The organism is Rosenbergiella australiborealis (assembly GCF_018494035.1).
Lineage (GTDB): Bacteria > Pseudomonadota > Gammaproteobacteria > Enterobacterales > Enterobacteriaceae > Rosenbergiella > Rosenbergiella australiborealis.
Window position 1 is genome coordinate 173015 of sequence record NZ_JABBFO010000003.1, and the last position, 52672, is coordinate 225686.

Sequence of the window (52672 nt, forward strand, 5' to 3'; positions counted from 1 at the left end):
TCCAATCTATGTAGCTGAGCAAATTTATCAGTCATAATCTTATTCACTTATTACAAAAAATAACGGTAATTGGCGGGATGGCGAGTTATGTTGCAGCACTAGTCAGAATACTGCGGCCACAGCCTTACTGACAAGCGATCACTGTGCAGCTCAGCCTGAAGAGATAGCCTCAGCACGTAAAACTGATTTTTTATCCCACAAAAATGGGATGGATAACACTACTGAATAGTCCTCAAGTGTTTACAGGTTTTCGCATTGATGGTTGAGAAATATTCGATGGTTAATACTGTTTAATGAAAAATAGGATATGGCTGGCCACCATTTTTCTCCTAACCGGATGCCCTGGACCGGGTGATCGAATGATAGATCGTAAATTTACAACCGTATCTATCAAAGATAAGCAAGTTTGTGTGGTTTCACCACTAGAGCCACAGCAACGGATCACGGCTATTCAAATCAATAGTGATACAAACGACTCTCTTCACGAGATTTTCGATGACAAGCCTATTTATGTTCCTAAGGGGGAGTGTCTGCCTGTGTTCGGTTTTAGGTTTAGATTTGGTGTGCGCTATAACGTCGCTTATGGTGTCCAATCGAAACGGTCAGCGCCGTATTTAGTTATTGCTGAATTTTCTTATCCTAAAGAATAAAGCGCGAACGGCTCTTAGTGCTAGGCTATGAGGCGGTATTGATGATAGGAGGGCATCTCCAGGCGGCAGAGAGACCTGATTGATGACCTCCGCCGGGCACCACCTTTTACTTAGCTGAGAATCGCCACGCGCAACATTCATGGAACGGGATACAGCTTATCGGCAGCCCCAGCAGGGTATCTGGCAAAAGACTGGTTACAAGGGGGTGATTGCTCATGCTGATGCGTTAAAGGTTGGACAGGGGCACGGCCCCGTCCGACACTTTTGCAACATTAGCCCAATAGTGGGCAAGGACTGGGTAGGCGAAAGCGGATCGCTTCACCTAATACGTTAAAGTGAAAGCGGGTACCACTGTAGGGTTCGCCATCTAAGTTAAAGGTCATGGTGTGTTCGCTAGTGAGGATAAATTCACTGGCGCGCTGGTTGATGATATTCGGATTTTCATCTTCACTCGTTAAGGCATGCAGTAGCGAAGGAAGAATCTCTTGGGCGGTAATAATAGTTAAAGCCAGTTGCTGATCATTGATTAAGGCGGCTGGGCATAATCGTTGGCCTCCTCCGGCAATACGGCCGTTGCCGACCGCAATAACTAAGGCGTCGCCTTGCCATTGCCACTGCTCGCTAGTTATGGTGCAACTGTCTGGCTTCAATCGGTCCATCCGTAGAAGTCCGTGCAGAAAATAGGACGCCCCACCCAATGCTGATTTTAGTTTCTCGGGTGTTTCAGTGGTGATCCGCGTTCCAAAACCGCCCGTTGCCATATTGATAAAGTAGTGCTGTTGGTTGACACAAGCTAGGTCGATAGGGTGAGCCGTCGCAGTTAGGGCTAATCGCAGGGCTGCTTCAGGCTGTTGCGGGACTCCCGCACTGGTGGCAAAGTCATTCGCCGTTCCTAAAGGCAGTACGGCGAGGGGCGGACGTTGATCCTCGGAGAATTGCATTACGCTATTGACCGCCTCGTTTAGACTACCATCACCGCCGCCGATGATAAGCGTTGAACAGTGTGCGGCGATGGCTTCCGTAATGAAGCGATGGCAGTCACCCAACTCCCAGGTCACTCTGACTTGTAGGTTGATCCCTTCATCGCGCAATTGAGTGACAGCGTCACGAATGGTGGGTTCACTGGCTTTTTTGCCGTTTAAAATCAGAAACGTTGGAGCCATGCTCGTTACCTTCGCTTAATCAAATAGGCTTCTTTATACCATATTTTGGCGATGCGGCGCTTGTGTTGTCTGTCCCGTTTCCAAATGGCGAACTAACAATGCGTACTCAAGTGCTGTGTCGGGAGGAATGGGGAGCCACACACGATAACCATCACCGGGGGCAACGGTTATCTCTCGGTGATTTTTATCTCTAAGTGTCGCGAGGGTAAACGAGAAGTTACCCTTAGGCGTCATGACTTCCAGATGGTCACCACACTGGAACTTATTTTTAACGATCACCTCGGCGAAACCGTGATCGCGCGCTTGGCTAAATTCACCGACGAATTGCTGGCGGTCGGAGACCGAATAGCCTCTTTCGTAATTTTGGTAACTATCGTGAGTATGGCGGCGTAAAAAACCTTCGGTATAGCCGCGGTGGGCTAAGCCTTCCAATGTGGTAAGGAGCGAGCGGTCAAAAGGTTTGCCGGCTTGCACATCATCGATAGCTTTACGATACACTTGCGCGGTGCGCGCACAGTAGTAGAAGGACTTAGTACGGCCTTCGATTTTTAAAGAGTGCACGCCGAATTCGATAAGGCGCGGCACATGCTCTACCGCACGTAAATCTTTCGAGTTCATGATATAGGTACCATGTTCATCTTCCGTCGCACTCATCGGTTCATCGGGGCGCATTTTATCCGTTAAGAGAAGGGCTTGTTGGGTGGTTTGCCCTATGCCAAGGGTTGGGGCTGGCGAGGCGCTCTCAACAATGTCACCGCACTCATTCTCTTGGGCAGGGGTGACTGTATAGTCCCATCGACAGGCGTTAGTACAGGTTCCTTGGTTAGGATCGCGTTTATTTAAATAACCTGAGAGTAAACAACGGCCGGAATAGGCCATACAAAGCGCGCCATGCACGAATACTTCGAGTTCCATCTCGGGGACGCGCTGGCGGATCTCGGCAATTTCCTCTAACGATAGCTCACGAGAGAGAATGACTCGGCTGATGCCTTGGGCTTGCCAAAATTTGACTGTGGCCCAATTGACCGCATTTGCCTGGACGGATAGATGGATGGGGAGGGTGGGAAAGTGTTCGCGTACCAGCATGATTAACCCAGGGTCAGACATAATTAACGCGTCGGGTTGCATCGCGACGACCGGCGTCAAATCGCGGATAAAGGTCTTAAGCTTGGCGTTATGGGGCGCAATATTGCTCACCACATAAAATTTCTTGCCCAATTGATGGGCTTCTTGAATCCCTAGCGCTAGGTTTTCAAGGGTAAATTCATTGTTTCTTACGCGCAGGCTATAACGGGGTTGTCCCGCATAGACGGCATCTGCCCCATAAGCGAACGCATAACGCATATTTTTTAAGGAACCGGCGGGAGAAAGTAATTCGGTGGTCATAGTACAGCCCTACATATAAGCAGGGTTTATTAACCCTGCAAAAAGTAGGTGATTTTATGTATCCCGCTAACAACTAACAATGCTGAACAACGACTTCCTTGATCTGGCTACCTAAAAAGGGTGTTAGCCCAGCGGGTAAGACCAAGGGTCACCGAACCAAAATCATCACCCTGAATAATGGGTGTATTAGGGAGCAACTGCTCTAAAGCATGACGCAGTAATGGAGAACGTGCACTTCCCCCTGTTAGATAGATGACTTGCGGTGCGGTTGTTGCCTGTTGCATAACTTCGACCACTTGTTGCAGCATTTTCTGTAAAGGGGATTCGATAGCCTCACGAAAGATTGTTGCGGTTAAGTGATGTGTTAATCCGTTTTCAAGATAATCAAGCGGGCAACATGTTTCGTCTTGAACGGAAAGATCAATCTTCGCCTGTTCAGCACTTCGCACTATTTGATAGCTCTGTTTCTCTCGCCATAAAGTCAGTAAACGGGTCACTAGTTCGGGATGTTGAGCTTCTTTGACCAGTTGTTGCAACTGCTGCGCGCTACTTGGGCTGTAAAAGTCACCTTGTGCCATCACATCATTGATAGCAACGGCATTCCACCACGGCAGTAGGGGGAGGGCTTTGCCTGAGCGAGAGGGACTACCGGCGCCTAATAAAGGCATTAGCTGCTTATAAGCCAGCATAATATCGAGATCATTCCCTCCGACGCGACAGCCACTGTGGGCCAATAAACTCTCGCTGCGTTGTGCTTTATCGCGCCATTCCGGCCCCATTAGGAGTAATGAACAGTCGGTTGTTCCCCCCCCGATATCAACCACCAGTACGCGGGTTTCACAGGTAAGCTGGGATTCATACTCTAACCCTGCAGCCACCGGCTCGAATTGAAACTCGACGTCACGAAATCCGGCACGCAGTGCCGCTCTACGAAGAATACCGATCGCTTGCTGATTAGCCTCTTCACCACCGGTTCCCTGAAAATTGACCGGTCGCCCAATAACCGCTTGTTCAATGGGCGTCTGGGTATGTTGTTCTGCTTGCTGACGGATATGCAGCATCATGGCGCAGACGACATCATCAAAAAAAGCAATTTGTTGGGGTTTGAGCCCTTTAGCGCCAAGGAATGATTTAGGGGATTTTACAAACCAAACATCCTGCGGATCGGCGATATATTGGCTGAGCGCACTGAGCCCGAATTGTACGCTTTGCGCGCTAACCGGTAAATCTTCGTCACGATTGGTACGCAGAGCTTGTTGCAAGAGGGCGGTCTCTTCGGGAGTCTGATAACTAACGCCATGATGACGGTATAGCCACTCGCTGACCACGGAACGAATAGGGGCGCTAATCATCGATGGGAGTAATTTATCTGAGCCCGCTATCGGCAGCTGTTGGAACTGACCTTCGCGCTCAATGGCGACTGAGCAGTTCGCGGTACCATAATCAAAACCAATTACCATGCTACACCCCTATGACCAAAAGGGGCGCACTGTAACGGGTTACGCAATAAAGTCAATTGCTAACTGCCTATTGTTCTGAGGAGAACAATTGCTGTCGCGTATGTGGCGATTCCATACCGGCAAGTTTGGCGGCGAGGGTGCCGAGAAAATGTTGTGTCGTTGCGGGCTTACCGTTAAGCACAAGCAATATCGGTAAGATAGCGATAAGTAACAATTCAGTGAGTGTCACCGCTTTCATAGGAATATTTCGTTGCAAAGCCAGAAAGAACAGACTGCAACAGGCACCGAGAAGAAATCCGCTAATTACTTCACTGGGTGAGTGGGCATGCAGTACCAGACGTGAATAAGCGATAATGAGAGCAAAGAGGTAACCAACCAGCACAAACAGCAAAGGGCGTTTTATGGAAAATCCGCGAGCAATAAACCAGAAAAAAATAGGCCAGAAAGTGGTAGACATTGTGGTATGGCCGCTGAACCCCGTAAAGTTGAAGCGGGCACTGCCGATTAAATAGCCTAAAAAGAGAATTTTTGAAATACTGACCACGAGTCCCGCAGTCCCAAACGTCCCTAACCATGTGATAACGGGAGATAGGCGTAACGTATTGTAGAATAGGGCAAAAGCCAAGACAACAGCGCTGGGTAATAGCAGCATACTATCACCAAAATAGGTCAAGGTTTGCCAGTGCATAAATCCTCTCGGGTTGATAATGATCAGCTGCCACTCAGCCAATGCAGCGCGATAGTGTATCCAACCCTTACCAAAAAAACAGCGCTAAACGCTTAAAAGTCCGTGCTTTTTGCTAGCATCACCTGAGTGAAACCCTTATAATCGCCGGCGTTTATCCTCTCATTTAGCTAGAGTGCTTGCCATCAATAGCGGGTATTTCGGCTTCAGTTTCAGGTTGTAAAATAATGACTGACCAGTCTCATCAATGTGTAATTATCGGAATTGCGGGTGCATCCGCATCTGGAAAAAGTTTAATTGCTAGCACGCTCTATCGTGAAATTCGTGACCAAGTAGGGGACGAGCACATCGGCGTGATCCCCGAAGATTGTTATTACCGCGACCAAAGCCATTTAACGATGGAAGAGCGTATCAAAACGAATTATGACCATCCTAACGCGATGGACCACGATTTATTATTAAATCAATTGCAAGCAATTAAGTCTGGTCAGTCGATTGAATTACCGATGTACAGTTACACTGAACATACTCGCTTGACGCAAACGCAAACATTAAACCCAAAAAAAGTCATTATTCTTGAAGGGATTTTGCTCCTTACTGATGCCCGTCTACGCGATGAATTAAACTTCTCTATTTTTGTGGATACGCCGTTAGATATCTGTTTAATGCGTCGAATGAAGCGTGATGTCAACGAACGCGGACGTTCTATGGATTCGGTGATGAAGCAATATCAGAAAACCGTTCGCCCTATGTTCTTGCAATTTATTGAGCCTTCTAAACAATACGCAGATATTATCGTGCCTCGCGGTGGAAAAAATCGTATTGCTATCGATATTTTAAAAGCTAAGATTAATCAATTCTTTGAGTAAGTTTTTATTACCGACTTTTTTATTAGGGAACCACTATGAGATTATGCGACCGTGACATTGAGGCATGGATGGACGAAGGTAAACTTGCCATCGAACCCCGTCCTCCTGTTGAGCGGATTAATGGTGCTACGGTTGATGTACGATTAGGTAATGGTTTTCGGACTTTTCAAGGACATACCGCAGCATATATCGATTTAAGCGGCCCGAAAGATACAGTGAGTGCATCGCTAGAACGTGTGATGAGTGAAGAGATTGTGTTGGCGGAAGGCGAAGCCTTTTTTCTTCATCCCGGTGAGCTGGCACTCGCGGTCACTTATGAATCAGTGACGTTACCTGATAATTTAGTCGGTTGGTTGGATGGGCGTTCTTCCCTTGCACGGTTAGGATTGATGGTGCATGTGACGGCGCACCGCATCGATCCCGGTTGGAAAGGTCGAATTGTTTTAGAGTTCTATAACTCAGGAAAACTGCCCCTTGCCTTACGCCCGGGTATGCTAATTGGTGCGCTAAGTTTCGAGCCGCTATCAGGCCCTGCGGCACGGCCTTATAACAGCCGGCAAGATGCTAAATACCGTGACCAGCAAAGTGCGGTGGCCAGTCGAATCGATAAAGATTAATTTCGCTTAGAGGGAGATGGCATGAGAAAGCTGATAACCACCTTCGCCATTCTCATTGCGGTGCTTGTCGCAGGAATGACGGCATTAGTGCTGTTGGTCAATCCAAATGACTTCAAAAGTTATATGGTTCAGCAGGTTAAAAAGCGCAGTGGTTATCAACTGGTGCTTAACGGTGATCTACGCTGGCACGTATGGCCGAAACTCAGTATTTTAAGCGGCCCGATGTCGTTGACTGCCCCGGGTGCAGCACAGCCTACGGTGACCGCCGACAATATGCGCTTAGATGTTGAGTTATTACCATTACTCTCTCATCAACTGCATATTAGTAATATTTTAATTACCCATGCGGTTATCCAAGCTATTCCTGAATCTGCGGCGCAATCCGGACTCAATACGCCTATTGCGCCGGATGATCCTTCCTCGCTTTCCCCGACACTGGGGCATTGGTCGTTAGACATCGCCCGCGTGGCAATTACCAACAGTTTACTGGTTTGGCAAGATCCACAAGGCGAACAACTGAATTTTCGTAACCTCACGCTTAGACTTCATCAAGATGAGACCCGTTCCGGGCATTACCATTTATTGACTGCCTTGACGCGTAATCAGCAAACCTTTTCTGTCGATCTCGAAGGGCAGATGGATGCAAGTCACTACCCTTATAAATTATTATTCTCTGTCGATCGTGGCCACTATCAACTGCAAGGTGTTTCGTTACCGGAACAGGGGATAGAAGGAGACACTTCGTTTAATGCCGAGTGGTCACCGATGAGCAGTGCTTTTGCACTAACGAATTTTTCACTGCATGCCAACGACAGTGATTTTAGCGGTGAAGCCAATGGATCATTAGCTCCGACACTAAAATTAGGTCTCACTCTCCATTCACAAACAGCCAATTTTGACCAACTTCTGCTGTCGCATACGTCATTATCTTCTGTACCGTCGGCGTTGCCTCATCATGAAAGCACGGGGGGCGACGGGGTTGAAGCCTCCCACGTACGAACACCTGTCGTTGTTGAAAAAAATAACCGTGGCTTTATTGATTGGCTTAATCAGAGCGATATTTCTAGTCGCTTAACTGCTGACCAAGCGACATGGCATGGCGTTACCGTCAATGATTTAGTGCTAGACGCGCATAACGTATTGGGTGTGATGAATTTACACTCGCTCGCCGGTAAGGTGGGGGGGGGGCAGTTCGGCTTACAAGGCGAGGTCGATTTCCGTCCAGAACTAACTAAGGTGCAACTGCAAACCGATGTGCAACGTATTCCTTTAGAGATTGTGCAGCCTCTCTTGCAGTTACCTTCTGTATTACGCGGTGCGATTTCATTACAGGGACAATTCACCGGACAAGGATTGCAGGGTAAGGATATCGTTACCCAGTGGCAGGGCCAATCTTCGGTTGAATTACTGGGTCTGGACATTCCTCGCATGAATGTCCAGCAAATGGTGATTGATGCCGTGACCCGCGCGAGTAATCGTGTGAACGCCGATCCGAAGATTCACCCAGTGATTCCCAATATGCAGGGTCAATTTACTTTATCTAAAGGTCAACTACAGTTAACAACGCTAGAGGGAGAAAATGACCAAGTTTCTCTCAATGCGTTGGGTAATATTAATTTTGCACAGAAAAACTTAGATATTACCTTTAATCTTCTTACCCGCGGATGGAAGGGCGATCCTAGCTTGATTGCGCTCCTCGCGAACGAGCCGATACCGCTGCGTTTCTATGGCCCTTGGAGTCATTTACAATACGCGTTATCGGTTGATCGGTTATTGAAGAATAATTTCAAGAGCCGTGTACAGCAGTGGTTGAAGGATAACGAAAAAACGAAAAACTCGTCGTCAGGGCAGTAAGGGAGAGTTTCAGATTCTCCCTATGCTGACAGGGTCTTCGCTCGTTGATACTCTCTTGCACGCACCCTAACTAATGGATGAAAGATGAAAAATTTAAAAGCCGTTATTCCTGTTGCGGGTCTTGGTATGCATATGTTGCCGGCGACCAAAGCTATTCCTAAAGAGATGTTACCGGTTGTCGATAAGCCAATGATTCAATATATCATTGACGAATGTGTCACCGCCGGGATTAAAGAAATCGTCCTTGTGACTCACGCTTCAAAAAATGCCGTTGAAAACCATTTTGATACCACCTATGAGCTAGAAGCCTTGCTTGAACAGCGGGTAAAAAGACAACTACTCAGTGAAGTCAAAAGTATCTGCCCCCCTGGTGTGACAATCATGAATGTGCGTCAGCCCCAAGCCTTAGGCTTAGGCCACGCCATACTCTGTGCCAAACCCATTGTTGGCGATAATCCTTTTGTTGTGGTGCTGCCGGATGTGATTTTAGATAATCAAAGTGCTGATCCCCTGCGCTACAACTTGGCGGCTATGATTTCACGCTTTACACAGACCGGTCATTCTCAAGTCTTATGCCAACCGTTACCGCGCGATGAACTGGCGGAATATTCGGTGATCACCACTGAAAAACCGTTAATCGGTGCTGGTGATAGAGGGAGAATTGTCGATTTTGTTGAAAAGCCGGATCAATTAAATGCATTACCGGAAGATGCTCAGCTGGCTGCTGTCGGCCGGTATGTATTATCTGAGAAAATTTGGAGTCATCTGGAAAAAACATTACCAGGTGCTTGGGGACGCATTCAGTTAACCGATGCTATTGCTTCACTGAATCAAACCGATGTTGTTGAAGCTAGCGAACTGCACGGCATTAGCTATAACTGTGGGCGCAAACTCGGTTATATGCAGGCTTTTGTTGCTTACGGTATGCGGAACCCGCAATTGGGGCAAGCCTTCAGAAACTCTATCAAACAACTTCTTAACGAACAGGCATAGACTGAGAAAAATATGGCAATATTAGTGACAGGCGGTGCGGGATATATTGGTTCTCACACCGTATTAGCCTTGCTGCAACGCGGCGATGATGTCGTTGTACTGGACAATTTATGTAATGCGTCACCGGAAGCGTTAGAACGTGTTGCTAAACTGACCGGGCGTCGGGCTGAGTTTGTTGAAGGGGATATTCGTGACAGAGCCTGTTTACAGGCTCTTTTTGCGAAGTATCCTATCACTGATGTTATTCACTTTGCGGCGTTAAAAGCAGTGGGTGAGTCAACGCGTATGCCTTTAGAATATTATGAAAATAATGTTTCCGGTACATTGTCGCTGATTGAAGAGATGCGTCACGCGGGTATTTGGAATTTTATTTTTAGTTCTTCTGCGACAGTCTATGGCGCGAATGCGCCTGTCCCTTATGTTGAGACAACGCCGATCGGCGGTACAACCAGCCCTTATGGCACTTCAAAAGTCATGATTGAACAAGTGCTACAAGATTTTGCTAAGGCTGAACCGCAATTTACTACGATTGCGCTACGTTATTTTAATCCAGTGGGTGCCCATCCTTCTGGTGACATTGGCGAAGATCCTTCTGGTATTCCCAACAATTTGTTGCCCTATATTGCACAAGTTGCGATTGGCAAATTGCCACAGCTTGGGGTATTTGGCGGTGATTACCCAACGCCAGATGGGACTTGTCAGCGTGACTATATTCACGTCATGGATTTAGCGGAAGGCCATCTAAAAGCGTTAGATCATCTTAAGAACACGCAAGGCTATCGAGCCTATAACCTTGGTGCAGGTAAAGGCTATTCGGTGTTAGAGATGATCCGCGCATTTGAACTTGCGTCAGGTTGTACGATCCCCTTTGAGATCAAACCTCGTCGCGATGGTGATCTGGCGGCTTTCTGGGCGGATCCTGCACTTGCGGCAAAAGAGTTAGCATGGACAGTCTCTCGGGGTATCGATGAAATGATGGTCGACACTTGGCGTTGGCAACAGAAGAATCCCAACGGATATGGTCAATAAGTGTGATTAATAAGCACCTGAGTGGGGGTGACTTGATCAAACGTGCGTTAAAAATAGATTTCCCGTTCAGGTTTTTATATAACTTATAACACAAGGTACGTGCTAATAAACCTAGAACATAATGTTCACATGGGTAAGCTTTCTACCAGACAGGAGAATGTAATGTCTAAGCAGCAAATTGGTGTTGTCGGAATGGCAGTAATGGGCCGCAATCTGGCGCTAAATATTGAAAGCCGTGGCTACACTGTTTCAATTTTTAACCGTTCACGTGAAAAAACCGATGAAGTCATCGCAGAAAATCCAGGTAAAAAACTGGCACCTTTCTACAGTGTAGAAGAGTTCGTCGAGTCCTTAGAAAAACCACGCCGTATCCTATTAATGGTACAAGCGGGCGAGGCTACCGATAAAACGATTGCTTCACTGACGCCACATCTTGATAAAGGTGATATTCTAATCGATGGTGGTAACACCTTCTATAAAGATACCATTCGTCGTAACAAAGAGCTTTCTGAACAAGGCTTTAACTTCATCGGTACCGGTGTTTCCGGTGGTGAAGAGGGTGCATTAAAAGGCCCTTCTATTATGCCTGGTGGACAAAAAGAAGCTTACGAACTGGTCGCTCCTATTTTTGATAAAATCGCTGCGCGTGCGGAAGGTGAAGCCTGTGTGACCTATATCGGTCCAGACGGTGCGGGTCACTACGTTAAAATGGTACACAACGGTATCGAATACGGTGATATGCAGCTGATTGCTGAAGCCTACTCGGTACTGAAAGGGTCTTTAGGCCTGTCTAACGAAGAGTTAGCGAAAACATTTAGTGAGTGGAATCAAGGTGAGCTAAGTAGCTATCTGATTGATATTACTAAAGATATCTTCACTAAAAAAGATGAAAACGGCAATTACTTAGTCGATGTGATCCTCGATGAAGCGGCGAACAAAGGTACCGGTAAATGGACCAGCCAAAGTTCTCTCGACCTTGGTGAGCCATTATCACTGATTACTGAATCGGTCTTCGCGCGTTATTTATCTTCCCTGAAATCACAACGTGTTGCCGCGTCTAAAGTCCTGACTGGACCTAAAGTAGCTGCCTTCAATGGTGATAAAGCAGAGTTTATTGAGAAAGTGCGCCGTGCATTGTATCTGGGTAAAATTGTTTCTTATGCACAAGGCTTCTCGCAACTGCGTGCAGCGTCAGATCAGTACAACTGGGATCTGAACTACGGTGAATTGGCGAAAATCTTCCGTGCAGGCTGTATTATTCGTGCTCAATTCCTGCAAAAAATCACTGATGCGTATGCAGAGAATCCAGAAATTGCTAACTTACTGCTTGCGCCATACTTTAAAAATATTGCGGATGAATACCAACAAGCATTACGTGATGTCGTAAGCTATGCTGTGCAGAATGGTATTCCAATGCCGACATTCTCAGCCGCTATTGCTTATTATGACAGCTACCGTTCAGCAGTGTTGCCAGCGAATCTGATTCAAGCGCAACGTGACTACTTTGGTGCTCACACCTATAAGCGTATTGATAAAGACGGTGTTTTCCACACTGAGTGGTTAGACTAATCGCTATCGCGTTATCGTATCAACCAGTGACTTCGGTCACTGGTTTTTTTTATTAAAGAATTTTACCTTGTTCAAGGTGAAGTTGCTGGTTACTGACCCGGTTTGCCAAGTGTGGATCATGGGTCGCAATCACCAAAATGGCGGCTTTATCAATAAAACTTTGTAACCGCTTTTCGGCCTTATCTTTAAACGCTGCATCACCCACGCTTATCCACTCATCCATTAATAGAATTTCCGGTGCCCGGGCGGTACAGATCGCGAAAGCTAAGCGCAATATCATTCCGCTGGAATAGGTTCTTACCGGAAGATAAATAAACTCCTCCAACTCACTAAATGCGATGACATCATCAATCAAGCTAGGCAGTTGTTGTGGGGGAATACCTAAGAGCAGACTCCGCAATTTTATATTCTCAATGCCAGTCAGCTCCGGCTCCATACCTAATGTGGCATCCAGTAAAGAGCTAATTTTACCTGAAGTTTTCAATGTGCCAGACACTGGGCTGTAAACCCCGGCTAAGGCACGGAGTAAGGTCGTTTTTCCTGAACCATTATGGCCTAGAAGGGCTAATCGATCGCCATCTTGCAATGAAAAACTAATATCATCTAGCGCGGTTACCATTGTCACGCCTTGCGATTGGCTAAGCCGCCCACCTCCAGCGATAGTCAGGAGTGAGCGTTTAATGGATCGCTGCTGGGCGTTGTAGATAGGAAATTGAATCTTAAGATGCTGACAGTCGATATACATAGCTAAATCCAATAAGCGATACGTGTTCGCGTCTTAGTAATAAGAAAACAGGCGATGAGAGCGGTAAGTAATGCCAAGGAGCTGGTCAGTACCCAAGCCAGCATGGAAGGACATTGCCCTAAGATCGTGCCGCGTAATAACTCAATAAAATGCGTAAAGGGGTTGAGTTGAGCTAACCGTTGATGTTTGCTCGGTAGCAAAGAAAGTTGCCAGATTATAGGCGTGATAAAGAAAAGCAGGGTCATCACACTGGTAACGATGGGGGCAAGATCTCGGTAGCGGGTGCAGAGTATGGCGGTAATTAATCCAACACTGCTCAGAAAGAGGACGGTGAGCAATAGTGCAGGAAAAATGAGTAGCATATTCCACGACCAGCTAGGAGGAAAGAAGAGGAAAACAAAGGGCAGTACGGTAAGGTTATGCAGCAAAATAATTAACTGTCGCCACGTGACTCTTAAGATGTACAGTGGAAAAGGTAGGGGGGTTTGGCGGATAAAATGGGCCGCATCATTGAACGCAGTACTACTTTCAATAATCATACCGGTAAACAGAGACCAAAAAATTAACCCTACACTTAAATGTGGCATAAAGTCTTGTAGCGATAACTGAAATAGACTGCCATAAAGCGGGCCCATCGCCAGTAATGTCGTCGCCATACTGAGAGTGATCCAAAATGGCCCGAGGACCGATCGCCGATAGCGATTGACCACATCATTCCATGCTAAGGTTCGCCACAAGGTAAATAGACGAAAACTGTGTTTTATTTCAGCACTAAGAGAATCCATTCACTGCCTCCAAACAGAAAAGGGCGTTAGTATGCAGAGTATTCCATCACTCTGTGAATGAGATTATTACTGCTAAGGGATTTATTCGGTATGAGGTGAAAGGCGCAGCCACCGTTTGGCTGCTGCGCCTAGGCGTTAGGCTTGGTGACGTTGGCGAAGGTTATTAATAATAGTGCTAAAATCGAGATCTTGATCTTGTAACAGTACCAGCAAGTGATACAGCAAATCTGAAGCCTCGTTGGTCAGCTCTTCTCGGTCATTCACCGTGGCAGCGAGTGCCGTTTCAACGCCTTCTTCTCCCACTTTTTGCGCGATACGTTTTGTACCGCTGGCATATAAGCTCGCAGTGTAGGAGCTACTTGGATCCGCTGATTTACGGCTGGCCAGTAATTGTTCAAGCTGCCATAGGAAGTGCCAATCGCTAGCTGCCGGTGAGAAGCAGCTTGAGGTTCCAGTGTGGCAAGTCGGGCCATGAGGCAGCGCTAGGATCAGTAAACTGTCTCTGTCACAATCGGCGGTGATTTGTTTCACAGTAAGAAAGTGTCCAGAAGACTCCCCTTTAGTCCATAAGCGCTGTTTACTGCGTGACCAGAAGGTGACTTTCCCTGTTTCTTGCGTGACCTGTAGGGCCTCTGGATTCATATAACCGAGCATCAATACTTCGCCGGAGACTGCATGTTGAATAATCGCAGGAAGTAAATGATCGGTTTTTTCCCAATCTAACGTAGCGATCGCTTCAGACGTTAACATAAACGAACCTCTATCTGATTATCTTTTAAGAACTGCTTGAGCTGACCAATATTAATGATTTGCTTATGGAAGACCGACGCGGCTAAGGCACCATCGACCTTGGCTTCGGTAAAGGCATCGAGAAAGTGCTGTTCTGTCCCTGCGCCACCCGAAGCGATAAGAGGCACGTGACACAGTTGACGGATTGCTGCAAGTTGCTTGAGATCGTAGCCTTGGCGGACTCCATCTTGGTTCATCATATTTAATACGATTTCGCCAGCGCCTCGTTGTTGTACTTCCTTTACCCAGTCAGCCGTCTGCCACGAGGTATTACGGGTACGGGCTTCATCGCCAGTAAACTGTTTAACGTGATAAGTTCCCGTTGTTTCATCGAACCAAGTATCGATACCTACGACGATACACTGTACGCCAAAGCGGTCAGCAAGGCGGGTAATGAGGCTCGGATCGGCGAGTGCGGGGGAATTGATTGAGATTTTATCAGCACCAAATGAAAGAATTTCTGCCGCATCCTCGACAGACTTAATTCCGCCTGCAACACAGAAAGGAATATCAATGACTTCAGCAACACGCGCCACCCAGCTTTTATCGACCACACGATCGGCCGATGAGGCCGTAATATCATAAAATACCAGTTCATCTGCGCCTTCCGCGGCGTAACGAGCTGCAAGGGGGACGATATCGCCAATCACTTCATGATCGCGAAACTGCACACCTTTTACCACTTGGCCATCGCGAACATCAAGGCAAGGAATTATCCGTTTTGCCAGCATGAGATTGCCTCCGAGACGCTAAATTTATCTTCCAATAATGCACGACCAACGATAACGCCCTGTACGCCACTGCCCCGTAACGCAGCGATATCATCGAGGGAGCCAATTCCGCCTGAGGATTGGAAAGCGATATCTGGCCATTGGGCGGTAATTTCTTTATAGAGGGCGACGTTTGAACCTTGCAATGTGCCATCACGCGAAATATCGGTACACAGGACATGGCGTAAGCCATAAGGAGCAAAATCGGCAATCACCTGCTCTAAGGTAACACCGGAGGCTTCTTGCCAGCCACTGATGGCGACCTCTTTACGTTGCTGTTCATCGATACGAATATCGAGCGCTAAGACAATTGCCTCCGCACCAAACTCTGCAAACCAGGCTTTAACCATTTCTGGCTGGCGTATCGCCGTGGAACCGACAACGACACGAGTTGCGCCAGCATTTAATAAGGCAACGACATCGTCACGTTGGCGAATGCCGCCTCCCACTTGTACCGGGACTGAGACACCGGCCAGCAGTTGTGACAATAATCCGATTTGTCGAGCGGCAGGATCTTTGGCACCGGTTAAATCAACCAAGTGCAAAACCTCGGCACCTTGTTGTTGGTAGGATTGTAGGCGAGAGAGCGGATCTCGACCGTAGTCACGCTGCTGACCATAATCCCCTTGGTGTAGCCTTACTACCGCACCCTCAATTAAATCTAATGCTGGGATAATCATGACATCTCCAAAAAGTTTTTCAGCAGTTGAGCACCGGCCGCCCCAGAGCGCTCAGGGTGAAATTGTACACCGTAAAAATTATCGCGTTGCACGGCCGCAGTGAAGGCTTCACCGTATTGGCATTGGGCTATTGTGAATTCATTCACAGGCATTGCATAGCTGTGAACAAAGTAGAAATAGGCCTCTTTGTCGATATCACGAAACAGTGGGTGACCGGCGTGTGCGGTCACTTGATTCCAACCCATATGAGGGGTGGGGAGGTCACCGGTCTCTAAGGCGCGAACCTGCTCGGGAATTAATCCTAATGTCTTGATTTCACCACGTTCTTCGCTGTGGCTGCCTAGAATTTGCATTCCTAAGCAAATGCCCAACACGGGTTGAGTACAACGGGTAATCAGTGAAATTAAGTCACGCTCTTCAAGTTGTTGCATGGCGGCACGGGCGGTACCCACACCAGGGAGTAGCAACTTATCGGCGGCTAATACCACATGTTTATCACGGCTGACCGTTGGCTGGTAGCCTAACCGCTGAATCGCCCATTTCACCGATGAGAGATTGGCACACCCGGTATCAAGGATCACGACATCCATTATAGAACCCCTTTTGAACTCGGTAAGGTATTGCCTTCTACACGAATGGCTTGACGCAAGGTTCGGCCAAAGGCTTTAAATAAACTCTCCACGCGGTGGTGATCATTTTTACCTTTGGTTTTCAGATGAAGCGTGGCTGCCATAGTATAAGAAAGTGAGCGGAAGAAGTGTTCCACCATCTCTGTACTTAAATCACCGACATGTTGGTGCGTAAAGGCAGCTTTATATTCAAGCCACGGGCGACCAGAAATATCCAGCGCACAGCGTGCCAAACACTCATCCATCGGCAGGGTAAAGCCAAAACGTCCAATTCCGCGTTTGTCTCCTAACGCTTTGAGTAGGGCTTCACCTAGCGCTAAACCAGTATCTTCTACCGTGTGATGATCATCAATATGTAAATCACCGTCGGCTTTGATATGTAAGCGGCATCCACCGTGGGTTGCAATCTGATCAAGCATATGGTCAAAAAAGCCAATCCCCGTTGCAATTTGATTATTTCCTTCACGATCTAACCAAACTTCAACGGTAATTTTTGTTTCGTGAGTATTGCGTACAACCTTGGCGTAACGGTCTTTTCGACTCAGTCGTGCGGCAATCGTTGGCCAGTCTTCACCTTCTTGTCCATAACGAATACCTTGAATACCCATATTCTCGGCGAGGGTAATATCAGTGGCTCGGTCACCAATCACATAGCTGTTGGTTTTATCAAGTTGTCCGTCTGCCAGCCATTGCTCAACTAATTGCGTTTTAGGCTTGCGGCATGCACAGTTATCACTAGGGAGGTGAGGGCAGATCAGAACCTCTGAGAAGTGAACACCTTGTGAGGCAAAGATTTGCATCATCAAGTTATGGGGGGGATCAAAATCCGCCTGAGGGAAACTCTCGGTACCCAGACCGTCTTGATTAGTGATCATCACCAATTGGTAGCCCGCTTTTTGTAACTCAAGCAGCGCAGGAATAACACCGGGCTCAAAAGCCAATTTGTCGAGACTATCCACTTGAAAATCGAGAGGGGGTTCGCTGATAAGCGTGCCATCACGATCAATAAAAAGGATCTTACTGGTCATTGGCGTTCTCCCTTCGGACCAAATTGTGCGAGTGCTTGATAGAGGCATTCCATCTCTTTCTCGGTACCAATCGAAATACGCAGGCAACCGCCGAGAAGTGGATTTTTATTTTGATCCCGAAGAATGATCCCTTGCTCCCACAGATTTTTAAAAACGGTGGGGGAGTCATAGCATCGAATCAGAAAGTAATTAGTCTGGCTGGGAAAAGCGTGTTCAACACAGGCTAACGCATTGAAACGGGGGATAAAGGTATCGCGAATAGTATTCAATTCAGCAACCCGTTCGCGCATTAAACGTAACCCTTGTTCACTCAATGCTTGACTCGCAATATCTGCAACAGGGGTGGAGAGTGGATAAGGCGCAATCACTTTTAGTAGAGTTTGAATGACTTCAGGTTGCGCCAAGGTGAAGCCGCAGCGTAATCCGGCTAATGCGAAGGCTTTCGACAGGGTACGCAATACCACTAGGTGTGGAAATTCATTCATCCAACTGACTACTGAGGCTTCAGGACAGAACTCAATATAGGCTTCGTCGACCACCACTAACGCTTTACCGCGGGTTAGGGTGAGGATCCGACGAATATCTTCAGCATTGAGTAGGTTGCCCGTCGGGTTATTCGGACTGCAAAGATAAACAATTTTTACCGAATCGAGCTGCTGTTCGATTGCCGGCAAATCCAGCTGCCATTGTGTTGTGAGTCGCTGGGTGCGGGTGGCTACGCCGTAAGTTTCTGCGCTAACACTATACATGCCATAAGTGGGCGGGCAGTACAGCACAGTATCTTGCCCCGGTTCACAATAGGCCCGGATCAGTAGTTCAATGGCCTCATCTGCACCACGGCTAACCAATACCTGTTCAGGCGTGAGGCCAGCATACTGGGCATAACGGGTGATCACTTCAACCGGTTGACATTCTGGATAACGATTTAAGGTCTGCTGGGTCAGCGAAAAGGGAATAGCGGTCGGATATTCATTTGCATTAAGCCATACATCCCCATTGCCCCCTAGCCGACGTGCCGACTGATAAGGAATGAGTTCGCGGACATTTTTTCGTACAAGTTGTGCAAGTTGCTCACTCATGATGACTCCTTAAGTGCCTTGACCCGTAAGGTAACGGCATTTTTATGCGCATCTAAACGTTCTGCAGCAGCCAATATTTCGATTGTTTCAGCGAGAGAAAGAAACCCTTGCGGTGTTAATTCTTGCAGGGTCATTCGCTTTTGAAAATCGGCCAAACCCAAACTTGAGTAGGTGGCCGTGTAACCATAAGTCGGTAACACATGGTTAGTGCCTGAAGCATAGTCTCCGGCCGACTCTGGTGACCAATCCCCTAAGAATACGGAACCGGCGCTACGAATACTGTCAACCCAGTTCCGTGCCTCGCGAAGTTGTAAGATTAAGTGTTCAGGGCCATATCGGTTAGAAATAGCAAAACACTCCTCCAGATCGCTGGCGACAATAATCTGACTTGAAGCGAGGGCCTTCGCGGCGGTTTCCGAACGTGATAATTGCGCCAGTTGTTGTTCAACTTCAGCGACAACCTGTTTAGCAATCCCTAAGTCAGGCGTTAATAAAATAACTTGCGAATCCGGGCCATGCTCAGCTTGAGAGAGTAAGTCAGCAGCAATAAATGCCGGCGTTGCGCCGCTATCAGCGATAACCAGTACCTCTGAAGGCCCGGCAGGCATGTCAATGGCAGCACCATGTAGGTGTTGGCTTACTTGACGTTTTGCTTCCGTTACCCAAGCATTACCCGGGCCAAAAATTTTATCGACACTGGCGAGCGTTTCTGTTCCGAAGGCCATAGCCGCTATCGCTTGGGCACCGCCGATTTGGTAAATCTCATCAATTCCACAAAGCTGAGCGGCATAGAGAATTTCATCGGCAATCGGTGGGGGAGAACAGAGCACCCGACGGCGGCAACCGGCAATTTTAGCAGGGGTGGCTAACATTAATACGGTTGAAAAAAGGGGTGCACTGCCCCCAGGAATGTAAAGGCCTACGGCGTCAATGGGGCGCGTCACTTGTTGGCAACGAACTCCCGGTAGGGTTTCGATATCGACGCTTGCCAGAATTTGTGCCTGATGAAAAGTCTCGATATTGTCACGCGCCACGGACATTGCTTTTTTTAGCTCTGGGCTCACACGTTGACAAGCCTCGGCAACTTGTGCTGTCGATACCGCAAATTGTGCAATATCAACGCGATCAAATTGCTGACTGAAACGCTGTAGTGCGCGATCACCTTCTTCACGAACCTCAGTCAGAATCTGTTGTACTGTTTGTGTGATGTGACCAGCTGCAGCGATTGCTGGGCGCTGTAACAACGCATTCTGTTGTTCGGGCGTCAGGGTCGGCCAAGACACAATAGGGTTTAGAGCGCTCATCGATTACTCCATCATTTTCTCAATCGGTAAGACTAAGATGGAACTGGCGCCCAGGGCTTTGAGCTTCTCCATCGTTTCCCAGAACAGGGTTTCACTGCTGACCATATGCAGAGCAAGACGTGACTGATCGCCAGCGAGGGGGAGTACAGTTGGGCGTTCTGCACCAGGTAACAGGTCGATCACTTGTTCAAGTTTATCGCTGGGTGCATGCATCATAATGTATTTTGATTCACGGGCTTGAATAACCCCTTGAATACGTGTCATCAAGCGATTGACCAAGGCTTGTTTATCGGCCTCTAACTCTCCGGCACGTTGAATCAGGACTGCTTTTGAACGATAAATAACATCCACTTCGCGCAGACCATTCGCTTCGAGTGTGGCACCGGTAGAAACCAGATCACAAATAGCATCACTTAATCCGGCACGAGGTGCGACTTCGACCGAACCGTTTAATAGGCAAGATTTGAAGGTTAGGCCCTGAGAATCAAAGTATTTTTTTAATAAGTGAGGATAGGAGGTCGCAATACGTTTACCGTCTAAGCACTCAGGTCCGGTGTACGCGCTATCTGCCGGCATTGCCAGTGAGAGGCGACATCCGCCAAAGTCCAAACGACGTAGGATGCTAAGCTGTGGGTCTTCTCCCTGCGCCCGGCGAGTCAACACTTCCTCTTCTAAAACGTTTTCACCGATGATACCTAAATCAACGACGCCATCCATCACTAACCCGGGAATATCGTCATCACGCACACGTAAAATATCGATAGGCATGTTTTCAGCAAACGCGATGAGCCGCTGTTGCTGTAGGTTTATTTTGATACCGCAGCGGCTCAGTAGTTCGCGGGACTCATCGCTCAAGCGACCTGATTTCTGCATTGCAATACGTAAACGCGTGTTATCCAACATTACACCAATCCTCGTTATTTATTTTTCTGTCTGTCACTAATTTTAATTATTACGGGCATTAAAAAAGCCCTCGGAAGAGCGATCTTCCGAGGGCTTTTTACGTTCAAACCAGTGGAAGACCTGTATGTCTTCCAGCCGCCATCGCCTGAAAGACTAGTCAGGGTGATGATGGTGATGATGGCGGGTTTGAACAAAATTCATAATGTTTAATCCAGTTTTGGAAAAAAGTAATGTTATTTAACCTAGCGGAGTTAATAAGCCTTGGCAACCATTTTTTTATCATCATAAGATAATTTTATTTACGATAAACTCAGATAAGTTTACTGGTGGTGTAAGGGGACTCCCGCTAACCTTGAACCACGACTTTTAAAGGCGAAGACTGCAATGAAAAAAATAGCAATTATTGGTTTAGGCTGGTTAGGCATGCCGTTAGCGCTTGCGCTCAGTCAACGTGGCAATGAGGTGCAAGGCTCAAAAACCTCTGATGATGGCATTCTTGCGGCTCAGCGATGTGGTATTTCTGCGGTAAAGTTAGTGATGACACCCGATATTGACTGTGATGCTGAAGAGTTAGCGCAGCTGATGTCTGTTGAAACACTGATCATTACGCTGCCGGCATCTCGCAGTAGCGAAGGCGGTGAACACTATGTGCATTCAGTGCAAAACCTCGTAGATACGGCTATCGCCTATGGCGTGAAACGCGTTATTTTTACCAGCTCGACCTCAGTTTATGGAGAACAAGAGGGGGAGGTGGTCGAAGCCAGCCCGCTACTCCCGGTAACGCCTGCTGGAAAACGCTTGGTGGCGTTGGAGCAATGGCTTCATCAACTTCCTGGTATTGATGTTGATATCCTCCGGCTTTCTGGATTGGTAGGTCCAGACCGACATCCGGGGCGTTTTTTGGCTGGTAGGACAGGGCTAAAAAATGGTCACCATCCAGTTAATTTAGTGCATCTTGACGATGTGGTTGACGCAATAACATTACTGCTCGATACCCCAGTATCCGGCGCGACGTATAATTTATCTGCGACATTACACCCAAGACGTGATGAGTTTTATCCTTGCGTCGCAAAACAGTTGGGTCTTATTCCACCGACCTTTGAACCGATCGATACGCATGCGCCGTCAGGAAAGTGCGTGAATGGTCAGGCGATTTGCCGTACCTTGGGTTTTCAGTATCGCTATGCCGATCCTTTTACCATGCCGGTCGGCTGAAGAGTTCAGTAGGGGTGAGAAAAATCTGAGCTTTTAGTTAGAAGGGCTTGTTTTGACAGCAAGATTTAGGCACAATGCGCGGCTTGCAAAATTCGAGATAACCGACGTAAACAGTTTTTATTAACCGTGCGTCGGTTATTTTTTTGCAGTAAAACTCACTTATAGTGTTTTATTATTGGTCGACTTATGTCGACTAAATAACCCTTTCACGCATAAGCGTATGTTTAGAGGAAAAGTAATGGGGCCATCAACTATTATGCAAGTGGCGGCAGCTGCTCGCTTTCGCGATGACTACGGCGCTAACGCTGTTTTACCAGTTATCTATGCCACTCCTTACCTCCGTTCTCGGAGTTTCCCTGTAGTGCAGTCCATCGAGATTGCGACTGTAGGGGGGCAACATCATGCAAACTAACGCATCCTCAGCACAATCACGTGCCAGCTTAAAGAAAACACTTACTCTCTTCCCGGTCGTGATGATTGGCTTAGCTTATATGCAGCCAATGACTTTATTCGATACGTTCGGCATTGTTACGAATTTAACGGGTGGGCATGTTGCCACGGCGTATGCCTTCGCCCTGATAGCGATTCTGTTTACTGCGTTGAGTTATGGAAAACTGGTTCATCGTTTTCCATCAGCGGGTTCCGCGTATACTTACGCACAGAAGTCGATCTGCCCCCATGTAGGATTTATGGTGGGATGGTCTTCGCTCCTTGATTATCTTTTTATGCCGATGATCAATATATTGCTGGCTAAAAGCTATTTTGAGTCGTTAATTCCAGGGATCCCTTCATGGATTTTCGTCGTCTTATTAGTCGGCTTTATGACAATTACCAACCTAAAAGGTATCCGTACTGTTGCTAACTTCAATGGCCTTATCGTTGTATTACAGATACTGGTGATGTTAGCGATTGTAGGAATGGTAATTTACGGTGTCGCTCATGGGACAGGTGAAGGGACATTGGTGAGTAGTAAGCCATTCTGGACTGAGAATTCACAAGTTGTACCGATGATTACTGGGGCAACCATACTCTGTTTCTCGTTCTTGGGCTTTGATGGCATTAGTTCGTTATCTGAAGAGACAGTGGATGCGAAACGTGTGATCCCAAAAGCAATTTTCCTTACCGCATTAATTGGTGGATTATTGTTTATTGCCGTGTCTTACTTCTTACAGCTCTATTTCCCAGATGTGAGCCACTTTAAAGATCCAGACTCTTCACAACCTGAGATTATGCTGTATGTGGCAGGTAAAACCTTCCAGTTCGGTATCTTAATTTTCTCTTGTGTAACGGTATTGGCTTCAGGGATGGCAGCTCATGCGGGCGTTTCTCGTCTGATGTATGTAATGGGGCGTGACGGTGTATTCCCGAAACGTTTCTTTGGCTATATTAGTCCGAAATTCCACACGCCGGTCTTCAACGTGCTATTAGTTGGTGCTATCGCATTATTAGCAATTAACTTTGATTTAGTGACAGCAACGGCACTCATTAACTTTGGTGCATTAGTCGCTTTCACCTTTGTTAATCTCTCAGTGATTTCGCAATATTGGATCCGTGAGAAACTGCGTCGCACATTGAAGGATAATATCCGTTTTCTAATTTTACCTTTATGTGGGGCACTGACTGTGGGTGCACTATGGATAAATTTAGAGAGGAGTTCAATGGTATTAGGACTGATTTGGGCAGCAATTGGTATTGCTTATTTAGCCTTTGTGACTAAGGGGTTCCGTTTAGCGGTACCACAGTATCACGACGAAATCTAACTCCCCAATCAAGACTGAAAAACCGATTTCTGTGAAGTCGGTTTTTTTTTTGCATTCAGCAAACTTCCAAAAAGTGTCTATACTCAAAGGGAAAAATTAATTACATATTTCAAGGAGTGTCATATGAAGAAGTTAATTATCCCTGCTGTCGCAATGATCGCTGTTTGTGCATTATCCGGCTGTACACGTACCAGTTATGCAATCCATACTGTTGATGGCCGCACAATTATTAGTGATGGTAAGCCTAAACAAACGGATGCAGGCTTAGTCGGCTATACCGATGCGAACGGCATCAAGCAACAAATTAATAAAAGCGAAGTTAAAGTGGTCACCGAGATCCCAAATAGCTAATTATCTCGCTTTTATCGTGCCGAATAATGACCCCCGCATTATATGCGGGGGTTGTTTTTTATACGGCGATGAGATTTACCCAGTAAAAGATATCTCTAATTTTTAGCTTAATAGATATTGTGCGTAATGCGCGAGATATTGTAACAATGCGAGCTTCTCGGCATTATCGCTATATTGTTGTGCCAGATTGTCGAGCTCAGCAAAATAGTGGCTTACTTTTTCTGGCGAAAGCTGTTGGCGGCGATGCGCCAACCATCGTTGCATTTCAGCCTCATCCAAGGTGCCGGGATAATTCCGCGCACGGAAACGAAATAGCAGTTCAGTGATCCGCTTATCGCTCCAAGTAAGATCGATGGCCGGTAAATGCTGAGGGTGAGTACGACGGATGACGTCCAAAGTATGTTTATCGGCGGCGGAGAAAAAACCGTCATAAAGTTGAGCGTCCACGTTATCTGTCGCAGGAAAGGGCGATTGCTCTGCAAAGAGCGCAACGACTTTCTCTCTCACTTCAGCATGTTGACGCAATATTGCTAAATTCTTCAAGCAATGTTCTCGGTCAATATTCAGTCGTTGCGCGTCTTCCGGCCGTAATACATTGGCAGGTGCAAGCACGGGACATTTATTGATATGGACGAGTTTTAATGGAATAACGGCGTTATCCCCACGCTGCTCTTTGCTTTGATACAGTCTCTCGCGTAATTCATCACTTGTTTCGTGCAGTAGAGGTGTAATATCACCGGCTAAGTCAACGGTAATCAGGGCATTTTTATTATCAGGATGCCACGCTAAAGGAACGATCCAACTGGTATTACCACGCGCCGCGCCAAACATACCTGATACATGCACAAGGGGTTTCATTTGTGGAATATCAATCAAGGTATTCAGGCGATGCTTATTACGATGTGTATAGAGAAAATCGAATAATTTGGGCTGTTTCTCTTTGACCAGCTTCGCCATCGCGATGGTGGCATAGACGTCAGACATTGCGTCATGCGCTTGTGTATGGCTTATACCATTAGCTTTAGTGAGATGCTCAAGTTTAAAACTGGTAAATCCTTGCTCGTTTTCTGGCCAGACAATACCTTCCGGTCTTAATGCATAACAGGCTCGCATCACATCTAATAAATCCCAGCGAGAATTACCTTCTTGCCAACTCCATCCGTAAGGATCGTAGAAGTTACGGTAAAAGAGGTTACGACTAACTTCGTCATCAAAACGAATATTATTATATCCAATGATACAGGTTTGGGGTGCGCTGAATAGCTGGTGGATTCGTTGGGTAAATTCGGCTTCATTGAGCCCTTTTTTTTGTGCTTCTTGCGGCGTGATATGCGTAATCATTACCGCTTCTGGTTGCGGTAGATAGTCGTCCGCTAATTTACAGTAGAAAACTTCTGGCTCACCGATCAGGTTAAAGTCGGTATCGGTACGCACTCCCGCAAACTGTGCAGGGCGGTCTAGTGCCGGGTGTTTGCCAAACGTTTCATAATCATGGAAGAGGAAGGTAGGCTGTACTGTATCGTTGTTTTTCATACATTATCGTCACTATTAATGGTTCATTGTACAGTTAAATCAATCAGTTAAATTCTTGGTCTGTGGCTTTCCGTACACCTTTGTGGCTTTTTGTAGATTGTAATCCAGCTTTGTAGATGCCATGTTGCGTACACATTGGGTACATAATTTTATGAGTGCATACATAATATAAAAATAGCAATCAGCGACGATAAACTTAGACAACTTCTCGGCAAGTCTTATACGGGGCTGGCAGAATTAACTGATGCCGAAGGTCTTGGTGCGAGAGTCACTCCAAAGAAAGTTATTATCTTCAACACAAATATCGATGGGAAGGTTCAGCTCAGCGCATTTCTTTGGGTCGCTACCCATCGATATCACTTCAAAAGGCGCGAAACATAGTAGCAGATTTTAGGGGGCTTTACTTCGCTAGTATTCTAGCTGGCTGAATAGCAACGAGGTTATGAGTTAGCTTTTTTATTAAAAACCAAAGCACTAGGAAAACTGTGCAGCGACTTTGAATCTGTGCAAAGAAGTGAACACTGATAAAGCCGCTCATCCAATCACTCGCAATGAAGTTGTCACTATCGTGGGGAGCAATCAGAGCGATCCTAACGCCTCTACAGGATAAATGCTTTAACTTGCAGTATAAAAAAACCGGATTTTGTCGGCGGCTCTGGTACTGGAAAAAGAGAAACTTTGGCAGTGAATATATTTCTTGACCCAATAAACAACAAAATAAACGAACGTCATTGAGTAAAAAATAACGCTTGGCTCCTTTTTATGTATCGATAAAACGTAATATTGTCGCTAAAGTTAGCCTAGCGAGGGTCTTGATGTGCTCTTATTAAAAGTGAATATTGAAATCGCCACTGAGCAGCATTACTGTTCTGATAGGCTTATGGTACACATCGCTAAGCAATAAAATCACAGAAGAAACATATCCTTTGGAGAGTAGCTAATGGTTCACGTATACCGAATTGCAGTGAGCGAATACCCAGAAATAAAAAAAGAAGAACTTAAGCAGTTGATTAAAGCGCACAGCGCAATCTTTAAGGGTTATTGTCTTTCGTATTTTGATGGAGACGTCCGATACAGTTACTTTGGTGATTCGTTAGAGATTAAAGACATTCACTTTGATACTGAGGGGGGACGTTTATCCTTTACTGTTGCAATTGGCTATTATGATGCATGTAAGGATAAAAATACCTTGGACGATCCAATTTTCAATGTGCAGTTTCGCTTCGATAAAGCCACTAGCGCCATTATTTTCGAGCTAGAGGAAAGTCTGTGGCATGAAAATAATTAATGCTCTACAGAGAATGTTACCGTAGAAACTTATCTCCCTTACGGTCTTTTTGAGCGTTAGGGTTGCAACTTTTTTGGGTAAAAAGTGAGTTTCAAGCGCTCTGCGGTTGAGTGACGTAGGATAAGCACATGACTGGCCGCAGAAATCTCTTAGACAGCGGTAGAATAAAAACAGTAAGTAATTAATAACAGTACGGCTACTTATGCCGAGAATACGCGCTATTTACTGCTGCTCTACTTAATCCTATCGATGGGTTAAAGAGGGGGGGACAGCCTATCGACCACAGGTTAAGGGTATGTGTCGATGAATAAAGAAAAGGTTAACGATCTACCGTTGTGTGACCGCTAAACCTGCGATAATGCGGTTGCTGGAGGCGGGTTTTAGACGCTGGATAAGAAATTTCACAAATTCTCACAATTAACAGGTGATCGATAACTCAAAATGCCGTAAAAAGGCCAGCTATTCAAATATGTGATGAGATCAGAGGATTATTTTGAAAAGGCGCGCCACTCTCGTTGTAACTTCGCTTGTATTTTGTGCATCCCATGCTTTCGCTCAAGATGATGCATTACCCTTTTCATTAGCGCCACCTACCATTGATGCAGCCTCATGGGTCTTAATGGATGCTAAAACCGGGCAAATTCTTACCTCAGGTAACCCCGATGAGCAGCGTAACCCGGCAAGTCTGACAAAACTGATGACCGGATATGTGGTTGACCGTGCGATTGACCAAAAACGAATCACTCGTGATGATAAAGTGACGGTAGGGCAAGATGCATGGGGTGCAGGAAACCCATCGTTCAAAGGGTCTTCTTTAATGTTTCTAAAGCCCGGTGACGTACTGACGGTACGAGATTTAAGTCGTGGCGTTATCATTGACTCCGGTAATGATGCCTGTGTGGCACTGGCTGATTATGTCGCAGGCAGTCAGGAAAACTTTGTCGGTTTAATGAATCAATATGTAGAAAAATTAGGGCTTAAGAATACGCATTTTGAAACCGTACATGGCCTTGACGCACCGGGGCAGCACTCGACCGCTCGGGACTTGGCGATTTTATCCAGAGCTATCATCGACGGCGAGCCTGATTTCTATCAGATGTACAGTGAAAAAACATTAAGCTGGAACGGCATCACACAAAATAACCGTAATGGTTTACTTTGGGATAATAGCTTACATGTCGATGGTCTCAAAACCGGACATACCGAAACCGCAGGTTATAACATAATCGCCTCTAATGTCGTGGGTAATCACCGCTTAATCGCCGTGATTATGGGCGGCAAAAGCTCAAAAGGACGTGAAGAGCAAGCGCGTAAATTATTGGTATGGGGACAGAATAACTTTGATACCGTTCAATTGTTCCATGCAGGACGTGCGCTAGGCAATGAGACGGTTTGGTACGGCAGTCCGCACACTGTGGCAGTCGGCAGCGATAAAGACCTTTATCTTTCATTACCCAAAAATGAAATTAACAATGTAAAGGCGAAGTACGTCATCGATAATAAAGAATTAGTTGCCCCGCTTGCAGCTAACCAAAAAATCGGTGAAATCCAAGTGGTGGATAAAGATCAACTGCTGGCGAGTTATCCGCTAGTAGCCCTGCAACAGGTTGAAGAAGCAGGCATTTTTACCCGCGCGATCGACTATATTAAACGTAAATTTTAGTGATAAAAGCCTTGTCACAGTCACTGTCGTCAGATTAACGGCAGTCAGTGACGAGGCTTTTTTACTTTAATGGTTAAAAAAACATTCCAGTCAGGGTACACTCGCTATTCTCTAAACCTTGACTCTTAGCGTTTGCCGTGAAAACCGATAAACCCCTCTCAAAACTTGAATATTGGCTCTATCAACACTACCGCTGGGTACATGGTGTCCGGATAGCGATTGCGTTTTTAGCTTCCTTTATGCTGATCCGTATCTTAAATATTCCTGAAGGAAGCTGGCCGCTAATTACGTTAGTGGTGGTGATTGGCCCTATCTCTACATGGGGCAATGTATTCCCCCGTGCAATTCAGCGAATCATCGGTACGGTGATTGGATCGATATCAGGTTTGATCGCTCTCAAACTTGAGATGTATTCATTACCCCTGATGATTACTTGGTGTGGTATTGTCATGTTCGGGTGCGGCTATCTGACATTAGGTAAACGCCCGTATATGGCGTTGTTAATTGGTATCACCCTCGGCGTGGTAGTTGGCGCTCCGGCAGGGGACTTTTTAACGGCGATATGGCGGGGCGGCGATGTGGTTTTCGGGTGTCTCCTGTCCATCTTTTTTACCGGTATTTTTACCCAACGAGCTTATGTTTTCTGGCGATTACGGTTGGCTGATGCGCTAAGGAATAGTCGTATTATTTATCACTCCGGCTTGTCGTCTAATTTATTAGAGAAACCGCGTTTAAATAAACCACTACAGGAACTGCTGACCTCGTTAATAAAAATGCGTAGTTTATTGGAGCCGGCCTGTAAGGAGACGCGTATTCCACGCTCAGTATTTGAAGGGATACAAACGATCCAACGTAATATGGTTAATACGATGGAGATGCAAATTAATGCTTGGTGGTCATCACGAGAAAGCCATCTACTACTGTTAAATGCGCCAACACTCCGGCGCACACAAGCTACCACTGAACAGATGCTTGATGCCTTGGCTGATATGCTACGAAATGGGGTCAGTAATAGTGAACAGTTGGCCACAAGCAGTGCTGCCATGGATGAAATTACGGGGGAGCTGACGGCTCTCCTAGCACAAGCAGAACATGCCAAGGCTGAGCTTACGCCGGTTTATGGTTATGTATGGTTAAGTTTAGAACTGACAAAACAATTAGAAAGAATGCGAGAGCTTATCCGTTTAGCACTGCGTCGATAAGCGACGCTATTATCCGAGAAGTGTAACCCCTGCGTAGCAGGATTTAAAAAAGGTGTTGTCATGGAAAATGCAAAACAGTCATTCCAGGATGTACTTGAATTTGTGCGAATGTTTCGGCGTAAAAATAAATTGCAGCGGGAAATCACTGACAATGAGAAAAAAGTCCGTGATAACCAAAAACGTGTACTACTGCTTGATAACTTGAGTGAATACATTAAGCCAGGGATGAGCGTCGAGGCGATTCAAGAGATCATCGCGAGTATGCGTAGTGACTATGAAGACCGTGTTGATGAGTACATCATTAAAAATGCGGAACTCTCCAAAGAGCGTCGAGATATCTCAAAAAAGCTCAAAGTACTGGGCGAAAGTAAAGCTCACGAAAGCAAATAAATCGCTAAGGCCTGATGACTCAGGCCTTTTTTTATCCCTTTGAAACCTTAATGCTGACAGCTGCCTCTTATGATCTCAGCAAAGGGTATCCGCTCCGACATTGCCAACCCCATAGACTGTTTAGCGCGAGTCATAGTTATTTTATCGTTACGTCACAGTTTTATACTATTTTATTTAAGTGTAGCGCTTGCCTATTCTGCTTTTCTATCATCATGATAATTAAGAGGCTGGGATAATGACTGACGAACACATTGACACCATTATCATTGGTGCTGGACAAGCGGGGATTGCGATGAGTGAACATCTGACCGCAAAAGGGTTCTCTCACCGTGTTTTTGAAAAGAGTCGTATCGCAGAGGCCTGGCGCACGGGCCGATGGGACTCTTTAGTGGCCAACGGGCCGGCTTGGCACGACCGATTCCCCCATCGTGAGTTCCCCAATTATGCTGGCGATGAGTTTGTCGGTAAAGAAGATGTCGCCAACTATTTTTCAGACTATGTCGAACAATTTCAGCTACCGGTTGAATGTGGAGTCGAGGTTAAACGGGTCAGTAAAAAACCCCAGCAGCCGGGATTTTATGTTGAAACCTCCAAGGGTAACTTTCACGCCGATAATGTGGTTGTGGCAACAGGTCCCTTTCACCACCCGTTGATTCCGCCGATTGCGCCCGCTATCGACGGCATCCAACAAATCCACTCTGCGCACTACTTTAATCCTGAGCAGCTCGCACCGGGTGCAGTGCTAGTGGTTGGCGCGGGATCGTCTGGAGTGCAAATTGCTGATGAAATTCAACGTTCTGGACGTGATGTCTATCTATCAGTTGGCCCTCATGATCGCCCACCAAGAAGTTACCGAGGACGTGATTTTTGCTGGTGGTTAGGCGTACTAGGGTTATGGGATGCGACAGAGCATGCACCGGGAAAAAGCCATGTGACCATCGCCGTCAGTGGCGCACGCGGTGGGGAAACCATCGATTTTAGACGTCTGGCTAAACAAGGGATCACTTTAACAGGCATGACCGACCACTTTGCGGGTGAGGTGGTGCACTTTAAGCCTGATTTACTCGATAACATTCGCGCAGGCGATGAAAGTTATCTAGCCTTGTTAGATGCCGCCGATGCATGGATTGAAAGTAATGGCGCTGATTTACCGGAAGAGCCGACGGCTCGTCAGTTTGTAGAAAATGCTCACTGCCTTACGCAGCCATTGACTGACCTTGACCTGCGCGCTGCGGGAGTCACGACGATTATCTGGGCCACCGGCTATAGTACGGATTATCACTGGTTGGACATTGATGTTTTTGATGAGAAGGGAAAGCCGCGTCAGCAACGGGGCGTCTCAGCAGAACGCGGACTCTATTTCCTTGGATTACCGTGGCAGTCTCGCCGTGGCTCCTCTTTTATTTGGGGTGTGTGGCATGATGCTAACTATGTTGCTGATCAAATCGCGATTCACAAGAGTTATCTCGCCTATCCCACTATTTCGTTATCTTAAGGAGAGTCTCATGTCTCAGCCTACCCATACTCGTATTCGGATGTTTAATACGAAGGAAACGTATCCCAACCAAACCCTCGATAACGATCTGTGCCAAGCAGTTCGTGCGGGTAACACCATCTATGTCCGAGGCCAAGTGGGTACGGATTTTAGTGGTAAATTAGTTGGACTGGGGGATCCTGCGGCGCAAGCCGAGCAGGCGATGAAGAATGTCAAACAGTTACTGGAAGAGGCCGGTTCTGATCTGAGCCATATCGTTAAAACCACGACCTACATTACTGATCCACGCTTCCGCGAGCCGGTTTACCGTGAGGTCGGTAAGTGGTTAAAAGGGGTATTTCCTATTTCTACTGGCTTAGTGGTCAGCGGCTTGGCCCAACCTGAGTGGCTGATGGAGATCGATATTATCGCCGTTATTCCTGAAGCGTAAGGGAGAAGTATGACTATTTCAATCAGTGGATATTGCCCGAAAACCGGTCAGTTAGGTATTGCGATCAGCTCATCAAGTATTGCTGTCGGGCAGCGCTGTCCTTGGATCTTGTCCGGAGTCGGCGCCGTTTCATCGCAAAATGTGACACTTCCAGCATTAGGGCCCGCTATCCTACAGCAGATGCAACAGGGTAAATCGGCGGCGCAAGCATTGGCTGCCGTGATAGCGCAGGAGCCTTACCACGATTATCGGCAAGTGACTGTCATGGATAGCCAGGGAGAGAGCGCGGTATGGAGCGGTAACCGTACATTAGGTGTTTGGCAGGCGACAAAAGGTGAGTGCTGTATTGCGGCCGGCAATATGTTGGCCAATTTGCAAGTGACCGAGGTGGCGGTGAAGGCGTTTGAAAGCCATCAGGGAGAACTCAGTGAGCGACTGCTTCACGCCTTAGAAGCCGCACTTGCTGCGGGCGGCGAAGCGGGGCCTGTCCATTCTGCGGCCTTAAAAACCTATGCCGAACAGAGTTGGCCACTGGCCGATTTACGGGTTGATTGGGCGGACAATGATCCGGTTGTTGAATTGCGACAGTTATGGCAACGTTGGCAGCCGCAGCAACAAGATTACCTGACTCGTGCGCTTGATCCGCGCCTAGCCCCCAGCTATGGAGTACCCGGTAATGAATAGTTTGCACTCTCGTACTGTCGAACTATTAGGCTCTCTTATCGAATTTGATACCACCAGCCGCGAAAGTAATCTGCATTTGATTAATTTTGTGCGCGATTACTTAGTGGCGAAAGGGGTAAGCTGTGAGCTGATTTTTAATCAGGAAAAGAGTAAAGCGAATCTACTCGCGACCCTCGGCCCGCAGGTTGAGGGGGGTATTATGCTGTCGGGACATACGGATGTGGTACCGGTGACCGGACAGCAGTGGCACTATCCGCCGTTTCAATTAACCAGTGAGCAGGGGCGTCATTACGGACGAGGAACGGCAGATATGAAGGGCTTTATCGCCTGTATGCTTGCCCTGGTTGCCCAGGTCGATCAAGCAAGACTGCAACGGCCACTCTGGTTAGCCTTGAGTTACGATGAAGAAGTCGGTTGCTTAGGGGTGCACGGTTTACTTGATGAGCTGGCTCAGCGCCCAGTAAAACCTGAACTCTGTCTGGTGGGCGAGCCGACCTCCATGCAGCCGGTGAACGGACATAAAGGGAAAGTAGCGTTACGCTGTCAAATCGTAGGTCATGAGTGTCATTCCGCCTATACACCCCAAGGGGTTAATGCCATCAATTATGCCGCACAACTGATTCACTTTATTTTAAAGCGCGATGAACGTCTGGCCGAAGAGGTTAACCCTGCTTTTGACCCGCCCTTTAGTACACTGCATATTGGTACTATTACGGGGGGTGGGGCATTAAATATTGTGCCAAACCATTGCCAGTTCGATATGGAATTGCGTTATCTGCCGCAGCATTCTCCCGATACTGTCATTGATGACATTAAAGCCTATGCAAATCACACGCTCGTGCCACAGATGCAACAGCGATTCTCGGGCAGTGCCATTGCTTTCAACACCTTAGCGGCTTATCCCGCACTCTATGTTGCTCAAAGTGAGCCTTGGGTACAACGGCTGCTGAAGTGGACGCAGCAGACAGCGACCACAACAGTCGCTTTTGGCACAGAAGCGGGACTGTTTCATCAACAAGGGATCACGACAGTGGTGTGCGGGCCTGGCAGTATGGCACAAGGTCATAAGCCAGACGAATACATTGAAGATGCGCAGATTGAACAGTGCTTACAGTTGTTGGTGAAGATGGTCGAGACGTTGTACGTTACTGCACAGACGGAGTAAGTTGCTCAACACAGTATTGCTTAAATAGCTCAGCAGGCGTGGTCAGTGGATTACGCTTGAGCCATGCCGCCACTAATCCTGAGCCCTCGACCACATCTTTTAGACGTATCGTCACCAGTTTTTGTCCGTCATAGGTGGTGTCGCCATGGGGTCGTGTGACTAAGAAGGCAAAGCCAAAGCCTTGACCGACCATCCCTCTGACCATCTCAATGGACGGCGAACTGAATACGATGTTTGGCACGAGTCCAGCCTGGGTGAATAAGCTGACGAAATAATGGCGACTGGGTAACACATCCAGCAAGATCATCGGCAGTTCTGCCAGTGCTTTTAAACTGACCGTATCGTGTTTGGCAAGAGGATGATCAGCCGGTAATAGCACATAAGGAGCTTGTGGCGCTAATAGTGCAGTGGTGTCGATCGTTGCGTCAAGTTGGTGCTGATAAAGTAGGACGAGATCGTAATTCCCCGCAATTAATCCCTTCACCAACTCATGTTGTTCGCCATCGCGAACGGTAATTTCAACACCAGGATAGAGTGCTTTGAAGCCCCGGAGGAGTTTTGGCAGGATAAGAGGCGCGACCGTTTCAAAACAGCCAATCTCAATTTTACCCGAAACGATATTATTATCGGCGAGGGCGTTTTGTTCAAATTCGTGCGCGGTTCTGATCAATTTTAGTGCTTTGTGATAAAACCTTGCACCACTCGGTGTCAGCGTAACGCCTTGGGCATGGTGGCGAATAAATAAAGTCACCCCAAAACTCTCCTCCAAACCTTTAATCGCTGTCGAAATAGAGGGCTGCGCGATAAATAATTGACGCGATGCTTCAGCAACACTGCCACATTCTACGGTCGTCACAAAATACTTTAGCTGACGTAATGTGAAATTTGCCATTGATTTACCCCGATAATAAGTTCTCCTGCTAATAAAATCATGTAACCATAGTTTTTTTATCTTTTGAATGAATAAATTTAATAATTTACCTTATCAGTCTCTGGTCTGAAGATTGCAGAACTCTCTCTATGTTTCGCGTAGTTGCTCACCGCACCTAACACTGAAGGAAATGAATGATGAGTTTTGACTGGAGTTATTTTTTTAGTTTGTTCAAAGACCGTGACTTTTGGTCCGCTACCTGGACAGTCGTCAGTTTAAGTGTGAGTGCGTGGATAATCAGTATTGTCTTCGGTTTTATTCTCGCTTTAGCGCGTCAACACAAACATCCGCTCTTACAGGGTATTGCGCGGGCCTATATTTGGTTCTTTCGCAGCTTACCGTTGTTAGTGCTGCTTATTTTCGTCTACAACTTGCCACAGGCGCTACCTTCGACGTCAGTTATCTTAAGTAATCCTTATTGGTCGGGATTAATTGCGCTGGTATTGAGTGAGAGTGCTTATATCGCTGAAATTCATCGCGGCGGTTTATTATCGATTCCTAAAGGGCAATACGAAGCGGGTAAGGCGCTGGGTCTGGGCTATCGGGTATTGCAGTATAAAGTTATTATTCCCCAAGCTATCCGTGTCGCCCTACCTGCGTTAGCGAATGAATTTATCTCTATCGTTAAGTTAACCTCGTTGGTTTCTGTGGTGTCGCTCACCGAGATTTTATTAGTGGGTCAACGTCTATACACCGAGAACTTTTTGGTGATGGAAACCATGTGTGCTGTGGCGATCTACTATATTTTGGTCGTGACAGTATTTGACACATTGTTAAAACGTTTAGAAGCCTGGTTAGATTTATCTGCGCGCCATAAACGTCCGCTTGTCGCGCCTAAACTCTATGAATTGGCCAATACCCCTCTTGCCAATGCCGATGTTAATCGCAGCTCGGCAACCTTTGCTCTGCAAGCCAAGCAGTTACACAAAGCCTTTAATAATGTTGAAGTGTTGGGCAGCATCTCGTTTGCCGTCACGCCGGGAGAAGTGGTCTCCCTTATCGGGCCCTCTGGGTCGGGCAAAACGACGCTTATCCGTCTACTGAATGGTATGGATAAACTCGATGGCGGGGAGGTCTGGCTTAATGATCAATCCTTTATTCGCTTAAACCGTAACACGGCCGGGAAAGAACGTTTTTATGAAAACAGCGCGTTAAGTCAGCAAATTGGGATGGTTTTCCAAGGGTTTAATTTATTCCCTCATCTAACGGTATTAGAGAATCTTTTATTAGCACCCACGTGGCATAAATTGGGCACCGCCGAACAACGCCAACATTTTGCTGCCGTCACATTGAATAAAGTGGGCATGCTGGATCATGCGAATAAATATCCGCACCAACTGTCGGGAGGGCAACAGCAACGGGTCGCTATTGCGCGAGCATTAATGATGAAACCACGCATTATGTTATTCGATGAACCAACCTCCGCCCTCGATCCTGAAAAAGTGACAGAAGTATTGAACGTTATTGAGCAACTGGCTCGTGAAGGGATCACGATGTTGATTGTCACTCATGAAATGAAGTTTGCCTTTAGTATCTCCGATCGCGTGTTATTTATGGAGCAAGGCCGCATTGTCTGCGATGACACGCCTGACGCGTTACGCAGTGGTAACCATCCGCGCATTATGCAATTTCTAAAAGATATTTCTTTTAACTAACGAGGTAACAATGATGAAAAAAACCCTAAAATTAGCCGTTATCAGTAGTGTTGCGATGTGGGTCAGTTTTAATGCCTCGGCAGAGTTTTTACAGCCCGCTAAGATCGTGGCAGGTTCTGATATTACCTTCGCACCTTATGAATATATGGACCAAGGAAAACCGGCAGGCTTTGATATTGAAATGCTTTCAGGTATTGCGAAACAACTTAATCGCCAAGTGGTGAGCGTTGATACGCGCTTTCCCAATTTGATCCCTGGTTTGCGGGGCAAACGTTTCGATGTCACGAACTCAGCCATGTACATCACGCCAGAAAGATTGAAAGTGATTGATATGGTGCCTTATCTGAAAACCGGACAACAGATTTTATCGCTCGCGAATGCCGCTTACCAACCGAAAACTCCGGCTGAATTCTGTGGCCATAAAGTAGGGACGATGGCGGGGTCTTCATTTCTACAACATTTACAAAATTTCTCTGATACGCAATGTGTGAAGCAAGGCAAACCGCCGATTCAGATCAGTGAATACCCAACCGATCCACAAACCACACAGGCACTCCTCTCGCACGCGGTAGATGCTCAGATTACTGATGTCGCCGTCGCGCAAGCGGCCGTGAAAAAACTACCGGGTAAAGTGACGGTAACCTCGACGCAATTACTCTATCCAGTGTTGATGGGTATTGGTGTAAGAAAGGATGCGCCAGATGTGAAGGCGGCGATTACCGATGGCCTAAATAAATTCCGTAAAACTCCTGAGTATCAACAGTTGTTTGCTCGTTATCACTTCACTGCCCCTACCGAGCAAGAAATTCAATCACTGTCCGCTTCAGCGGAATAGGGAAAGATGATGACTCACCTTGAATCTCAATTACGCAGCGATTTGGCTGCGTGTTTTCAAATGGTTGCCGAGTTGGGTATGCACGAAGCTGTGGCGAACCATTTTAGTGCAGCCGTTTCTGAAGATGGAAAAAAATTCCTTATTAATCCTAAATGGGTCCATTTCTCAAGGATTAAGCCGGAAGATTTATTGTTGTTAGATGCCGATAATCCAGAGGACGCTAAGCGTCCGGACGTCGATGCGACGGCATGGGCCATCCACGGTCAAATTCATCAGCGCCGCCCGGATATCCGGGCTGTTCTCCATTTACATCCTATCTATACCACGACGATTGCTTGCTTAGACGACCCGCGTATTCTGCCGATCGACCAAACTACCGCTCGCTACTTTAACCGTATGGCTTATGACGAGCAGTATGGTGGCATGGCTGATAGTGAGGCGGAAGGTGCAAGATTGGCGCAGTTACTCGGTCATCATCAACGTTTATTAATGGGAAATCATGGGGTGATGGTCACCGCTAAAACCATTGGTGAAGCCTTTGATGATATCTATACCCTTGAGCGGGCATGTACCTTTTTAGTCAAGGCTTACAGTACTGGGCGGCCTATCCGCGTATTAAACGATGATGTCGCAGAAAAAACAGCACGTGGCTGGGAGCAAATCACTGATTTTTCTCAAGCGCATTTTGAGGAGATGAAAAAATTACTCCTCGAACGCCAAGGTCGTTGTTAAACCCGGATCAGGAGATGAAATGACTTTATCTGCCGTTCTTATTGATGAAGAGCAACTATTTTGTAATGACGCCACTATGGCGCGGTTAGCCAGCGTGTTCAGTCGGTTTGACCGTTATCCGCAGACTGCCGATGAGCAGTGTGCTGAGCGATTAAAAGATGCCGAGGTGGTGATTACCAATGGAACGCCGCTGACGCGTGACACGCTGCAACAGGCGCCACACCTAAAATTGATTTTAATTGGTGGCACAGGCAGTGAGTATGTGGATTGCCAAGCGGCGAGTGAGTTAGGGATAGCGGTCTACAACTGCCAAGGTTATGGCATTGACTCATTAGCCCAACATACCTTTGCACTGATATTGGGACTGACTAACGGGCTTGTTAATTTTCAAACAACCCTGCACACCGATCGCTGGCAACGTGCCGGGACGTTTTGCTTATTAAGTGAAACTATTACTGAGCTGAGCGGTAAGCGATTATTAATTGTGGGTTACGGGGCGACAGGCCAACGAGTCGCTCAGCTTGCCACCGCTTTCGGTATGGAGGTGGTGCTAGCAGAATTACCTGGCCGCACGTTGCGTGCGGGCCGGGTAGCACTCGATGATGCTTTACCCACGGCTGATATCGTGAGTGTACACTGTCCATTGACAGCAGAAACCACCGAGTTATTTTCGGCATCACGACTCGCTTTAATGAAGCCATCCGCTTATTTAATTAATACGGCGCGTGGAGCGATTGTTGATGAAAATGCTTTGGCTACGGCGCTACAGCAAGGAAAACTGGCTGGCGCTGGCTTAGATGTGTTTTCCCAAGAGCCACTTCCTCAGGCTCATCCACTGCTTTGTCCCACGCTGGCACATAAGCTGATTCTTACTCCGCACGTTGCATGGGCGAGTGAAGAAGCGAGGCAGAAGATGGTCGATCAACTTATTGAAAATGTTGATCACTTCATTCATCAACGACCGCTTCGTCGAATAAATTAATTTTATTTAACGATTAAGTTGGCATAAAACCTGCTTTTTATCCTTTGGCAATAACCAATAATAAAAAGCAGGAGTATTTTATGGCAAAGGGTGAATTAAAGAAAAGATTGAGTCTTGTCGACCTTTCGTTACTCGGTATCGGCTCAATGATTGGCTCGGGTTGGCTGTATGCGGCCCTCAATAGTTCAGGTTATGCAGGAGGAAATACAGGCTGGGCATGGACACTTGGTGCGATTATCGTCTTATTAATTGGTCTGGTTTCGGCAGAACTGTCCGCTGCGATACCCCGCGCCGGGGGATTTGTTCGTTACCCTAACTATTCGCACGGTAATGTGGTGGGGTTTGTTATTGGTGTCAGTTCACTGTTGGCGTATACCAGTACGGCAGGTGTGGAAGTGGAAGCCGTAAGGCAGTATGCCCTCTATTGGTGGCCTGCACTGGGGCATACCGACGGTAGCCCTACAACGATGGGCTTTGCTGTACAGATCGGCTTGTTAGTGATGTTCTTTCTCCTTAACTACTGGAGTGTCAGTGTTTTTGGACGCGTCAATACCATCATTACCACGTTTAAATTTATTGTTCCTATTATCACCATTGTTACCCTCTTACTGTATTTCAACTCAGCAAACTTACAGGTTCCGCCAGCGCCCCCTGGTGGTGCACACGGGGTGTTTACCTCGCTTACCGGAGCCGGTATTGTGTTTGCTTATCTTGGTTTTCGACAAGCGGTGGATTTTGCTAGTGAGGCGAAAAATCCGCAACGAAATGTGCCGATTGCCATTGGTATTGCTATTGCGGTAAGTTTTGTCATCTATATTGCCTTGCAATATGCCTTTATGGGTGCCGTACCGAGCGATGTCCTCTCTGCACATGGTTGGGCAGGTCTTAAAGCGATTTTCCAATCACCGTATGCGGATCTTGCGCGTAGTTTAGGGCTGATGTGGTTAATTAATTTAATTTTAGTGGATGCGGTTATTTCGCCTGCCGGTACCGGTAATATCTATCTGGCCAGTGCGGCACGTGTGCTGTTTGCTTTAGCGCGTAATGGGCATCTTTGGAAAAGTGCGGGACATGTCGATGAAAAATCGGGGGTTCCTCGTGGTGCATTATGGTTAGCGTTAATTCTCTCAATAGCATGGACGTTGCCTTCTGAATTCCAAGTCTGGGGCGGATTAATTGGTGCAGTGACTTCTGCCACTGTATTTACCTACATGCCTGGCCCGGTGACTCTGGCCGCTTTTCGTACTCATCTTCCTGACTTACAAAGACCGTTTAGGTTACCGATTGCCGGATTGTTAAGTCCATTGTCCTTCGTCGCCAGTACCTTATTAATTTACTGGAGCGGCTGGACAGTTAATGAAATCCTTATCCCGATTTTTATCGTTGCCTGGGTAGGTTATGCCGTGTTGGGGAGAAATAATCCGACGCATAAGCAAGATATTGCCTGTAGCTGGTGGTTATTAGCCTACTATATTGCCATGCTGATTATCTCCAAACTGGGGACCTTTGACGGCCTGAATATACTAAGCAGTCCTTTGGATATGATCTTAGTCGCGGTGGTAGGGTTAGTTTGTTATTACTGGGGCGCGAAGACCAGTATTGCTAAACCAATTATTGCTGAAGAGTAAATCCAGGTAAGACCCAGAGCATTGTCTCTGGGTTTTTTTTATCTAATCTTCTTGTCACGCTGATTAGGGTGTTGAGCCCCTAAAAGTGATCGGAAAGCATCCAGCAGTGATTACACCGCCTCCGAGTCGATTAGCCTATGTGATAAATAGCTTCTTATAAACAATAAGTGTGTAGAGATGACTCTACAGGTCCAAGGTTATGCCGATTGCTGATAATTGCGGGTAGGTTTTATGTGATTGACCTAAAATATTACTAATGAATAGTTAAAAATTAATAATGTATTAATTGGCAATTAAGGCACTCAGGATTACTATCTGTCGTGTCGGTTGTCTGACAGCAGGCCAGTATTCTTAATGGCTTTCTTTTAACTCAAGCCTTTTTAGGTTTTAACATTAGTAGGTCATTATGTCATTGAGCACACCCAAAGAAGTCGCAGCGCTCGCTGTGCAGTCTGGCGTGAGTAAAAGTCACGCCTCGATAAGTCATTTACTCGTTTTAGGCTTTTTAGGTGGAGCATTTATTGCTATCGGTTTTCTGTTAGATCTCCATGTTGTCGCTCAATTACCGGCCGAATGGGGCTCTTTTGGTGGCTTGCTTGGGGCAATGGTCTTTCCCTTAGGACTGATTCTTACGGTACTGGCAGGGGCTGAATTACTGACCGGCAATATGATGGTGATGTCGATTGCTCTATTATCGAAAAAAATCAGTACCGCTGCGCTGCTGCGTAACTGGTTTTGGGTTACGCTCGCAAACTTTATCGGCAGCCTAGCCGTAGCTTGGTTTTTTGGCCATGTGCTGGGTATGACCGAAGGCGTTTTCTTAAAGAAAACCTTAGCGGTAGCGGCGGCAAAGACCAGTGCACCGTTTGCTCAAGCCTTTATCTCAGGCATCGGTTGTAACTGGTTGGTGTGTTTAGCGGTTTGGTTAGGACTGGCAGGCAAAGATGCGGCCGGAAAAATTATCGGTATCTGGTTCCCAGTTATGGCATTTGTGGCGATTGGTTTTCAGCACGTGGTCGCGAATATGTTTATTATCCCGGCGGCAATTTTTGCTGGTCAGGGTAACTGGGGGGATTATTTAGCCAATTTTGTCCCGGTATTTTTAGGTAACGCAGTAGGAGGCGGGATTTTTGTCGGCCTTATTTACTTCCTTGCTTACCGACCGGACAACACTTTAAATGGTGATGTTTGCTAAATCAGTTCGATTCCCCGGATAACGGCCGCTACCTTCTCAGGTACGGCCGTTATTGTTTTGTCTATAGAGCTGCGTTGAAGAGTCGATGGTTTAAAGGGAACTCAGCTCGGATGATACGATCTGAGCCATCGGCAAACATCACAAACTACTCATTTCTTTTTATTTATCGTTTACTTTTATTAAAACAAGAAAATCAAATGAGAGCCATTTGCTGATGCTTAAGAAGAGACAACTTTTCGGACAGCTTTATTTTTTCTTCAACTTTTTGGAGTGAAGTTGCTGACATATAGTTAATCAGATTATCCACATCTTTAGGCTCTTTAATAATGACAAATTCCTTTGTCTTATTGATGAACACCACTGAGTTTTTCTTTCGGGATAAAAGTTCAATGACGTTGCTTAACGTTCCTGGACTTTTAGTGTCCCACACCATAAGCCCATAATCTGCAGCTTCAGCCATCTTAATATCTTTTGCCGTAAAGAATGCACGAGTTCCGGGTGCGTGGGGTGTTTGTACCACGTTCACAGGCCACGAACCAAGATTGTTACGTGGTTTGGGTGAACTGCTAAACACCGTCGTTGCATTGCATCCCATATCTACCAGTTCTTGCTGAACCGAAGAATCAACGCCTGAGGCATCACCGACGATAATGTTAAAATTCTGGTCAACAATTTTTTTCAATCGCTCAACGATAAGCTGATCAAGTTTCTTTATGGTTATCGAGCCAGCAACGAAAACTGTTGTCGTCATGATTATCTCCAAGTCAGCACCGCTACATAGATTTTGTTGATTTTAGTATAACCTCGCAGGGCAGTTACCGCAGCTTCCATTGAAACGCCTGTATGGTAGAGATCGTCTATGATGAGCGCATTATACTTCCCACTGCTTGATATAAGATCCTGATAGGAAAACATATTGGCTACAGCGGTTTCTTTTTCAGCTTTGGTTTCCAGATCTTTTAGGGGCGTTCCGCCCGCCTTCTTAAGAAGTATGCCGTCAAAGCATCTCATTCCTCCACCCATTTTTATGGCAAGCGCAGAGGCTACCGCTGTAACGGGCTGTCTAGTTCTAGGTTCGGTCGCGGGCATAGGTATAATTAGCTGAATGTCCGTAAACAAAGGGACCGCATAGCGCAACAGGCACTCAGCCAACGAATCAACTTGGTTCCAGTCTCCCTGATATTTGAGTTGATATACGGCTTCACCTACTTCTGTACGCTCATTATGGAACTGTGGACGTCCATTATCATTATCATATAAATATGTGCTTTTTTTCATATGCTTATCCATTGCATATCCCGCATCCCAGTTGCCGGAAATTTGTTTGATATTTACATCCATACGTCATCCCTTATTGTAAATATAGAGTAAGAAGTCAATATACAATGATCAGTATCCCGCTGAAAGATTGAGCGTAACTATGGATCTATCAAAAAGCGTTGATGTGTAATGCTTATATATTAACTATTCCGCAGTTTTGGTATTTTTTCTGGGTGTAGGGGCGGGCAGGATGGGTTTTTTACCGAATCTGAGTGAGCTGCAAAGGAAAATCGACTCGCGGTATTTTCTAAGCAAAGTACAATCGCTAAATAGCTGCATGGAATAGTCGATTACTTGAAGGCAACTTAGCCCAGTTTGTACGATCTGACCAATCGCCAAACATCACAAACCAAACCGGATTGAGCGGTGCCGATCATAACACCCTGCGCCGTTTCAAACGACGTCTGATGCAGAACTATCAGTAACCGGTGATAAATATTATGCCTGCAGGCTTACAGCTATGCTGATGCTGCATCGAAGTGACAGTGTCAACGATACCGTCAGAATACTCTGCTGTGCCTGTTAATCCGTCGCTATCCTTTTGAGCATATCTACATGTTATTAGTGAGCGTGTAAAAAATAGCACTCACACTGGAGTAGAAAATTTATGACAATAAAAATCAATGAGATAGCAGGATTCTGTGGTGCAGAGCATCCGGTCTTTTATGAAGATAAAAGGGATATTCACCTCAACCCTAAAATTGGTGCAGACGGGTAGTTCCGCGGCCAACAACCGCACAGAATGAAAAATATTATCGAGTCGTAGCGCTGCACAGTGTACGGGTAGCGTCAGTGACATTGTGGTGGTGGCAGTAAGCGTCGGGCACCGTTCATCGGGCCGCTGAAGCGGCTTAAAGCGACGTGCCGGTGGGTAAAAGCCCTCATACTGAGCATTGATAATGCCATCACCCCCCAAGCGTGAAACACAGTGCTGCCTAAAAGGTCACCCGGCGTTCAGCGTGATTTGGTCTCTCCACTGTGGGTTAACGTTGTTGAGCGCCTGCGCCAGGTCTTTACGACACAATAACTCGCGTTTTCTCTGGTGCGTAAAGCAGTTTGCGTACCGCATTAACGACCTTCGTCGGATCGCTAAGAAAAAGGGTGGTGCGTGAGGTAACACAACGACTCTGACCAAAACGTTCAGCGCCATTCAATTCGATGTCAGTGATAAGCAGCACCACTTCTGCATGGCGAATCCGTTGATCAGTCAGGGGATTATCAATACCCAGTGCGCCTTGTGTTTCAATCTGAATTGACCAGTTTTCCTGCTGGCAAATTTTTTCTAACCGTTCGGCAGCCATATAGGTATGGGCAACGCCACTGACACAGGCGGTCACCGCGACTAAATTCCGTTCAGTGCTAGACATAATGTTCTCCAATCCCCGCGAGGGTTGACCACAATAACCGATTGCACGCAGTTGGGGGGCAAACTCATACCTAGGCTTGTCAGCCTCCCCAATCAGTGTGGATCATTGTGTTAGGTGAGTCTCAATCTTATTCATAATAGCCTCTGCACGTTTCACCGCATCGCTGATATTCACGCGAACAATTGTTTTACCGCTAAACCGTTCCTCATGTTGGATTCCGATATCTTTAGTTAAGATCACCATATCCGCATCACGAACATCATCGGCATTCAGCACATTTTCCTGTCCGAGTGATCCTTGCGTTTCAACTTTAACCTGCCAGCCACGAGCTTTAGCCGCTTGTTCTAAGGCTTCCGCAGCCATGTAGGTGTGTGCAACCCCTGAAGGGCAAGCGGTTACCGCGATTATTTTTGTCATTATTGATTCCTCATGAGTGTATTTCAAAGTCAAGGTCCAACTCGTCTTCCGCTTTCGGCGTCGCAGAGTCGGTCTTTCGGCCAATACTTTTCAATAAATTAACGCTAATTGCCGTCACGATCATGCCGGTGAGAATCGCCAACAAGAAACCGAATTTTCCGTTAACTACGGGAAGAACAATCAATCCGCCCCAGCCTGCATAACATTCCGCACCGGTGATTGCCGCGACGACTGCACCAGAGGCGGAACCGAGCATAATGGAGGGAATTACCCTTAAAGGATCACTGGCAGCGAAGGGTATTGCGCCTTCTGTTACCCCGACACAGCCCATTACTAGAGCAGCCTTACCAGCTTCCCGGTCCTCGGCTGAGAAGTGACGACGATTGATGAGCGTGGCTAGCCCGAGCCCGAGAGGGGGAACACAAATACTTACGGAGGCAATGGCCACAACGTGATAGACGCCCTGTGCGACGCAGATCAACATGAAGGCATAGGCGACTTTATTGATGGGGCCACCCATATCAAAAGCCATCATCATGCCCATAATAATGGCGAGAAATATAATACTGCCTTGTTGCATTCCCTGTAGCCATAGGGTCAAACTTTTGGTGAGTAATCCAATGGGTTCACCTAGCCCCCACATCATAATCCCTGCGGTGATAAGTGTGCCGAATACTGGGATAATAAAGATGGGCATCACCGAGCGGAGCACTTTATGGACGGGTATTTTTTTGAGATAAAACACCACAATGCCGCCGATAATACCGGCCAGTAATGCGCCGAAGAATCCTGCGCCGAAGCCGTTACCCACCCAAGCACCGATCGCGCAAGGAGCCAGTGCCGAACGTTCTGAAATAGAATAACCAATATAGGCGGCAAGGAACGGTACCATTAACGTTAAGCCAGCAACGCCAATATCGAACAGTTTTTTCAGATTGGCAGCGGTATCTGGATTTGGCACGCCCCCTTTTCCATATAACATCACCGAAACTGCCAGCAAAATCCCGCCGGAGACGACAAATGGGATCATATAGGAGACACCGGTCATCAGGTGTTGCCGAATATTTTTTAGTATTAGTGCGATGTCGCTCATAAGCGATTCCCCTCTAGGTAATGCCAGCGTTAAAGACTGAATAAGGCAACAATAGAGAATCCCCAACGTACCAGACAGGGGACAAAACAGGGATTTGCTGGATTTTTGTAGACTCTCCTCGGAAATGAGAGGGAATTCAAAATTAATCATAATGATTAACAAATAAAAAACACATTTAACATGTGAGGTACATCTCGATTTGTGACACTGCATACAATTGTCCAGTATTTGGCAGCTTTGTGAGATAGCTGAGCGAGCGGGTGTTCCCTATGCTTTGCGAACTATCTGTATTTAGGGGAGAAGGGCCATGACAATCAAAATTGAATTTACCTGTGTGCTATCAGAGGGAGTCCATGCCCGTCCGGCGAGCCTGATCGAAGCTATCTGTAATCGTTTTCGCTCAGAGATACAGTGGCATAATGCGCGTAATGGACGCAGTGGGAATGCAAAAAGCGCGTTATCTCTGATAGGAACCTATACCCTTATGGGAGACTCCTGTTGTCTGGTGTTAACGGGTGATGACGAAGCGCAAGCCCATCAAGAACTCTCTGACTGGTTACAGGATGAGTTCCCGCGTTGTGATACGCCATTGAGCGCGCAGTCTTTACCCCAACAGCATCCTCTACCGGAATCGCTGCGCCGCCTCAATCCCTGTTGTGTTGCTGGCCAAGTGGTGAGCCAGGGATGCAGCAGTGGGCGCTTAATCCCGCTGGCTGCTTTTGATTTTGATAAGCCAAGCGGGTTACCTGAGAAGGGGCCGCTAGAGGTGGAACGCACCAACCTGCAGCAGGGATTAGCCAGACTTGTGAAAACCTTACAGTTACAGCGATTGGATAACGAAGAAACGGCTACAGCCGTGCTCGATGCCCACCTCTCATTGGCCAGCGATCGCTTATGGCACCAATATTTGACAGAAAGCGTTGAGCAAGGGAAAAGCTGTGCAGACGCGATTGTGCAAACTACACGTCATTTTACACAGCAATTTTCTGCTTCTGACAGTGACTACCTGCGTGAACGTGTGCTGGATATTCGTGATATCGGTTTTCGTCTATTACAGGAAATCTATGGGGAGACCTGCTTCCCCTCGGCCGGTCAATTGACTGAACCTACCATTTGTTTATGCGAAGAGTTAACGCCGGGACAGTTTCTCGCGTTAGATAAAACACAGCTGAAAGGACTGGTGCTGCGAAGTGCGGGGACGACCTCCCATACGGTGATCCTCGCTCGTTCCTTTAATATACCTGCGCTGGTCGGGGTTGACACCGATGCGCTGGTGGAAAAATTGCATACCGAAGTGTATCTCGATGCGAATGCGGGTGTACTGATTACCGATCCGACAGAGGCGATCCACCGTTATTATCGTCAGGAAGCACGAGTCGCCGCGTTGCTCCATGAACAGCATAGTATCTGGCGAGATCGCCCGGCCTGCACGGCGGATGGTCGGCATATTGATATTGCAGCCAATATAGCCCTACCGATCGAGGCGGCAGGAGCCTTCGATAACGGTGCTGAATCGATAGGATTATTTCGTACTGAGATGCTATATATGGATCGTCATAGCGCACCGAGTGAAAGTGAGCTCTATGCTATTTTCTGTGATGCACTGGGCCCGGCGGGTGATCGAAGCATCATCATCAGGACAATGGATATCGGTGGCGATAAACCGGTTCCTTATCTCAATATTCCCCCCGAAAATAATCCTTTCTTGGGCTATCGCGCAGTGCGGATTTACCCGGAGTATCAGGCGCTCTTTACCACACAGTTACGGGCGATCCTTAGAGCGTCAGCACACGGCAACTTGAAAATCATGATCCCCATGATCGCTTCATTGGAAGAAATTTTATGGGTTAAAGATAAGCTTCAGGAAGTGAAGCAGCAACTGCGTGAAGATAAAATCCCTTTCGATGAGTCCATTTCTCTGGGGATCATGCTGGAAGTCCCTTCGGTTATGTTCATCATCGATCAGTGTTGTGAGGAGGTCGATTTTTTCAGTATCGGCAGTAACGACCTCACGCAATATCTGATGGCTGTCGACCGTGATAATACTCGGGTTGAGCATTTATATAACAGCTTGAACCCGGCATTTTTGCGCGCCCTCGATTTTGTAATTCAAGCCGTACACCGTCATGGAAAATGGATGGGTTTATGTGGTGAACTCGGTGGTAAAACATCCGTACTACCGCTATTGGTCGGATTGGGATTGGACGAGATCAGTATGAGTGCTCCTGCGATCCCGGCAATCAAGTCGGCGCTTTCACAATTAGAGTATGAGGGCTGCCGTCAGTTGGTGAATCAGGTAATGAATTGCCGGACACCGCTGCAAGTGAGTCACCTGTTGGCACAGTTCAGAATGCGTCAACATGATGCGCCGCTGATTACCGCAGAATGTATTGCGCTGGACAGTGATTGGCAAAGTAAAGAAGAGGTGATGAAAGGGATGACTGACAATCTATTACTGGCCGGTCGTTGTCGGCATCCACGCAATTTAGAAGCCGATTTATGGGCGCGAGAGGCGGTGTTCTCGACGGGGCTGGGATTTAGTTTTGCCATTCCCCATAGTAAATCGGAGCATATTGAACAGTCGACCATCAGTGTCGCTCGATTACGTGAACCGGTAGCCTGGGGGGAAGATCAGGCACAGTTTATCATTATGTTAACGCTAAATAAGCATGAGGCGGGAGATCAGCATATGCGTATATTTTCACGTCTTGCCCGGCGAATTATGCATAACGAGTTTCGCGATAAGCTCAACCAAGCCGAATCGGCGACTTGTATCGCTCAGCTTTTACAAGAGGAGTTGGCAGTCTGACTAAGAGTGCAGGGTAGCCGGAAGTCGGTTACCCTGCGTTTTTTCTACACCGAGAGAACATTCCCCCGTCTTTGCTCGCGTTCAGTGCTTTGTCCATCCTGACCCATTCTGTATTGTCTCCCTTAACGATGTGACCAACTAGTCACTTTGTCTTTTTAGGGCTAGCGCGTGCGACAATGGCGTCGGTATTCGGAAGGGGAGCGCGCAGTATGTTTACGAAACAATCGACAGAAATAGTTACTGTCCTCAAAACCACATTGATGGGCGATTTCTTTGATTTTTAGCTCGTATCCGCGCAACATTTTTTTCGCCAACTCCAGTCGTACCGCTGTGAGGTAGTCATTAAAGCCCATCGATCCCGCTTTCTGAAACAGATGAGAGAGGTAGTTGGGCGTGATATGAAACTGCTTCGCCACACTGTCACGATTCAAGGGTCGAAAAGCATTCTCATCAATATAGTCTTTGATTGCCACGTAAAGCGCTTTACTTTTAGTCAGGGTATCGGCCAGATGCGTGAGTTGGTCAATACAGTGGCTGAGTAAGCCGCTTAGGACAATTTGTGCAGTTGGCATCATAGGGGCTATAGCCAGTTCATTGAGGGCCATAAGCAGATAGGAGCCGGTGCGTGGGCCTAATCTGGCGACATGCTGCTTGTGTTGGCTTATCAGTGTCTGCCCATCCCAATGTTGCAGGCTAAAGCCCAGTTTTTGTTTGCTAAATAATATACTTAAAGTGGTTGCAGGCCCCTCCCACTGCGGCTGGTTCCATTTATCAGCGGGAATATACAAGATGGCCGGTGACAGTAAGCGCGGCTGATCCGGCGGTAAGCAACGATCAATAACCGTACCGTCCAACACAATTTCTAAGCGCGGAAAAGGCACACGTAACGCCAGGCTATCGGTAGGCGGTGAATGGGCAGGGAAATACACATTGATAGTGGATTGTTGGTTGACCAATTGCTCAAGAAGCGCGACAAGATTGAACTCAGGCATAGTAACTCCCTTATTATTATTCTGGATTTTGCGTCGTCTCACACTTCTTGCGGGCAGACACAATAATCCAGTGTTGTGTAGCTATCTCATACAGAATATTAACGAGAATTACAGTAATTTTCTTATATGTTGTGAAATAGTTAACAAAAGAGGTCGATATGCAAAATCAATCTGCGATATGGCTGGACGCGCTTGGGGCGAATGCTGCACTGACAGACACCATGAAACATGAGTTAGATACATTGGGTTACACCATCGTTGAAGGTGTGGCTGATGCGGATTGGTTAGCCGCGATGCGTGAACGTATTGATTATTTGGTGGAGCAGGAAGGGGACCAGCTGGCGATCGAGCACCATCAGGAAGCGACCGCAACGCGGGTGGCTAATCTGGTAAATAAAGGCGTGATTTGGGAAAAGGTCTGGTGCCATCCACTGATTTTGTCAGCTTGCCGGTATGTGTTTCAAGGCGACTTTAAAGTTTCCAGCCTTAATGCACGTGAGGCGCTGTACAATGGGGGCTTACAACCTTTGCATGCCGATTGGAAAAAACCTCGTCCGGATTTTCCTAAGGTACATCTCGTTAATACCATTTGGGCGCTCGATGATGTGTGTGCTGATAACGGAGCGCCGCGTATTATCCCTGCGACGCATCTACGCCCCGAATTACCCGAGGATATACTGGCCGATACTCATGCCACGCACCCGGATGAAGTCATTTTTACCGCTCCGGCGGGCAGTGTGATGATCTACAATGCCCACACGTGGCATGGCGGCACAACCAATACCAACGGTGCCCGCCGGCGTGTGTTACATGGCTTATATATTGACCGTGCAGATACGGCACAACAAGATCAACAGCGATGGCTAACACCCGAGACGGCAAGCCGTCTGACGCCTGCTCAAAAGTGGTTATTGGATGTGGTCTAAGACCCATAGTGATCCGCAGCGATATGCTGCGGATCAGCTTCTCCTGCTTTGGCATAAGCAGAGATCTTGGGGATCCGTTAACGCTTAAATCATTTTCAGATAGGATTTTTAAAGTGTTAATTATTAAGCGGTTTTCTAAGAAAAATAAGGCGTTGTGCATCTAAAAATATTTCATGCAACACTCTGGAAAATATCTATCACCGTTAACAGAACTACTCAATATAAGGTTATTACCTGAATCATTCTCTATGTGATGGAATATCTGAAATAGGCTAGGAATGTTCTTGAGTATTCTTGTGATATAACGCAAAGAATTGCGTGAAATCACTCAATTTTCTGAAATAGTACTGTATTTGCCCCATATTCGATTGCTAGTGTTGTGGATAAAATTTAATCAGTGCTCGCACCAACGTGTAACAGGATCGTTACGCGCTAAATCTGAAAGGGACTCTTGTGGTATACAACCTCTCTTATCCTCGACGTCGGCTGTTACTGGCGCGATGGCCACTCTCATTAACGGCACAGAGTAAGGCGTCAACGTCTTCCCTCGATCGTGGATCTCTGCTGATCGGCCAACAAAGGCAGGCGCCTTCTCTGCTAGAGCGTGATCAGGCGCTTATTGATCAGCAAAACCAGCAACCAGCACTGGAACAACGCCTCGCATTACCGGAACCGACTATTCGCTTATCACTCGCTAATCACTCTGCGCAGCAACAAGGGTTTCCTCAAGAAAATCCTTGTTTCCCACTAACAACTATCACGCTCTCTGGGGGCGATGCATTCCCACGATGGCTTCAACTTCAACGTATCGCCAATACCGCAGCGGGGCAGTGCTTGGGAAGCCAAGGGATTAACCTATTAATACGTCGCTTACAAAATCGGCTGCTGGATCAGGGTTATCTAACAACGCGGGTTCTGGCCCCAGAGCAAGATCTCACCTAGGGGTTCTACTCAACTACTGGGACATCATCTTGCCGGAAGCGTGTTAGGTGTTCGAGGACAAGTGTTATCAACGGCGTATGACACCTTTATCGGTGTTCCTTTATCAGCCCCGCCAGGTTTTAGGCAAGACCCCGTCACCTTTGGCTTTACGGTAAATTGGGTTTATTGAGGATTCAAGGATGAATAAAAATTGCTATCGCATTATTTTCAATCGAGCCAGAGGGATGCTGATGGTTGTCGCCGATATTACGATGGCCGCTCATGCACTGACGGCACCTTGTGCGCGACAAAAACGCCCTGTTTCATCGGCCTCTTTTCGCCTCACTCGACTCAGTTTCGGGTTACTGCTGGCCGTTGGCGGTATCAGTTTCCCCGTGCATGCAAAAATTATTGCCGACCCGCAAGCATCATCCGCTCAACAACCGAGCGTCTTGCAGACGGCGAATGGTATTGAGCAGATTAATATTCAGCCGCCAAGTGCCGCGGGGGTCTCGCATAATAAATATGTGCAGTTTGATGTCGAGGATCGTGGCGCAATTTTAAATAATGGGCGTACGCACAGCCAGACTGAGCTTGCCGGCTATGTGGCAGCCAATCCCTATCTCGCAAAAGGGGAGGCTAAGGTTATCCTTAATGAAGTCAATAGTCGTGACCCCTCGCGGCTAAACGGTATGTTGGAGGTAGC

At 47.0% G+C, this 52672-nt stretch carries 52 protein-coding genes, 1 pseudogene and 1 other annotated feature (1 of these 54 only partly in view); of the genes and pseudogenes, 30 read left to right on the plus strand and 23 right to left on the minus strand.

Translation table 11 applies throughout. The features are described 5' to 3' along the window. A protein-coding gene (locus tag HGT73_RS05575) for a D-serine ammonia-lyase (protein ID WP_214212670.1) crosses the window boundary here: on the minus strand, positions 1-35 show its beginning. Its footprint begins 1261 nt before the window's first position; the window shows 35 of its 1296 coding nt (coding positions 1-35); it begins with the start codon at positions 33-35; its stop codon lies off the left edge, out of view. Positions 36-293: 258 nt separating this feature from the next. On the opposite strand from HGT73_RS05575, the gene HGT73_RS05580 reads away from it, so the two are divergent. Beyond that, positions 294-650: a putative T6SS immunity periplasmic lipoprotein gene (locus HGT73_RS05580; RefSeq protein WP_214212671.1), complete on the plus strand. Its 357-nt coding sequence runs from the start codon at positions 294-296 to the stop codon at positions 648-650. 272 nt (positions 651-922) lie between these two features. Here HGT73_RS05580 and yegS read toward each other — a convergent pair whose 3' ends face one another. The 4 genes from yegS to HGT73_RS05600 form a co-directional block, all read right to left on the minus strand. Next, positions 923-1813, minus strand: a complete 891-nt coding sequence (gene yegS, locus HGT73_RS05585; protein WP_214212672.1) for a lipid kinase YegS — start codon at positions 1811-1813, stop codon at positions 923-925. 33 nt (positions 1814-1846) lie between these two features. Then, on the minus strand, positions 1847-3199 hold the full coding sequence (gene trhP, locus HGT73_RS05590; protein ID WP_214212673.1) for a prephenate-dependent tRNA uridine(34) hydroxylase TrhP: 1353 nt from the start codon (positions 3197-3199) through the stop codon (positions 1847-1849). A gap of 107 nt (positions 3200-3306) precedes the next feature. Then, entirely contained in the window at positions 3307-4659 is a 1353-nt protein-coding gene (yegD, locus tag HGT73_RS05595; protein WP_214212674.1) for a molecular chaperone, read from the minus strand. 67 nt (positions 4660-4726) lie between these two features. Then, on the minus strand, positions 4727-5347 hold the full coding sequence (locus tag HGT73_RS05600; RefSeq protein WP_214212675.1) for a phosphatase PAP2 family protein: 621 nt from the start codon (positions 5345-5347) through the stop codon (positions 4727-4729). Positions 5348-5571: 224 nt separating this feature from the next. On the opposite strand from HGT73_RS05600, the gene udk reads away from it, so the two are divergent. From udk to gndA, 6 genes are all read left to right on the plus strand, one after another. Further along, the gene (gene udk, locus HGT73_RS05605; protein WP_214212676.1) at positions 5572-6213 is read left to right on the plus strand and encodes a uridine kinase; all 642 of its coding nucleotides are present in this window, start codon (positions 5572-5574) and stop codon (positions 6211-6213) included. Positions 6214-6248: 35 nt separating this feature from the next. Then, positions 6249-6830 carry a dCTP deaminase gene (dcd, locus tag HGT73_RS05610; protein ID WP_214212677.1) on the plus strand — a complete coding sequence of 194 codons (582 nt, stop codon included), beginning with the start codon at positions 6249-6251 and terminating at the stop codon, positions 6828-6830. A gap of 21 nt (positions 6831-6851) precedes the next feature. After that, on the plus strand, positions 6852-8684 hold the full coding sequence (asmA, locus tag HGT73_RS05615) for an outer membrane assembly protein AsmA (RefSeq protein WP_214212678.1): 1833 nt from the start codon (positions 6852-6854) through the stop codon (positions 8682-8684). A gap of 84 nt (positions 8685-8768) precedes the next feature. Then, positions 8769-9677, plus strand: coding sequence for a sugar phosphate nucleotidyltransferase (locus HGT73_RS05620; RefSeq protein ID WP_214212679.1), 909 nt, complete (start codon positions 8769-8771; stop codon positions 9675-9677). Between the two features lie 12 nt (positions 9678-9689). Continuing rightward, positions 9690-10706 carry a UDP-glucose 4-epimerase GalE gene (gene galE / locus HGT73_RS05625; RefSeq protein ID WP_214212680.1) on the plus strand — a complete coding sequence of 339 codons (1017 nt, stop codon included), beginning with the start codon at positions 9690-9692 and terminating at the stop codon, positions 10704-10706. Positions 10707-10868: 162 nt separating this feature from the next. Continuing rightward, a complete protein-coding gene (gene gndA, locus HGT73_RS05630; RefSeq protein WP_214212681.1) occupies positions 10869-12275 on the plus strand; it encodes an NADP-dependent phosphogluconate dehydrogenase in 1407 nt (468 codons plus the stop codon). A 52-nt stretch (positions 12276-12327) separates the two neighbouring features. Here gndA and HGT73_RS05635 read toward each other — a convergent pair whose 3' ends face one another. The 10 genes from HGT73_RS05635 to hisG all read right to left on the minus strand — a co-directional run bounded on the left by HGT73_RS05635 (position 12328) and on the right by hisG (position 20987). Continuing rightward, complete coding sequence (locus tag HGT73_RS05635; RefSeq protein WP_214212682.1) at positions 12328-13020, minus strand: ABC transporter ATP-binding protein; 693 nt, start codon at positions 13018-13020, stop codon at positions 12328-12330. A gap of 2 nt (positions 13021-13022) precedes the next feature. Then, the gene (locus tag HGT73_RS05640; protein WP_214212683.1) at positions 13023-13805 is read right to left on the minus strand and encodes an ABC transporter permease; all 783 of its coding nucleotides are present in this window, start codon (positions 13803-13805) and stop codon (positions 13023-13025) included. 135 nt (positions 13806-13940) lie between these two features. Next, on the minus strand, positions 13941-14555 hold the full coding sequence (hisIE, locus tag HGT73_RS05645) for a bifunctional phosphoribosyl-AMP cyclohydrolase/phosphoribosyl-ATP diphosphatase HisIE (protein WP_214212684.1): 615 nt from the start codon (positions 14553-14555) through the stop codon (positions 13941-13943). Further along, positions 14549-15325, minus strand: coding sequence for an imidazole glycerol phosphate synthase subunit HisF (hisF, locus tag HGT73_RS05650; RefSeq protein WP_214212685.1), 777 nt, complete (start codon positions 15323-15325; stop codon positions 14549-14551). The genes hisIE and hisF overlap by 7 nt, the downstream gene beginning before the upstream one ends. After that, on the minus strand, positions 15307-16044 hold the full coding sequence (gene hisA, locus HGT73_RS05655; RefSeq protein ID WP_214212686.1) for a 1-(5-phosphoribosyl)-5-[(5-phosphoribosylamino)methylideneamino]imidazole-4-carboxamide isomerase: 738 nt from the start codon (positions 16042-16044) through the stop codon (positions 15307-15309). Before hisA ends, hisF begins: the two co-directional genes overlap by 19 nt. Then, positions 16041-16634 (minus strand): imidazole glycerol phosphate synthase subunit HisH, encoded by a 594-nt coding sequence (hisH, locus tag HGT73_RS05660; protein WP_214212687.1) that lies wholly within the window; start codon positions 16632-16634, stop codon positions 16041-16043. Before hisH ends, hisA begins: the two co-directional genes overlap by 4 nt. After that, a complete protein-coding gene (hisB, locus tag HGT73_RS05665) occupies positions 16634-17701 on the minus strand; it encodes a bifunctional histidinol-phosphatase/imidazoleglycerol-phosphate dehydratase HisB (RefSeq protein ID WP_214212688.1) in 1068 nt (355 codons plus the stop codon). Before hisB ends, hisH begins: the two co-directional genes overlap by 1 nt. Beyond that, positions 17698-18780 (minus strand): histidinol-phosphate transaminase, encoded by a 1083-nt coding sequence (hisC, locus tag HGT73_RS05670; protein ID WP_214212689.1) that lies wholly within the window; start codon positions 18778-18780, stop codon positions 17698-17700. The genes hisB and hisC overlap by 4 nt, the downstream gene beginning before the upstream one ends. Continuing rightward, entirely contained in the window at positions 18777-20084 is a 1308-nt protein-coding gene (gene hisD / locus HGT73_RS05675; protein ID WP_214212690.1) for a histidinol dehydrogenase, read from the minus strand. Before hisD ends, hisC begins: the two co-directional genes overlap by 4 nt. Positions 20085-20087: 3 nt before the next feature. Then, positions 20088-20987 carry an ATP phosphoribosyltransferase gene (hisG, locus tag HGT73_RS05680; RefSeq protein WP_214212691.1) on the minus strand — a complete coding sequence of 300 codons (900 nt, stop codon included), beginning with the start codon at positions 20985-20987 and terminating at the stop codon, positions 20088-20090. Positions 20988-21045: 58 nt separating this feature from the next. After that, positions 21046-21165 (minus strand) — a sequence feature (His leader region). A 206-nt stretch (positions 21166-21371) separates the two neighbouring features. On the opposite strand from hisG, the gene HGT73_RS05685 reads away from it, so the two are divergent. The 4 genes from HGT73_RS05685 (at position 21372) to HGT73_RS05700 (ending at position 24313) form a co-directional block, all read left to right on the plus strand. Further along, positions 21372-22202: an SDR family oxidoreductase gene (locus tag HGT73_RS05685; protein ID WP_214212692.1), complete on the plus strand. Its 831-nt coding sequence runs from the start codon at positions 21372-21374 to the stop codon at positions 22200-22202. A 238-nt stretch (positions 22203-22440) separates the two neighbouring features. Next, complete coding sequence (locus HGT73_RS05690) at positions 22441-22614, plus strand: hypothetical protein (protein ID WP_214212693.1); 174 nt, start codon at positions 22441-22443, stop codon at positions 22612-22614. Further along, entirely contained in the window at positions 22604-23962 is a 1359-nt protein-coding gene (locus tag HGT73_RS05695; protein WP_214212694.1) for an APC family permease, read from the plus strand. Before HGT73_RS05690 ends, HGT73_RS05695 begins: the two co-directional genes overlap by 11 nt. Before the next feature lie 123 nt (positions 23963-24085). Then, positions 24086-24313: a YgdI/YgdR family lipoprotein gene (locus HGT73_RS05700; RefSeq protein WP_214212695.1), complete on the plus strand. Its 228-nt coding sequence runs from the start codon at positions 24086-24088 to the stop codon at positions 24311-24313. Between the two features lie 102 nt (positions 24314-24415). Here the strand turns inward: HGT73_RS05700 and sbcB are convergent, their stop codons facing one another. Next, entirely contained in the window at positions 24416-25846 is a 1431-nt protein-coding gene (gene sbcB / locus HGT73_RS05705; RefSeq protein ID WP_214212696.1) for an exodeoxyribonuclease I, read from the minus strand. Between the two features lie 293 nt (positions 25847-26139). On the opposite strand from sbcB, the pseudogene HGT73_RS14985 reads away from it, so the two are divergent. From HGT73_RS14985 to argE, 9 genes and pseudogenes are all read left to right on the plus strand, one after another. Further along, positions 26140-26274: pseudogene (locus HGT73_RS14985) on the plus strand (integrase); the annotation flags it as partial. 512 nt (positions 26275-26786) lie between these two features. Next, the gene (locus tag HGT73_RS05710; protein ID WP_214212697.1) at positions 26787-27134 is read left to right on the plus strand and encodes a hypothetical protein; all 348 of its coding nucleotides are present in this window, start codon (positions 26787-26789) and stop codon (positions 27132-27134) included. 493 nt (positions 27135-27627) lie between these two features. After that, positions 27628-28797, plus strand: coding sequence for a serine-type D-Ala-D-Ala carboxypeptidase DacD (dacD, locus tag HGT73_RS05715; RefSeq protein ID WP_214212698.1), 1170 nt, complete (start codon positions 27628-27630; stop codon positions 28795-28797). A gap of 137 nt (positions 28798-28934) precedes the next feature. Further along, entirely contained in the window at positions 28935-29999 is a 1065-nt protein-coding gene (locus HGT73_RS05720; protein ID WP_214212699.1) for an FUSC family protein, read from the plus strand. A gap of 60 nt (positions 30000-30059) precedes the next feature. Further along, entirely contained in the window at positions 30060-30389 is a 330-nt protein-coding gene (locus tag HGT73_RS05725) for a DUF496 family protein (protein ID WP_214212700.1), read from the plus strand. Between the two features lie 235 nt (positions 30390-30624). After that, entirely contained in the window at positions 30625-31884 is a 1260-nt protein-coding gene (locus HGT73_RS05730) for a flavin-containing monooxygenase (RefSeq protein ID WP_214212701.1), read from the plus strand. Positions 31885-31894: 10 nt separating this feature from the next. Then, positions 31895-32314 (plus strand): RidA family protein, encoded by a 420-nt coding sequence (locus HGT73_RS05735; protein ID WP_214212702.1) that lies wholly within the window; start codon positions 31895-31897, stop codon positions 32312-32314. Between the two features lie 9 nt (positions 32315-32323). Beyond that, positions 32324-32998 carry a DUF1028 domain-containing protein gene (locus tag HGT73_RS05740; protein WP_214212703.1) on the plus strand — a complete coding sequence of 225 codons (675 nt, stop codon included), beginning with the start codon at positions 32324-32326 and terminating at the stop codon, positions 32996-32998. Continuing rightward, positions 32991-34163, plus strand: a complete 1173-nt coding sequence (argE, locus tag HGT73_RS05745) for an acetylornithine deacetylase (RefSeq protein WP_244968467.1) — start codon at positions 32991-32993, stop codon at positions 34161-34163. The genes HGT73_RS05740 and argE overlap by 8 nt, the downstream gene beginning before the upstream one ends. Here argE and HGT73_RS05750 read toward each other — a convergent pair. After that, positions 34144-35055, minus strand: coding sequence for a LysR family transcriptional regulator (locus HGT73_RS05750; protein WP_214212705.1), 912 nt, complete (start codon positions 35053-35055; stop codon positions 34144-34146). The two genes, argE and HGT73_RS05750, sit on opposite strands and share 20 nt — an antisense overlap. Before the next feature lie 176 nt (positions 35056-35231). Here HGT73_RS05750 and HGT73_RS05755 point away from each other — a divergent pair, with 176 nt between their 5' ends. From HGT73_RS05755 to HGT73_RS05780, 6 genes are all read left to right on the plus strand, one after another. Further along, positions 35232-36749 (plus strand): amino acid ABC transporter permease/ATP-binding protein, encoded by a 1518-nt coding sequence (locus tag HGT73_RS05755; RefSeq protein WP_214212734.1) that lies wholly within the window; start codon positions 35232-35234, stop codon positions 36747-36749. Between the two features lie 13 nt (positions 36750-36762). Next, complete coding sequence (locus tag HGT73_RS05760; RefSeq protein WP_214212735.1) at positions 36763-37584, plus strand: ABC transporter substrate-binding protein; 822 nt, start codon at positions 36763-36765, stop codon at positions 37582-37584. 6 nt (positions 37585-37590) lie between these two features. Next, entirely contained in the window at positions 37591-38316 is a 726-nt protein-coding gene (locus HGT73_RS05765; protein ID WP_214212706.1) for a class II aldolase and adducin N-terminal domain-containing protein, read from the plus strand. 19 nt (positions 38317-38335) lie between these two features. Next, positions 38336-39298 (plus strand): D-2-hydroxyacid dehydrogenase, encoded by a 963-nt coding sequence (locus tag HGT73_RS05770; RefSeq protein WP_214212707.1) that lies wholly within the window; start codon positions 38336-38338, stop codon positions 39296-39298. 80 nt (positions 39299-39378) lie between these two features. Then, positions 39379-40926, plus strand: coding sequence for an APC family permease (locus HGT73_RS05775; protein WP_214212708.1), 1548 nt, complete (start codon positions 39379-39381; stop codon positions 40924-40926). A 406-nt stretch (positions 40927-41332) separates the two neighbouring features. Continuing rightward, entirely contained in the window at positions 41333-42121 is a 789-nt protein-coding gene (locus HGT73_RS05780; protein ID WP_214212709.1) for a formate/nitrite transporter family protein, read from the plus strand. 193 nt (positions 42122-42314) lie between these two features. Here the strand turns inward: HGT73_RS05780 and HGT73_RS05785 are convergent, their stop codons facing one another. From HGT73_RS05785 to HGT73_RS05805, 5 genes are all read right to left on the minus strand, one after another. Continuing rightward, a complete protein-coding gene (locus HGT73_RS05785; protein WP_214212710.1) occupies positions 42315-42872 on the minus strand; it encodes a hypothetical protein in 558 nt (185 codons plus the stop codon). Between the two features lie 2 nt (positions 42873-42874). Continuing rightward, positions 42875-43462: a phosphoribosyltransferase gene (locus HGT73_RS05790; RefSeq protein ID WP_214212711.1), complete on the minus strand. Its 588-nt coding sequence runs from the start codon at positions 43460-43462 to the stop codon at positions 42875-42877. A gap of 992 nt (positions 43463-44454) precedes the next feature. Next, the gene (locus HGT73_RS05795; RefSeq protein WP_214212712.1) at positions 44455-44808 is read right to left on the minus strand and encodes a PTS fructose-like transporter subunit IIB; all 354 of its coding nucleotides are present in this window, start codon (positions 44806-44808) and stop codon (positions 44455-44457) included. A 102-nt stretch (positions 44809-44910) separates the two neighbouring features. Then, on the minus strand, positions 44911-45225 hold the full coding sequence (locus HGT73_RS05800) for a PTS fructose-like transporter subunit IIB (RefSeq protein WP_214212713.1): 315 nt from the start codon (positions 45223-45225) through the stop codon (positions 44911-44913). Positions 45226-45235: 10 nt separating this feature from the next. Next, positions 45236-46318: a PTS fructose transporter subunit EIIC gene (locus HGT73_RS05805; RefSeq protein WP_214212714.1), complete on the minus strand. Its 1083-nt coding sequence runs from the start codon at positions 46316-46318 to the stop codon at positions 45236-45238. Between the two features lie 307 nt (positions 46319-46625). Here HGT73_RS05805 and ptsP point away from each other — a divergent pair, with 307 nt between their 5' ends. Further along, positions 46626-49127, plus strand: a complete 2502-nt coding sequence (gene ptsP, locus HGT73_RS05810) for a phosphoenolpyruvate--protein phosphotransferase (RefSeq protein ID WP_214212715.1) — start codon at positions 46626-46628, stop codon at positions 49125-49127. A gap of 161 nt (positions 49128-49288) precedes the next feature. Here ptsP and HGT73_RS05815 read toward each other — a convergent pair whose 3' ends face one another. Then, positions 49289-50119, minus strand: coding sequence for an AraC family transcriptional regulator (locus HGT73_RS05815; protein WP_214212716.1), 831 nt, complete (start codon positions 50117-50119; stop codon positions 49289-49291). 158 nt (positions 50120-50277) lie between these two features. Between HGT73_RS05815 and HGT73_RS05820 the strand changes: the two genes are divergently transcribed. The 3 genes from HGT73_RS05820 to HGT73_RS05830 all read left to right on the plus strand — a co-directional run. Beyond that, positions 50278-51045, plus strand: coding sequence for a phytanoyl-CoA dioxygenase family protein (locus HGT73_RS05820; RefSeq protein ID WP_214212717.1), 768 nt, complete (start codon positions 50278-50280; stop codon positions 51043-51045). Between the two features lie 453 nt (positions 51046-51498). After that, positions 51499-51987 carry a POTRA domain-containing protein gene (locus tag HGT73_RS14990; RefSeq protein ID WP_338111580.1) on the plus strand — a complete coding sequence of 163 codons (489 nt, stop codon included), beginning with the start codon at positions 51499-51501 and terminating at the stop codon, positions 51985-51987. A gap of 179 nt (positions 51988-52166) precedes the next feature. Continuing rightward, positions 52167-52672, plus strand: a 506-nt coding sequence (locus HGT73_RS05830) for a two-partner secretion domain-containing protein (RefSeq protein WP_214212718.1), incomplete at its 3' end; no start/stop codon positions are given.

What these genes read in the sequence shown, in the direction of transcription:
- HGT73_RS05580 (WP_214212671.1), top strand. Translation starts at nt 294, where the DNA reads ATGAAAAATAGGATATGGCTGGCCACCATTTTTCTCCTAACCGGATGC.
- yegS (WP_214212672.1), bottom strand. Translation starts at nt 1,813, where the DNA reads ATGGCTCCAACGTTTCTGATTTTAAACGGCAAAAAAGCCAGTGAACCC.
- trhP (WP_214212673.1), bottom strand. Translation starts at nt 3,199, where the DNA reads ATGACCACCGAATTACTTTCTCCCGCCGGTTCCTTAAAAAATATGCGT.
- yegD (WP_214212674.1), bottom strand. Translation starts at nt 4,659, where the DNA reads ATGGTAATTGGTTTTGATTATGGTACCGCGAACTGCTCAGTCGCCATT.
- HGT73_RS05600 (WP_214212675.1), bottom strand. Translation starts at nt 5,347, where the DNA reads ATGCACTGGCAAACCTTGACCTATTTTGGTGATAGTATGCTGCTATTA.
- udk (WP_214212676.1), top strand. Translation starts at nt 5,572, where the DNA reads ATGACTGACCAGTCTCATCAATGTGTAATTATCGGAATTGCGGGTGCA.
- dcd (WP_214212677.1), top strand. Translation starts at nt 6,249, where the DNA reads ATGAGATTATGCGACCGTGACATTGAGGCATGGATGGACGAAGGTAAA.
- asmA (WP_214212678.1), top strand. Translation starts at nt 6,852, where the DNA reads ATGAGAAAGCTGATAACCACCTTCGCCATTCTCATTGCGGTGCTTGTC.
- HGT73_RS05620 (WP_214212679.1), top strand. Translation starts at nt 8,769, where the DNA reads ATGAAAAATTTAAAAGCCGTTATTCCTGTTGCGGGTCTTGGTATGCAT.
- galE (WP_214212680.1), top strand. Translation starts at nt 9,690, where the DNA reads ATGGCAATATTAGTGACAGGCGGTGCGGGATATATTGGTTCTCACACC.
- gndA (WP_214212681.1), top strand. Translation starts at nt 10,869, where the DNA reads ATGTCTAAGCAGCAAATTGGTGTTGTCGGAATGGCAGTAATGGGCCGC.
- HGT73_RS05635 (WP_214212682.1), bottom strand. Translation starts at nt 13,020, where the DNA reads ATGTATATCGACTGTCAGCATCTTAAGATTCAATTTCCTATCTACAAC.
- HGT73_RS05640 (WP_214212683.1), bottom strand. Translation starts at nt 13,805, where the DNA reads ATGGATTCTCTTAGTGCTGAAATAAAACACAGTTTTCGTCTATTTACC.
- hisIE (WP_214212684.1), bottom strand. Translation starts at nt 14,555, where the DNA reads ATGTTAACGTCTGAAGCGATCGCTACGTTAGATTGGGAAAAAACCGAT.
- hisF (WP_214212685.1), bottom strand. Translation starts at nt 15,325, where the DNA reads ATGCTGGCAAAACGGATAATTCCTTGCCTTGATGTTCGCGATGGCCAA.
- hisA (WP_214212686.1), bottom strand. Translation starts at nt 16,044, where the DNA reads ATGATTATCCCAGCATTAGATTTAATTGAGGGTGCGGTAGTAAGGCTA.
- hisH (WP_214212687.1), bottom strand. Translation starts at nt 16,634, where the DNA reads ATGGATGTCGTGATCCTTGATACCGGGTGTGCCAATCTCTCATCGGTG.
- hisB (WP_214212688.1), bottom strand. Translation starts at nt 17,701, where the DNA reads ATGACCAGTAAGATCCTTTTTATTGATCGTGATGGCACGCTTATCAGC.
- hisC (WP_214212689.1), bottom strand. Translation starts at nt 18,780, where the DNA reads ATGAGTGAGCAACTTGCACAACTTGTACGAAAAAATGTCCGCGAACTC.
- hisD (WP_214212690.1), bottom strand. Translation starts at nt 20,084, where the DNA reads ATGAGCGCTCTAAACCCTATTGTGTCTTGGCCGACCCTGACGCCCGAA.
- hisG (WP_214212691.1), bottom strand. Translation starts at nt 20,987, where the DNA reads ATGTTGGATAACACGCGTTTACGTATTGCAATGCAGAAATCAGGTCGC.
- HGT73_RS05685 (WP_214212692.1), top strand. Translation starts at nt 21,372, where the DNA reads ATGAAAAAAATAGCAATTATTGGTTTAGGCTGGTTAGGCATGCCGTTA.
- HGT73_RS05690 (WP_214212693.1), top strand. Translation starts at nt 22,441, where the DNA reads ATGGGGCCATCAACTATTATGCAAGTGGCGGCAGCTGCTCGCTTTCGC.
- HGT73_RS05695 (WP_214212694.1), top strand. Translation starts at nt 22,604, where the DNA reads ATGCAAACTAACGCATCCTCAGCACAATCACGTGCCAGCTTAAAGAAA.
- HGT73_RS05700 (WP_214212695.1), top strand. Translation starts at nt 24,086, where the DNA reads ATGAAGAAGTTAATTATCCCTGCTGTCGCAATGATCGCTGTTTGTGCA.
- sbcB (WP_214212696.1), bottom strand. Translation starts at nt 25,846, where the DNA reads ATGAAAAACAACGATACAGTACAGCCTACCTTCCTCTTCCATGATTAT.
- HGT73_RS05710 (WP_214212697.1), top strand. Translation starts at nt 26,787, where the DNA reads ATGGTTCACGTATACCGAATTGCAGTGAGCGAATACCCAGAAATAAAA.
- HGT73_RS05725 (WP_214212700.1), top strand. Translation starts at nt 30,060, where the DNA reads ATGGAAAATGCAAAACAGTCATTCCAGGATGTACTTGAATTTGTGCGA.
- HGT73_RS05730 (WP_214212701.1), top strand. Translation starts at nt 30,625, where the DNA reads ATGACTGACGAACACATTGACACCATTATCATTGGTGCTGGACAAGCG.
- HGT73_RS05735 (WP_214212702.1), top strand. Translation starts at nt 31,895, where the DNA reads ATGTCTCAGCCTACCCATACTCGTATTCGGATGTTTAATACGAAGGAA.
- HGT73_RS05740 (WP_214212703.1), top strand. Translation starts at nt 32,324, where the DNA reads ATGACTATTTCAATCAGTGGATATTGCCCGAAAACCGGTCAGTTAGGT.
- argE (WP_244968467.1), top strand. Translation starts at nt 32,991, where the DNA reads ATGAATAGTTTGCACTCTCGTACTGTCGAACTATTAGGCTCTCTTATC.
- HGT73_RS05750 (WP_214212705.1), bottom strand. Translation starts at nt 35,055, where the DNA reads ATGGCAAATTTCACATTACGTCAGCTAAAGTATTTTGTGACGACCGTA.
- HGT73_RS05755 (WP_214212734.1), top strand. Translation starts at nt 35,232, where the DNA reads ATGAGTTTTGACTGGAGTTATTTTTTTAGTTTGTTCAAAGACCGTGAC.
- HGT73_RS05760 (WP_214212735.1), top strand. Translation starts at nt 36,763, where the DNA reads ATGAAAAAAACCCTAAAATTAGCCGTTATCAGTAGTGTTGCGATGTGG.
- HGT73_RS05765 (WP_214212706.1), top strand. Translation starts at nt 37,591, where the DNA reads ATGATGACTCACCTTGAATCTCAATTACGCAGCGATTTGGCTGCGTGT.
- HGT73_RS05770 (WP_214212707.1), top strand. Translation starts at nt 38,336, where the DNA reads ATGACTTTATCTGCCGTTCTTATTGATGAAGAGCAACTATTTTGTAAT.
- HGT73_RS05775 (WP_214212708.1), top strand. Translation starts at nt 39,379, where the DNA reads ATGGCAAAGGGTGAATTAAAGAAAAGATTGAGTCTTGTCGACCTTTCG.
- HGT73_RS05780 (WP_214212709.1), top strand. Translation starts at nt 41,333, where the DNA reads ATGTCATTGAGCACACCCAAAGAAGTCGCAGCGCTCGCTGTGCAGTCT.
- HGT73_RS05785 (WP_214212710.1), bottom strand. Translation starts at nt 42,872, where the DNA reads ATGACGACAACAGTTTTCGTTGCTGGCTCGATAACCATAAAGAAACTT.
- HGT73_RS05790 (WP_214212711.1), bottom strand. Translation starts at nt 43,462, where the DNA reads ATGGATGTAAATATCAAACAAATTTCCGGCAACTGGGATGCGGGATAT.
- HGT73_RS05795 (WP_214212712.1), bottom strand. Translation starts at nt 44,808, where the DNA reads ATGTCTAGCACTGAACGGAATTTAGTCGCGGTGACCGCCTGTGTCAGT.
- HGT73_RS05800 (WP_214212713.1), bottom strand. Translation starts at nt 45,225, where the DNA reads ATGACAAAAATAATCGCGGTAACCGCTTGCCCTTCAGGGGTTGCACAC.
- HGT73_RS05805 (WP_214212714.1), bottom strand. Translation starts at nt 46,318, where the DNA reads ATGAGCGACATCGCACTAATACTAAAAAATATTCGGCAACACCTGATG.
- ptsP (WP_214212715.1), top strand. Translation starts at nt 46,626, where the DNA reads ATGACAATCAAAATTGAATTTACCTGTGTGCTATCAGAGGGAGTCCAT.
- HGT73_RS05815 (WP_214212716.1), bottom strand. Translation starts at nt 50,119, where the DNA reads ATGCCTGAGTTCAATCTTGTCGCGCTTCTTGAGCAATTGGTCAACCAA.
- HGT73_RS05820 (WP_214212717.1), top strand. Translation starts at nt 50,278, where the DNA reads ATGCAAAATCAATCTGCGATATGGCTGGACGCGCTTGGGGCGAATGCT.